The organism is Streptomyces sp. NPDC029292, assembly GCF_055569295.1.
On record NZ_JBVHXR010000009.1, the window covers coordinates 220533 to 277113 of the forward strand.

The window sequence follows — 56581 nt, forward strand, 5'->3', positions numbered from 1 at the left end:
CAGGGTCGGCACCCCCCCCCCCCCCCCCCCCCCCCCCCCCCCCCCCCTCCCCCCCCCCCCCCCCCCCCCCCCCCCCCCCCCCCCCCCTGGGCCGGACTCCCGTCACCTCACGTGTAGTAGGCCATCGCTTCCGCGACCGTCACGACGGGGATGCCCCGGTCGGCGACCGCCGCCATCAGCGTGGCGAGACCGGCCCGGCTGATCTCCGTACTGCTCGCCGGAGTTCCTTCCACGATCTTGTGGAGGCAGAGGATGAGCCAGTCGCCGTTGCTCGCACAGCGGTCGAGCCTGCCGCCCGCGCCGGTCAGGTTCGACAGCGCCGTACCGCCGATTCCCGAGCCGTCGTTGATGCCGGTCAGCGCCTTGAGGCGGTACGGCATCGCCGGGGCGAAGGACTCGATCGTCTCGGAGATGATCGATCTGGCCGTGGTGAAGTGCCGGCTCGCGATCAGGTCCACCGGAATGCCGTCCGTGGTCTTCTCGAACGCGCCGTGCGGGTAGGCGAAATGCTCGCTGCTGAAGCCGTTGGACACCAGCCACTCCCGCAGGGTGCGCAGGTCGTCGTCCACCTGCTGTGCGGTGAGCTTGCTGTAGCCCGCGGTGTGGGCGGCCGTCGCGTAGGAGTGCCCGGCCATCTCCCAGCCCGAGAAGTCCTGCAGAGAGCGCATCTCGTCGAGCGACAGGAAGGTGCCGGTCCCGATCGCGTCGGCGATGTTGTAGACGGTGCCGGGGGCTCCGTACGCGTCCATCGTGGGCCGGGCCAGGTCGTGGATCGAGGTGTGGGAGTCGTCGAAGGTGACCGAGACGGCGCCCTTGGGGAAGACGGACGCGGTGTCCGGTATCAGCTCGACGGCCTGGAGGTGGTACGTCACCGGGCCGCCCGCGTTGTCGTACAGGGCGAACGACATGTCGGTGAAGCCGGATGTCGTGGAAGGGACGCCGGAGGACGAGAACGAGCACGTTCCGGCCGCGCTGGTGACGTCGGCCCACTGGAGATGCACCGTCACCCACTCTCCCGACTGGACGTAGTTGGTCGCCGTCGTGGAGTGCGTGTGGAACTGCCAGAGGAAGTAGTTCGTGAAGGAGCCGGTGCCGACGTAGAAGGCCAGCTTCGACAGGTTGGCCGTGTTCTCGACCCGGAAGACGAGCCTGATCATCTTGCCGGTCAGGTTCATCGCGGACATGCCGGTTCTTCGGACGTACGACTGCTTGGCCGTGCCGGTGGTGGTCACCCGGACCGACTGGGTACCTCGCACGAAGACCGATGTGTCGTTCGGTTCGGCCGACGCCGTGCCGGTGCCCGCGGCGGACCAGCCGTGGGACGCCTGGAACTGTTGGGACCAGGTCGCGCGTCGATATCGGGGGCGGCGCCCCGACGGGGCGAACGACGGGGGTGTGGTGAGGCCGCCGATGCCCGCGGCCGCCGACGCGGGCCCGGTGCCCAGCAGGGCGCCGCCGGCCGTCACGATCCCTCCTGCCCCGGCCAGCCGCAGTGCGGAGCGCCGGCTCACCGGATGGGCGGGGACGCTGGGTATCGACTGCTCTGTGCTCACCGGGGCTCCTGACTGAGCTGTCAACTGGCCGGGGGGCTCGGGATCGTAGCCCCGTTCAGGATGTGGGAACAGTGTTGAAGTAGTTCAGACCGTTGCCGCTGAAGTCCTTCACCGCCGCCTGGACGTCCTTCAGGGACTGGGTGTCGTCGGCGTTGTAGTACAGCCAGTCGACCTTCATGTCCCAGGTGCGGTCGCCCTTGAACGGGAGGTCCACGAACCAGGTGTTGAAGTTCACGGACATGCCCGCGCGGGGGGAGTACTTTCCGCTGCTGCTGAAGAGCTTCCGGCCGTCGAGCCGGTACGTGACCACGTCCTTGTCCACCGTGATCACCATGGTGTGCCAGCCGTTGAGGCTCTCCTCCAGCTTGCTGGTGACGCGGTCACCCGCCTGGTAGCTGTACCAGCTGGTGGTGTCGAGCTTGGGCCCGGGCGCGCCCCAACCGCCGTTCGGCATGTACTCGTTGTCCAGCTCGCTGTACTTCGAGCCGCTGCCGCCGATCGTGTAGAAGGTCTGGTTGACGTGGTCGCCGTTCTGGCCCTTCGTCGGCTTGTCGCTGAAGTGGATCCGGGCGGCGTAGGTGCCCGAACGGAACTCGGTTCCGGCGCTTCCCACGCTGGCCTGCTTCGTACCGGCCTTGGTGCCGTCCGTGGTGGCGCGCAGCTGGAGCACCTGGCCGTCGCCCTGGGCGTCCTTCTCGAAGGGGAAGCTGACGCCGTCGGCGGACCACGTGTCGTCGATGCCGGGGCCGCCCTTGCTGGTGCGGACCAGCCATCCGTGCTTGAAGAGCGCCGGGTCCTTGGAGCCGCTGTACTGGAAGTTGTCGAAGATGACCCCGGTCGGGGTGGTGAGCGCCGGGTCGGGCGCGGCGGAGGCCGCCGCCGACTTCTTGGAGTCGCCGTTCGGCTCCTCCCCCCAGGCGAGCACGCCGCGCTTGTACGCGGTCACCTTCTTCGACTCCTTGTAGCTGGTCATGGCGCCGTCGAAGGAGCGGTCGTTCGACTGCTTCAGCTGCTTGTGGTCGACGCGGTAGAGCTGCAGCTCGATGCCCTCGCTGTTCGCACCGGGCTTCAGGGTGCCCGCGTCCGCGGTGAACCTGATCTCCAGATAGCGGTCGGCGGTGGAGGTGGACTCGTCCGGCGTGACGACGGTGCCGGCGATGTTCGAGCAGCCGACGGCGGCCTGGACGCAGTTGAAGGCGTACGACGACGCCCCGTCCGCGGTGAAGTAGTACCGGAGCGTGACATCGCTCAACGGCAGCGGCTTCTTCGACTCGTTGAAGACTTCCAGCGAGGGCTTGGCCACCGCCGCCGCGGCCGGAGTGTCGGTCCGGTACCGGACGGTGAGCTCCGGGGGATCCGGGTGCGCCGCACGCCACACGGGGTAGAGCGCCGTACCACCGGCGGCCACCGCGCCCACGAGGAGCAACAGCTTGATCTTGGGCCACACACGGCGACGTGGCTTGCGGCGGGTAGACGCCACGGAAGTTCCTCCGCAGGACAGACACTGAGACGAAAACGGGGGTTGAAACCATCAGACGAGTACTCATCTGGTCAGATCTTGTGTAGATCCTATCCAGTGGGGGTGTCGTCCACCGCAAGATGGGAACCTCCGGGGGCGGGCCGCCGTGTCCGGCACGCCCCGATTAAAGTGAACCGGTGAACGGCGACTGGCTCATACGCGGCCGCGACGGCAGGCTCAGTGCGTACTTGCTGTCGGAGGCGGCTGTCCTCTGCCGGGCGGAGCACGGCCCCGGCGGCCCCTGGGACCCTGCGCGCACCGTGGGCGGCGACCAACGCCTGCATCCCGTGCTCGCCGTGGGCCAGGGCCCCGACCGCTACGCCCATCTCGTCTCCTGGCGCCCCACCGGCAACGGCGAGTCGGGCCTCGTCCACTCCACGCACTTCCGTCCCCGGCTCGCCGCCCTCGACTGGAACCCGATCGGGCACCCCGACAAGAAGGGCGACCGGACCGGCACACCGGCCGTCGCCGTCGACGCCGAGGGGCGCGCCCACGTCTTCGTACGCAACAAGGGCGGCGGCGTGAGCATGCTCGCGCAGAAGGAGAAGGGCGGCTGGGGCCCGTGGCGCGACCTCAAGGGGCGTGACGTGCGGGCGGACTTGGCGGCCGTGACGGGGGAGTCCGGACGCGTCGAGCTGTACGCGGCCGTCCCGGGCGGCATCCTGCACTGGCGGCAGGAGGAGCCGGGCGCGCAGCCGGTCCTGCAGGAGACCCTGGAGACGCCGGTACGCCCGGACACGCTCCGGGCGCTCGCCACGTCTCCGGGGTCCACCACGCTCTTCTTCACCGACGGGACGGGGGACCTGTGCGCCTGGCGTCCGGGCACCAAGCCGGTCGCTCTGCTGGCCTCCGCCGGGCCCGGGCCCGTGTCGGCCGTCCGCTGCGAACTCGACGGCCACGACTGCACGTTGCTCGCCCAGCGCTCGGCGAGCGGTCGGGTCGCCTTCGCCGCGTATCCGACCGAGCAGGAGTCTGCGGGGGCCTGGTGGACCGAGTCCGGTCCTCAACTCTCTGCGGACACACGGGTGTCACTGGCGGAGGACGAGGTGGGGCGGGTGGTTGCGGCCAGCCTCGCGCCCGGGGGCGGGGAGCTGCTCCTGACCCGGCGGAAGGACGAGCCGGGGTTGGCGCTGGAGGCGTGGCGGGTGGTGTGAGGGGCGTTTTTTCGCCCCCGCCGCCCCAGACCCCGCTCGTCAAACGCCGGAGGGGCTGATTCTCAGCCCGTCCGGTGTTTGAGGACGAGGTCGCTCAGGCCGACAGCGGGGGTCTGGGGGCGGCAGCCCCCAGGGACGATGGGGGTCCCCCCGCTCGAGCGAAGCCGAGAGTGGGGGAGGGTAGGGGCGGAGGGGGCGAACACCGATGCCCGGCACACCAGTTGGCGTGCCGGGCACCCGGCGTACACAGCGGAGCGCTTACGCGGGGACGCTCGCGACACCCGGCTCCAGGAACCGCTTCCCGTTCACCCGCTCGGAGACACCCTCGCGGTCCAGGTACGGCGTGATGCCGCCCAGGTGGAAGGGCCAGCCGGCACCGGTGATCAGGCAGAGGTCGATGTCCTGGGCCTCGGCCACGACACCCTCGTCGAGCATGAGCCCGATCTCCTGGGCGACGGCGTCGAGGACGCGGTCACGGACCTGCTCCTCGGTGAGGACGACATCGCCCTGCTTCAGCAGTGCCGCGACCTCGGGGTCGAGCTCCGGCTTCCCGGAGTCGTACACGTAGAACCCGCGCTTGCCCGCCTTGACGACGGCGGCAAGGTTCGGGGAGACCGTGAAGCGGTCCGGGAAGGCCCGGTTGAGGGTTTCCGAGACGTGCAGACCGATCGCGGGGCCGACCAGCTCCAGGAGGACGAGAGGAGACATCGGCAGACCCAGCGGCTCCACCGCCTTCTCCGCGACCTCGACCGACGTGCCCTCGTCGATGACGTTCTGGATCTCGCCCATGAAGCGGGTGAGGATGCGGTTGACGACGAACGCCGGGGCGTCCTTCACCAGAACCGCCGTCTTCTTCAGCTTCTTGGCGACACCGAACGCCGTGGCCAGCGCGGCGTCGTCCGTCTGCTCACCGCGGACGATCTCCAGCAGCGGGAGGATCGCGACCGGGTTGAAGAAGTGGAAACCGACGACCCGCTCGGGGTTCTTCAGCTTCGACGCCATCTCGGTGACCGAGAGGGACGAGGTGTTGGTGGCGAGGATCGCGTGCGCCGGGGCGACCGCCTCGACCTCCGCGAACACCTGCTGCTTGACGCCGATCTCCTCGAAGACGGCCTCGATGATGAAGTCGGCGTCCGCAAAGCCTTCGGCCTTGTCCAGGACACCGGTCACCAGGGCCTTCAGACGGTTCGCCTTGTCCTGGTTCACCCGGCCCTTGCTCAGCAGCTTGTCGATCTCGGCGTGGACGTAGCCCACACCCTTGTCGACGCGCTCCTGGTCGATGTCGGTCAGCACGACCGGCACCTCGAGGCGGCGCAGGAAGAGCAGCGCGAGCTGCGAGGCCATCAGGCCCGCGCCCACGACGCCGACCTTGGTGACCGGACGGGCCAGGGACTTGTCCGGGGCACCCGCCGGGCGCTTGCCGCGCTTCTGGACGAGGTTGAACGCGTAGATGCCGGAGCGCAGTTCGCCACCCATGATCAGGTCGGCGAGCGCCACGTCCTCGGCGTCGTAACCCTTCTGCAGGTCACCGTCCTTGGCCGCGGCGATGATGTCCAGCGCGCGGTACGCGGCCGGAGCCGCACCGTGCACCTTGCTGTCGGCGATGAAACGGCCGCGCGCGACGGCCTGGTCCCAGGCCTCGCCGCGGTCGATCTCCGGACGCTCGACGGTGATGTCGCCCTTGAGGACGTTCGCCGTCCAGATCAGCGACTGCTCCAGGAAGTCCGCACCCTCGAAGAGGGCGTCGGCGATGCCGAGGTCGAAGACCTGCCGGCCCTTGAGCTGCTTGTTCTGGTTCAGCGAGTTCTCGATGATCACCGAGACGGCCTTCTCCGCACCGATCAGGTTCGGCAGGATCGTGCAGCCGCCCCAGCCGGGGACCAGACCGAGGAAGACCTCGGGCAGCGAGAAGGCCGGGAGCGCCTTCGACACCGTGCGGTACTTGCAGTGCAGACCGACCTCGACGCCGCCGCCCATCGCCGCACCGTTGTAGTACGCGAAGGTCGGGACGGCCAGGGCCGCGAGGCGCTTGAAGACCTCGTGGCCGCCCTTGCCGATGGCGAGCGCGTCGTCGTGCTTCTTCAGCAGCTCGACGCCCTTGAGGTCGGCGCCGACCGCGAAGATGAACGGCTTGCCGGTGACGCCGACACCGACGATCTCGCCGGCCGCGGCCTCCTTCTCGACCTGGTCGATGGCGGCGTTGAGGTTCGCCAGCGACGCCGGGCCGAAGGTGGTCGGCTTGGTGTGGTCGAAGCCGTTGTCAAGGGTGATGAGCGCAAAACGGCCAGCCCCGAACGGCAGGTCGAGGTGACGTACGTTCGCGGACGTCACGACCTCGTCGGGGAACAGCTCGGCCGCACCCTTGAGGAGTTCGGTGGTGCTCACTTGTTGCCTCCGGCGTCCTTGTGGTGCGGGTTCTCCCAGATCACCGTGGCGCCCATGCCGAAGCCGACGCACATGGTGGTGAGGCCGTAACGGACCTCCGGCTGCTCCTCGAACTGGCGGGCCAGCTGCGTCATCAGACGGACGCCGGAGGAGGCCAGCGGGTGGCCGAACGCGATGGCGCCGCCGTACTGGTTGACGCGCGCGTCGTCGTCCGCGATGCCGTAGTGGTCGAGGAAGGCCAGCACCTGGATGGCGAAGGCCTCGTTGACCTCGAACAGCCCTATGTCGCCGATGCCGAGGCCCGCCTTGGCGAGGGCCTTCTCGGTCGCCGGGATCGGACCGTAGCCCATGACCTCGGGCTCGACGCCGACGAAGGCGTACGAGACGAGCCGCATCTTGACCGGCAGGTTGTTCTCGCGGGCGAAGTCCTCGGACGCGATGATCGAGGCCGTGGCGCCGTCGTTCAGACCGGCCGCGTTACCGGCGGTGACCCGGCCGTGGACGCGGAACGGCGTCTTCAGACCGGCCAGGTTCTCCAGCGTCGTCCCCGGGCGCATCGGCTCGTCGGCGGTGACCAGGCCCCAGCCGGTCTCACCGACCTCCGCGTTGGTGTTGCGCACCGAGATCGGCACCAGGTCCTGCTGGATCTTGCCGTTGGCGTACGCCTTGGCGGCCTTCTCCTGCGAGCGCACGGCGTACTCGTCGGCGCGCTGCTTGGTGATGTGCGGGTAGCGGTCGTGCAGGTTCTCGGCGGTCATGCCCATGAAGAGGGCGGACTCGTCGACCAGCTTCTCGCTGACGAAGCGCGGGTTCGGGTCCACGCCCTCGCCCATCGGGTGGCGGCCCATGTGCTCGACACCACCGGCGATGACGGCGTCGTACGCACCGAAGGCGATGGAGCCCGCGGTGGCGGTGACGGCGGTCAGCGCGCCCGCGCACATGCGGTCGATGGAGTAGCCGGGGACCGACTGGGGGAGACCGGCGAGGATGCCGGCCGTGCGGCCCAGCGTCAGACCCTGGTCACCGATCTGCGTGGTCGCGGCGATGGCGACCTCGTCGATCTTCTTGGGGTCCAGGCCCGGGTTGCGGCGCAGCAGCTCCCGGATGGCCTTCACGACGAGATCGTCGGCGCGGGTCTCGTGGTAAATGCCCTTCGGGCCCGCCTTGCCGAACGGGGTGCGGACGCCGTCGACGAAGACGACGTCCCTGACGGTACGAGGCACGATGGCTCTCCTCCAGATGCGGGATGGCACTGCTGCGCGGCGCACACGCCTGAGCGCGCGCTCACCCCCTCATGCTACTTGCGGGTAACCATGCTGCCCAGTCCCGGAGGCGGGAGCGGTGAAGGTCACATCCGCGGAGGCGCCGTCGAGCCCCGCGGGGTGAGGACCGGAGTGGGCACGGGATGCGAGCCGGGCCCCTCGCCGGTGATCACCCCGAACAGCGTCCGTGCCGCGTCCGCGCCGAATCCGTGCACGTCATGGCTCATGGCGGACAGCGCCGGATGCGTCAGCCGGCACAGCTGGGAGTCGTCCCAGGCGAGCAGCGAGACGTCACCCGGCACGCTCAGCCCCATCTCGGAAGCGACCGAAAGACCCGCCACCGCCATGATGTCGTTGTCGTACACGATCGCGGTGGGCCGGTCCGGGGGCGCGGCGGTCAGCAGTGAGCGGGTGGCCCGCGCGCCCGCGTCGCCCGAATAGTCGGTGGCGACCTGCCGGGCCCCGTCGAGTTCCAGCATCTGGGCCGACGCGTCGAAGGCCGCCGCACGGATGGACGTGTGGCCCAGGGCCGCCGCGCCGCCGACCCGGGCGATCCGCCGGTGCCCGAGCGCCGCGAGATAGCGCACGGCCTCCGTGACGGCGGTGGCGTCATCGGTCCAGACGGAGGTGAGGCTGCCGGTCAGGGAAGGGTGTCCGACCGCGACCGCCGGCATGCCGAGGCGCTCCACCGCCGCCACCCGCGGGTCGTTCGCCCGGAAGTCGACCAGGATCGACCCGCTGATCTGCTTCCCCTTCCACCAGGCGTCCTGGAGCCCGACCTCCTCCTCCAGATTCCGGACGAGGCGCAGCAGCAGCGAGCACGACCGCTCGGTCAGGACGCTCTCCACGCCGGAGATGAACTCCATGTAGAACGGTTCGAGCCCGAGCAGCTTCGCCGGCCGGCAGATCGCGAGGCCGACCACGTCCACGCGCTGGCTCGACAGCGACCGCGCCGTGAGATTCGGCGCCCACCCCAGCTCCCGGGCCGCCTCGAAGATCCGGTCCCGGGTGGCGTCCGACAGGCCCGGCTTGTGGTTGAAGGCGAGTGACACGGCGCCCTTGGAGACCCCGGCGCGCGCGGCGACGTCCTTGATGGTCACGCGGGGTGTGGGCGCTGTCGTCATCGGTTCGGCTCCACGCAGTACAAGGCGGATCGGGCGGTGTCCGCATCGGGAGTCTCCCAGCCGCGTACGCCCAGGATGACCTGTTCGCCGGGGAGGAGGGTGACGAGGCCGGTGTCGGACGAGGCTCCGGGCGCCAGCCTGTCCGCTTGCAGAAGCAGATCCCGTACGAGGGTATGGGCCGTCACGGTCACACTGCCCGGCGCGACCACGACGTCGAACTCCGGCTGCGGGTACGGGACGTCGCGATCCGGCACGGGAAAGTGCACGGCGCGCAGCCCGTCCGCGTCCGCCACCAGGAACTCCTTGGGTCCGGCGGGCTCCAGGTCTCGTGGTACGCGCACCTCGGCGACCGTACGCCCGGCGGCCGACAGACCGAGTGTCGCCTCGCCCACCGTCACGCCCTCCACGGACATCCGCCGCAGGGTGACGGCACCCTGCCATGCCCCCGGGGACTGGTTGACGCCGACCAACACCAGCCCTTCGTCCCGGAGTTGAAGCGTCAGCAACCGGTCCGCGTACAGCCGCCGCAGCTCGTGGTAAAGCGGCTTCGCCCGCCCGTCCCCGTCGATCGCGGCCCAGGACGTCACCGGCCAGCAGTCGTTGAGCTGCCAGACGATGGTCCCGGCGCAGCGGGGCCAGTGCGAGCGCCAGTGCTCGATCCCGGCGGCGACGGCCCGTGCCTGATTGACCTGGGTGAGGTAGTGCCAGCGGTCGAAGTCCCCGTCCGGCAAAGGGAAATGCGGGGCGAGCCCGCGCTCCAGCTTGCCGTTCCCGTCGTCCGCCTTCTGGTGGTGCAGCATGCCGGGGGAGTCGGGAGCGAGCGTCTCACCGGGCAGCGCGCGCCGCAGCGTCGCGTACGCGGGCGGGGCCTGCCAGCCGAACTCGGCCACGAAACGCGGGACTTCGCGGCGGTAGTCGGCGTAGTCCGTCCGGTTCCACACCTCCCACGAGTGGTGCGTACCGTGCGCCGGGTCGTTCGGGTGACGATCCCAGGACCCGGACCAGGGGCTTCCCGCGGTGTACGGCCGCGTCGGGTCCAACTCGGCGACGACACGCGGCAACAGACCCAGGTAGTACCCCTCGCCCCACGAGTCCCCGGCGAGCCGCCGCTCCCAGCCCCAGTCCCGGAAACCCCACAGGTTCTCGTTGTTGCCGTTCCACAGCACCAGCGAGGGGTGCGGCATCAGCCGTACGACGTTCTCGCGGGCCTCGGCCTCCACCTCACCGCGCAGCGGCTGCTCCTCCGGATAGGCCGCGCACGCGAACGGAAAGTCCTGCCAGACCATCAGCCCCAGCTCGTCGCAGGCGTCGTAGAAGTCCTCGCTCTCGTAGATCCCGCCGCCCCAGACGCGTACGAGATCGACACCGGCCTCGGCCGCCTGCGTGAGCCGTCCGCGATACCGCTCGCGGGTGATCCGGGACGGAAAGACGTCGTCCGGGATCCAGTTGACGCCGCGCGCGAAGAGCCGGACCCCGTTCACGACGAAGGTGAAGCCGGTGCCGTACGCGTCGGGGCGCCGGTCCAGCTCGACGGTCCTGAAGCCGACGCGGCGGCGCCAGGTGTCGAGCGGTCCCTCCGCACCAGTGAGCGTCAACTCGACTTCGTACAGCGGCTGTTCTCCGTACCCCCGCGGCCACCACAGGTCCGGGTCGGGCACCTCCAGGCGTACGGCACCGCTCGTTCCGTCGATCGCCGCCGTGGCCTCGACCCCGCCGACCCGGGCCGTCACGGTGAGGTCCGCCTCGACCCTGGTCCGCTCCACGTCGACGTGCAGCGCGACCAGACCGGTGGACCCTTCGACCGTCACCACCGGCCGTACCCGCGCGATCCGCGCCGACGACCAGTGCTCCAGCCGAACCGGCCGCCAGATTCCGGCGGTTACCAGGGTCGGCCCCCAGTCCCAGCCGAAGGAACAGGCCATCTTCCGGATGTACTGGAAAGGCTCGGAATACGCGTTCGGCCGCTCCCCGAGACGCTCCCGTACCGCCTCGGCCTCCGTGTACGCGGAGCGGAAGCGCACCGAAAGGCGGCCTTGGAGACCGGTGACGTCGAAGCGGTGGGAGCGGTGCATGTTCCGTACCGAGCCCAGGAGTCGACCGCCGATGCGGACCTCGGCGGCGGTGTCCAGGCCGTCGAAGACGAGGTCGGTCTGCTCATGTCCGCCGGAGGCCGGGACGTCGGTCTCGTACGTCCACTCCCGCCTTCCCACCCACGCCACTCGCGTCTCGTTGCGGTCGAGGAACGGGTCCGGAATGACCCCCGCCGCCAGCAGATCCGTGTGCACACAGCCCGGCACCTCGGCGGGGACCGCGGCCCCCTCGTGCCGCAGGATCCATCCCTCGGTGAGCGGTGTGACGTCCAGCATGGATGCTCCCTAAACCGGTCGAGCACTGAAATTGCCAGTACTGGAAAACCCTTTCTCATCGTTGGCGGGATAGGGACTTTACCGGTTCAGTAAACGACTGCCAGAGTGCGGAATCAGCCAACCGACGTGAACGGAGCTGGTGCAGATGAACCGCCGCAAGTCACTCGCCGGAACACTGCTCGCCGCCGCACTGCTGGCCGCCGGCTGCACCGGGACAGGAGGCACCTCGAAGGGCGCGGACGCGAAGGCCCCCGACGACCCGAACAAGGTGTCCGGGACGATCAAGGTCCTCACCCAGCGGACCGATCTCGTGCAGGACGGCACGATGAAGAAGTACGCCGCGGAGTTCAACAAGGTCTATCCGAAGGTCAAGGTCGAGTTCGAGGCCCTCACGAACTACGAGACCGAGGTCAAGATCCGTATGAACACGGAGAACTACGGTGACGTGCTCCTGATCCCCGCGGTGATCAAGAAGAACGACTACCCGAAGTTCTTCGCCTCGCTCGGCACCCAGGCGGAGCGGAGCAAGAAGTACCGCTTCACCGACTTCACCACCGTCGGCGGCAAGGTCTACGGGCAGAGCCCGATCGGTGTGACCCCCGGCTTCGTCTACAACAAGAAGGTCTGGAAGGACGCCGGGGTCACCCAATGGCCCACCACCCCGGCCGAGTTCATCTCCGACCTGAAGGCCATCAAGACCAAGACGGACGCGACCCCGTACTACACCAACTTCGCCGCCCAGTGGCCGCTGACCTCCTGGACGTTCGTCAACGGTTCGGTGCACTGCGACACCCAGGCGACCACGAAGCTGGCCGAGGGCGATCCGTGGGCCCAGGGCGCCGAGCTGCGCGTCGGCGACAAGCTGCTGTACGACATCGTGCACGACGGGTTGATCGAGAAGGACCCGACCACCACCAACTGGGAAGCTTCCAAAGCCCGGTTGGCGAAGGGGCAGATTGCCACGGAGTGGCTCGGGACTTGGGCGATCATCCAGTTCCAGGACGGGGCCAAGCAGGCCGGGGTCAACCCCGACGACATCGGGTTCATGCCCTTCCCGGCCCAAGTGGGCGGGAAGTTCTGCGCGGTTGTCGGCCCGGACTACAACCAGGCCGTCAACGTCCACTCCAAGCACAAGGAGGCGGCCCGCGCCTGGATCGACTGGTTCACCGACAAGTCCGGCTACGCGGACGACAACCTGGCCATCTCGCCGGTCAAGGACGCGCCCCTGCCGCAGGTACTGAAGCCGTACGAGGACGCGGGCGTGCAGTTCATCGAGGTCAATGACGCGAAGGGCGCCCAGGTCAAGGAGCTCGACGACGCGTCCGAGGTCGGCATCTACAAGCCCGACTACCGCCAGGACCTCGTCGACCTCGCGCGCGGCGCCACGAAGGGCAGCCTCGACGGCTTCCTCGACGACCTCAGCAAGAAGTGGACCGAGGCGCAGAAGGCCGCGGGGTCCTGATGGCGGACACCACCGAGAAGGCGGCGCGGCCCGCGGAGGTGGCCGCGCCCGCCGCCCCCGAACCGCCGCCCGCCCCGCGCAGGGCGCGGCTGTGGCGCGGCGTCACGCCCTGGCTCTTCCTGATCGCCCCGCTCGCCCTGCTGATCACCTTCACCTACGCGCCGATCGCCAACATGGTCGCGTACAGCTTCACCGACTGGGACGGCGTGAGCCCCGGGCTGCACTACACGGGCGCCGAGAACTACGTCGAGGTCTTCACCCGGGAGGACCTCTTCCAGGTGTTCTTCGTCAGCGGCTACTACCTCGCGGCCTCCGTGGTCCAGATCGCCGCCGCGCTCTACTTCGCGACGATCCTGAGCTTCAACGTCCGCTTCCGGAACTTCTTCAAGGGCGTGCTCTTCTTCCCGTACCTGATCAACGGGGTCGCGATCGGCTTCGTCTTCCTGTACTTCTTCCAGGACGGCGGCACCCTCGACTCGGTGCTGAGCCTGTTCGGCGTGCACTCCGACCGCGCGTGGCTCGGGACACCGACATCCGCGAACGTCTCGCTCGCCGGTGTCTCCGTCTGGCGCTACATGGGCCTGAACTTCGTGCTCTTCCTGGGCGCGATCCAGTCCATTCCGGGGGAGTTGTACGAGGCCGCCGAGCTGGACGGCGCCAACCGCTGGCACCAGTTCCGGTACATCATCGCGCCGGGGATCAGGCCCGTGCTGAGCCTGAGCGTGATCCTGTCCATCTCCGGCTCGCTTTCGGTCTTCGAGATCCCGTACATCATGACCGGCGGGGCGACCGGCACCGAGACCTTCGTGATCCAGACCGTGAAGCTGGCCTTCCAGTTCAACAAGACGGGGCTCGCCTCGGCGGCGGCGGTCGTGCTGCTGATGATCATCCTGGCGGTGACCTGGGTGCAGCGGCGCCTCGTCCCCGACGACAAGGTGGACCTCGTATGACGCGCCGAGTCCTCGCCCGCACCCTCGTGTATCTGTCACTCGTCGTCGCGGCCGTCGTCGTGCTGCTGCCGCTCGGCGTCGTCTTCCTGACCTCCCTCAAGTCCTCGAAGGAGATGGCGAACGACAGCGGAGCCCTCACGCTCCCCGACGACCTGCTCAACTTCCACAACTATGTGACGGCGTTTCAGGACGGCCGGATGCTCTCGGCGTTCGGCAACACCGCCTTCATCCTGCTGTTCGCCGTCACGGGGACGGTGATCATCGGCTCGATGGCGGCGTACGCGATCGACCGGTTCACCTTCCGCTTCAAGAAGCTGGTGGTCGCGCTGTTCCTCGTCGCCGCGCTCGTGCCCGGCGTGACGACCCAGGTGGCGACCTTCCAGATCGTCAACAGCTTCGGCCTGTTCGACACCCGCTGGGCGCCGATCGCCCTCTACATGGGCACGGACATCGTGTCGATCTACATCTTCCTGCAGTTCGTACGGTCCATCCCGATCTCCCTGGACGAGTCCGCGCGCCTGGACGGCGCCAACGCCTTCACGGTCTACCGGAAGATCATCTTCCCGCTGCTCAAGCCCGCGATCGTCACGGTGGTGATCGTGAAGGGGATCACCGTCTACAACGACTTCTACATCCCGTTCCTCTATATGCCGTCGGAAGATCTTGGCGTGATCTCGACGTCGCTGTTCCGCTTCCGGGGGCCGTTCGGGGCGCACTGGGAGACGATCTCGGCAGGAGCGGTGCTCGTCATCCTGCCGACCCTGATCGTCTTCCTGTTCCTCCAGCGCTTCATCTACAACGGGTTCACGCGCGGCGCGACGAAGTAGGCGCAGGCCGCGCCCCGTCAGGGGCGCGGGGCTGTGACACCATGCGGCTCCGCCGCGTGGGCGCGAGCAACCCAGGACCGTCCGCAGCCGCCGAACGACCGAACCACTCACGGCGGCCCGGCGTTCGTCGGCCCTTGGCCTCAGCCCTTGGCGGACAGCGCGGCCACCAGCACCGGCGTCACCTGCTCGACCTGCCACGGCCGCGCCCCATAGCCGGCGAGCGCGGCGGCCACGGACTCCGTGTCCGGCGTAACCGGCGGCTCCCAGCACACGCGGCGCACGGTGTCCGGCGTGATCAGGTTCTCCTGCGGCATGTTCAGCTGCTCGGCGAGCGTCGACACCGCGGCGCGCGCGGCGGACAGCCGGGCCGCGGCCGCCGGGTCCTTGTCGGCCCAGGCGCGCGGCGGCGGGGGACCGGTCACCGGCTGGCCGGGCTGGGGCAGCTCGGAGTCCGGCAGCTCCTTCGCGCGGTCGACGGCGGACTGCCACTGCTCCAGCTGGCGCCGCCCCATGCGGTGCCCGAAGCCGTTCAGCGCGGCCAGGGCGTGCACATTGGCCGGGAGGGCCAGCGCAGCCTCGACGATCGCCGCGTCACCGAGCACCTTGCCCGGCGAGATGTCCCGGCGCTGCGCGACCCGGTCCCGGGTCTCCCACAGCTCCTTGACGACCGCCATCTGCCGCCGGCGGCGCACCTTGTGCATCCCGGACGTACGGCGCCAGGGGTCCTTGCGCGGCGGCGCGGGCTCGGCCTGCGCGATCGCGTCGAACTCCTGCCGGGCCCACTCCAGCTTGCCCTGCCGGTCCAGCTCCTTCTCCAGGGCGTCGCGCAGGTCGACGAGCAGTTCCACGTCGAGCGCGGCGTAGCGCAGCCACGGCTCGGGCAGCGGACGCGTCGACCAGTCGACGGCGGAGTGCCCCTTCTCCAGGACGAACCCGAGCACGCTCTCGACCATCGCGCCGAGGCCCACCCGCGGGAACCCGGCGAGCCGCCCGGCCAGCTCGGTGTCGAAGAGGCGGGTCGGGATCATGCCTATCTCGCGCAGACACGGCAGGTCCTGGGTGGCCGCGTGCAGCACCCACTCCACGCCGGAGATCGCCTCGCCGAAGCCCGACAGGTCGGGACAGGCGACGGGGTCGATCAGCGCGGAGCCCGCGCCCTCGCGGCGCAGCTGCACCAGGTAGGCGCGCTGGCCGTATCGGTACCCGGACGCGCGTTCGGCGTCGACGGCTACGGGGCCGGATCCGGCGGCGAAGGCGGCGATCACCTCGGCGAGCGAGGCGTCGTCGGCGATCACGGGCGGAATGCCGTCTCGGGGCTCAAGCAAAGGGATCGGCGCCGATTCGACGTCGTCCGGAGGGGCGCCTCCGGTGGTTCGCAGTGAGCTGTCTGCTGCGGTCTCTTGGGCGTCGGTCACGTGTCAAGGGTATCTGTGTATGGACAACGCCCGCCGACGGAACGTTCCGTCGACGGGCGTCTGAGGGTCGTAAACCAGTCAGGTCAGTGAAAGATCCGGCTCGGAGTGCGTGGTGACCGGGTTCCGCGTGTCTATACGTGACTCTGGTTCAGTGGATGATCCCAGTCGGTTCAGTGGATGATCCCCGTCCGCAGGGCCACCGCCACCATTCCGGCACGGTCGCCCGTGCCGAGCTTGCGGGCGATGCGGGCGAGGTGGCTCTTGACGGTCAGCGCGGACAGGCCCATCGAGACGCCGATGGCCTTGTTCGACTGACCCTCCGCGACCAGACGGAGTACCTCGACCTCTCGTCCGGACAGCTCGCGGTAGCCGCCCGGGTGGCTCGGGGCGCCCGGGGGGCGGCGGTGCATACGGGCGGCTGCCGAGCCGATGGGCGCGGCGCCGGGCCGGGTGGGGAGCCCGACGTTCGTACGGGTGCCGGTGACGACATAGCCCTTGACGCCGCCCGCGAGGGCATTGCGTACGGCGCCGATGTCGTCGGCGGCGGAGAGGGCGAGGCCGTTGGGCCAGCCCGCGGCTCGGGTCTCGGACAGCAGGGTGAGCCCGCTGCCGTCGGGCAGATGGACATCGGCGACACAGATGTCGCGCGGGTTGCCGATTCGGGGACGGGCCTCCGCGACGGACGACGCCTCGATGACGTCGCGCACTCCGAGCGCCCACAGATGGCGGGTGACGGTGGAGCGGACCCGGGGGTCGGCCACGACCACCATGGCGGTCGGCTTGTTCGGGCGGTAGGCGACCAGGCTTGCGGGCTGCTCGAGGAGAACGGACACCAGGCCTCCTGGGGTGCGGGACGGTACCGACTCTGGGGATGAAGCCGGGACGTACCGTGCTTTCAAGGTCACAGACGTCTTCGGCACCAAACCCATCGACCTTTAGAGAATGATCACGATATGGTGAGTAACAATCTGTGCAATTCGGACACGCGATCGATCATCCGAAGATCGAACCGAGTCATTCCACGTCGATACGCGGCCGAAAGTGGCCGTATCGACAAAGAACCGGTAAGAGCCCGGTAAGGAGTGAGCGGGTCGGCGTGAGGGTCCGCGGCCTCGGCGGGAATGTGGCGTCGCGGGGCCGGGGACTCGGCGGGGACTGCGGCCTCAGCGGGACTGCGGCCTCAAGGAGACTGCGGCCTCAGCGCGACTGCGGCCCCCGGCGCTGCGGAAGGCTGACCACCGACGTGTCGCCCGGGGTCACCGGCGGGAGCCCGGCGATCTGGCACAGCAGGTCGCACCACGCGGCGAGGTGCGCGGCTGTGTCCGGGACGCCGCTCAGGCCCTCCCGGGGGGTCCACGACGCCCGGATCTCGATCTGGGAGGCGGACGGGCGCTCCGCGAGGCCGCCGAAGTAGTGCGAGCTCGCGCGCGTGACGGTGCCGCTCGGTTCGCCGTACGACAGACCGCGGGCCTGGAGCGCGCCGGTCAGCCACGACCAGCAGACCTCGGGGAGCAACGGGTCGGCGGCCATCTCCGGCTCCAGCTCCGCGCGGACCAGGGTCACCAGACGGAAGGTGCCCTGCCAGGCGTCGTGGCCCGCCGGGTCGTGCAGCAGCACGAGGCGGCCGTCGGCCAGATCCTCGTCGTCGGCGACGACCGCCGCCTCCAGCGCGTACGCGTAGGGGGCCAGGCGCTGCGGCGGGCGCGTCGGGTCGATCTCGATCTCCGGCCGCAGCCGCGCGGCCTTGAGCGCGTCGACGGCGGCCCGGAAGGGCGGCGGAGCCGTCTCCGTCGCATCTTGGTCCCCCTCCTTCGCGTCGTCCATTCCGCCAGCGCCGTCCGACAGTCGTCCCTGAGCCGCAGCCATGCGGGGAAGATTAAGGGGAACGGAGCCTCCGTGCAGGGAGAGACACCCGTGCGCGGGACCACTGTCCGGATCGCGCTGCGCGAATGCGCCGGTCCGAACGCCGGAGCCCGTGACGTGTACGTCGCCGGAGCCCGTCATGTGCAGGTCGCCGGAGCCCGGGACTTCGATGTCGGTCGGCCGTGCGAGACTTTCCGTCGTGAGTGCCAACGAGCGCCCTTCCGGGCAGCAGCCGACAGCCACGTACGAGTCCGCCTTCCTCAAGGCGTGCAGGCGCGAGCCCGTGCCCCATACGCCCGTGTGGTTCATGCGGCAGGCCGGTCGCTCGCTGCCCGAGTACCTCAAGGTGCGCGAGGGCATCCCCATGCTGGAATCCTGCATGCGGCCCGAGCTGGTGGCCGAGATCACGCTCCAGCCGGTGCGCCGGCACAACGTGGACGCGGCGATCTACTACAGCGACATCGTCGTCCCGCTGAAGGCCATCGGTATCGACCTCGACATCAAGCCGGGTGTGGGCCCCGTCGTCCAGAATCCGATCCGCACCCGCGCCGACCTGGCCCAGCTGCGCGATCTGACCCCTGAGGACGTCAGCTACGTCACCGAGGCGATCGGCCTGCTCACGGCCGAACTCGGCTCCACCCCCCTCATCGGCTTCGCGGGCGCGCCTTTCACGCTCGCGAGCTACCTCGTGGAGGGCGGCCCGTCCAAGAACCACGAGCACACCAAGGCGCTCATGTACGGCGACCCGCAGCTGTGGGCCGACCTGCTCGACCGCCTCGCCGAGATCACCGCCGCCTTCCTGAAGGTGCAGATCGAGGCGGGCGCCAGCGCCGTCCAGCTCTTCGACTCCTGGGTCGGCGCCCTCACGCCCGCCGACTACCGCCGCTCGGTGATGCCCGCGTCCACGAAGGTCTTCGAGGCCGTGGCGTCGTACGGCGTCCCGCGCATCCACTTCGGCGTCGGCACCGGCGAGCTGCTCGGCCTCATGGGCGAGGCGGGCGCGGACGTCGTCGGCGTCGACTGGCGCGTCCCGCTCGACGAGGCGGCCCGCCGCGTCGGCCCCGGCAAGGCGCTCCAGGGCAACCTGGACCCGGCCGTCCTGTTCTCCACCACCGAGGCCGTGGAGACGAAGACCCGCGAGGTCCTCGACGCGGCCGCCGGTCTCGAAGGCCATGTCTTCAACTTCGGCCACGGCGTCCTGCCGACCACCGACCCGGACGCCCTGACCCGCCTCGTGGAGTACGTCCACACGCAGACCGCGCGCTGAGGCCCCGCCCGTCTCACCAGCCGTGCCGCGCCTGCCTGCCCCACAGCAGGCTGCGCGGTTCCGGCGGGGGCGGGGTGCCGGTGCGCGGCGGCCGGGCGAGCAGCATGTCCGCGAGGAAGCCGACGACGTGCGCCGCGTACGCCACCGTTCCCGCGGTCGAGACGCCGCCGCCGCCGGACGGGTACACCGCCTGCAAGGTGAACCAGGTCTTCAGCGTGCTGGACATGTGCACCGACTGCGTCGTCGATATGGGTCCTCCAATTGAGGATCGCCGGTGCTGATCACGCTCAGTAGGCCCCGGTGCCAGCCACGACGACGCGCACTGTGCGAACGAGGACCCCGAGGTCCCCGGCCGGGGACCAGTTGTCGACGTACCTGAGGTCCAGGGCGACCGTCTCGTCCCAGGAGAGGTTGGAGCGGCCGCTGACCTGCCACAGGCCGGTGAGCCCCGGCTTGACGGCCAGCCTGCGCAGCTCCACCTCGTTGTACCCGGCGACCTCGTCGGGCAGCGGCGGCCGCGGACCGACCAGGGACATGTGTCCCCGCACCACGTTGAACAGCTGGGGCAGTTCGTCCAGGGAGCAGCGGCGCAGCACCCGGCCGACGCGGGTGATCCGCGGATCGCGGCGGATCTTGAACATCCGGCCGTCCTGTTCGTTGGTCCCGGTCAGCTGGTGCCTCAGCCGCTCCGCGTCGGCGACCATGGTGCGGAACTTGGCCATGGTGAACGGTTTTCCGCCGCGGCCGATGCGCGTCTGCCGGTGCACGACGGGGCCCGGGGAATCCAGCCGTACGGCGAGGGCCACCGCCACGAACACCGGGGCGAGCAGCACGATCAGCAGCGCCGCGCCCAGCCGGTCCGTTACCGACTTGAGCAGCGTCGCAAGCCCCCGCCTCAGGGGCGGGGCCACGTTCAGCATCGTGAGCCCGGCCACGGAGTGGACGCCCACCCGGCGCCCGGCAACCTCGGTCAGGCCCGGTACGACCACGAGCGGGCGCTCCTCGCTGTGCAGGGCCCACGACAGCCGCCGCAGGCGCGTTCCGGTCATGTACGGTCCCGGCACGACGAGGACCACGTCCACGTCGAGCCGCCGGGCCGCCTCCAGTACCGGGGCGGAGTCGGCCGACGGGCGCGACGGTGCCTGCCTGCCGAGGCGGGCGGCGACCGGGGCCAGCGCATGCGGGTCCTCGTCGCCGATCGGGCACACCCCGACGACGATGAGCTCGTGGTCGGTCCACTTCGCGAGGTGGCTCACCAGACCGTCGACAGTGTTCGCCTCCCCGATCACCAGGGCCCGGCGGACGGCCCGGCCGTCGCGGCGTCGGGCGACCAGATGACGGTGGATCAGCGTGTGTACGACGGCGCTCGTCGGCGCGCAGGGCACCAGGGCGGCGAGTGCGACGAGGAACGGGGACTCCTCGCCCGTCGCCGCCCGCACCACCGCAAGCAGTCCGACCAGTACCAGCCAGTCCTGCAGCGCGGGGCCGGCGTTGTCGCACTCACCGAGACGGCGCTCGCAGTAGCGGTCCCGTGCGCCGCGCACGAGCAGCCATGCTGCGGCCGCCACCGTCGCGTAGGCCGCGGCATGCGTGCTGCCGGCCAGCGCGAAGGCCAGATACACCGGCACGGCGGCGCCGGCCGCGTCGCCGATGACGGCGGCCGGCGCGTACCAGACGGGCCTGCTGGTGCGGCGCCCGCTCGGCGGCTGCTCCCGGATGACCTGTGTCTGCGCAGGTCTTGCCACTGGTACCTGGGGCATGGTCTCCCCGGACAGCCACATTCGCCCTCCAAGCGCGTCAATAAAGGACTATTCGAGTCTGTATGGCTGTTCGCTGAACAGCGGGGCGCGACGCTGGGTCGTGGGCAACTCTCACCCGATGAGCAGAGCTTCATGCCTTGTGCATATGCAGACGCCGGGGCCGGGCGGCGAGCAGTCCCCGGGAGGGTGCTTCTGGGGGAGGGCGCTGGAGGGCGGTGCGGTCCACCGGTGACCGGCGCACAGGCGAGGGGGCGGACGAACCCCGTCTACTTGACGGGCTCCGGCTCCGGTTCGCTCTCCGTCTCCGCCTCGCCCGCCGGGTCGACCGGCGTGTTCACGGAGTCGAGGAGCGGCTGGGCGACGTCCACGACGTGGATGGACTCCTTGGCCTTGACACCCGCGGCGGAACCGCTGTCGGATGCAGCCTTCTTGCCGTTGACCGAGTCGGTCTGCACTTCTCGTCGCCGCCCATGATCGCGAACTTCACGCCTGCGATGTGCAGCAGGTCGGCGAAGGCCTTGGTGGTCTTCTTGGCGCGGGCTTCGAGGGCGCCGGCGCATCCGACCCAGTACAGGTAGTCGACTTCGCTCAGGGCCTCGATGTCCTTGCCGACGGCCGGAACCGGGTGCGTTTCTTCTTGAGTGACGGTGTTGTCGGCGTGTTCGTCGGGGCGGTCTGTTCGTTGTGGTAGCTGGTTGATCGTCCGTGGAGAGGCGGGCTGGGTGGGTTGCGACGGGTGCCTCGGCTGCTGCGAGAGCGTGAGGCGGCCTGCCGTGGGGAAGCGGGCGCGGCTCCGAGGGGAGGCCGAGCGGATCGCTGAGTTGTTGCGGGTGTGCGAGGAGGAGTTGGCTCGGCTGTCCACGGCGTGTCAGGTGGTCGGCGAACTGCCGACGGTGCACGTCCCGGCCGCTTCTGCCCGGCCCCAAGTCCCCGGCTCGCGTGTCGAGTCCGTCGGTGGGCGGGCGGCACAGGTGGAGGACGCGGCCGCGGTGTTCGCCGAACGGGTGCTTGGGGTGCTCGCCGGCTATGCGGGCCCGGTACGGTGTCGGCGGGTGGTGGAGGGGCTGGGACTGGAGATGACGGCACGCAACGTCGAGCGGTGCGCCACCACTTGAAGAAGGCTGCTGCCGCTGGGTCGTCCTGGTCGACGGCAACAACCACCAGCTGGAGTGCATCGAGCAAGCAGCGACCAAGCACGGGGTCACCGTCGACATCGTCGTGGAACGTCCATGTCATCGAATACCTCTGGAAAGCCGCCGAGGACCTGCACCCCGCCCAGCCGGGCCGCGCCGCTTTCGTCCAGCACACTGCCCGCGACCTGCTGGAAGGACACGCCCCCGCGTGTGATCGCCGACCTCAACGCCCACCTGCGCGCCCGCGCCGAGGTCGATCACCCGACCCGGGGACTGCAGCGCGCAGCCGCCTGCCTGAGCGCCAAGCAGCCCTACCTGAACTACCACTCGCCCTGGGCTGGCCGATCGCCACCGTTGTCATCAAGGGCAGCTGCCGCTACCTGGTCAAGGACCGCCTCGATGTGACCGGTGCGAGATGGAGCCTTGAAGGCGCCGAAGCCGTCCTGCTCCTGCGCGCGGTCATCGCCAACGGCGACTTCTACGCCTACTGGCGATTCCACGTCGACAGCGAGTACCAGCGCACCCACACCGCCCGCTACCAGGAGAACTTCGATCTCACCGCGTGATCGTCAAGACCACAGTCACGCAAGGAGAAACGCACCCCCCATCCCGAACGCTCCCTCATCTCCCGGAAGCTGTGGGTCTTCCTCACCTGGTGCGCCGACTCCGGTCTGCCCGAACTCGAGCGACTCGCCCGCACCATCGACACCTGGTGGCCGCAGATCGAGGCGTTCCTCCTGACCGGCATCACCAACGCCGCCGGCGAAGGACATAACCGCGTCATCAAGCTCACCAGCCGCTGTGCCTACGCGGGTTCCGCAACGCAGATAACCAACGCCTACACACGCGCTGCGTCACCACCGCCGAGGACCCGGCTGCCTCAACCCCGCTCAAGATCGATGAGCCACTTCACCTGTCGGCGGCGAAGGGGCCAGGCGTGTCGGGTTGGGGCCAGGGTCACGTTGGTGAGAGCGTCAAAACGCTATATATCAGCAAAGACTGGCATGAATATCTTTAGGTAAACGAAAGAAAGGGGGTACCCCATGCTCGAGCAGGTCCTGGGTCCGATCGGCTTCCGTGCTGCGGCGCATGGACGCTATCGGCGCATCGCAGGGATGGCATGCCGCGATGGAGATCGGGCGTTGACCGGCGGAACTTACGCGACCGCTCGGCTTGGCGAGCGAGCGATGGCGCGCGTCGTATTCCTCTGCATGGTGGCACTAGCAGTGAACGCTGTGGTCATCCAGACCGTTGTGACCAATCCCGAGTCGCCGCTGAAGAACTACGTGCGCGTCGCGGTGCTCGGTCTCGCGGTGTTCACGATGTCCCTCAACCGGACCAAGGTGCCGACGTGGATGATCAACCTGGTCCTGCTGTCGGGCGTCCTGCTGCTCCTGCGCGACAATCCAGACCAGCTGTCCTACGTCTTCGTGCTGCTGATCGTCCCGCTGCTGTGGTCGATCCCCGAGCGCCGCGCCGAGAAGATCATGATTCTCGCGTCGCTCGCGTCGCTCGGCCTGGTGTTCGCGCTGCTGTACGCGGGCATCACACACAACGAGGTCCTGGACTTCCGCAACCGTAGAACCTACGGCACCCAGGGCGTCCCGTTCTTCTTCAACCTCGTGTATGGCGCGGCGGCCCTGACCGTGCTCTACGCGTTCAAATACCGACTCCGGTTCCCGTGGCTGATCGCAGGAGCTGCGGTGGCCGGGACGACCTATCTGTTCCAGCAAACGGACGCCCGTGGTGGCTACTACTCGTTCCTGATCTTCCTCGCAGCAATGGTCGTCGTTCCAGTCATCGCCCGCTCGCCGCTCCTCCGCCTGTGCGTGGCGCTGATCCCAGCCGCCTTCATCCCTTTCGCCTTCCTCCTCGCGAGCTATGCCAGCGATCCACAGATTGATCGGCTTCTGTCCTACCGTCCCTCGAAGTTCCAGCAGTTCCTCGAGCTCGTGAGCCTTGAGGACTTCGTGTTCAGCACGACGGTGAAGGACTTCAACCGGTTTGCGTCCGAGGCCACCGCTGTCGACAACTCCTACCTGCACCTCATGTTCGGTGGCGGGCTCGTGCTCACGATCGCGTACCTCGTGCTGTTCGCTGCCGCAACATTGAACCTGTTCCGACTCGGCAGACACGCGGAGGTCGCGTTCCTCGTCGCCACGGCGGTCTACTTCAACTCTGAGAGCATCCTGCTCCGCATCGAGAACATCTTCGTGATCTACTCGTGGTACCTGGTCTTGCGTTACTCCCGTCGCAGCGCCGCAGCCGAGGACGGCACCCCGCCGCCTGAACCGCTGCCGCCCGGCTACCGCGAGATCCCCGCCGCTTTCGAGCAGGCCAAGGAAGGCCTCCGTGCCAAGGACGTCTGCCAGGCCCTAGGCACCGGGCTGGAGCTGCGGCACGTCGAGAACATCCGCGCCAAGTTGAAGCGCCTGGTGAACCGAGGCATCCTCACCGAATCCGAACCTGGGCTGTTCGCCCTGCCCCGGCCGACGTCGTCCGCACCGGGCATCGACTCAACTTGAAACCCGACGAAGCCCCGCAGAACGCCCTCTACGTACGACTGCCTCTACACCCCCGCGGATGCGCTCTTCGAGCTGACCGACGCCGTGCTGTGTGCGGACGGCCCGGCGAAGCCGCTGGTCGAGCTGACCTTAGCGGCCGAGCAAAGAAGCTCCGCGACATCCTTTCCCTGGCCCGAACGCTCCCTCATCTCCCGGAAGCTGTGGGTCTTCCTCACCTGGTGCGCCGACTCCGGTCTGCCTGAACTCGAGCGACTCGCCCGCACCATCGACACCTGGTGGCCGCAGAACGAGGCGTTCCTCCTGACCGGCATCACCACGCAACGCCGATATCCAACGCCTACGCACACGCTGCGTCACCACCCAAGGGCCCGGCTGCCTCAACCCCGATCAAGAACGATGAGCCACTTCACCTGTCTGCAGGGAAGGGGCCAGGCGTGTCGGGTTGTGGCCAGGGTCATGCTGGTGAGAGCGTCAAAACGCCACATGCTAGCAAAGATGGGCATAAATCACCTTAGATAGCCGAAAGAAACTGGGGCACTCCATGCTCGAGCAGGTCCTGGGTCCGATCTGGGCTCGACGGTACGCCGTCACGGCCACCGCCCCGCCCAGTTGGCGCAGGCCCTACAACGGGATCCTTAGCCTTGGCGACCTCGCGGTGCTCCTAGTGGTGCTGGGAATCGCCGAAACAGCACGGTTCGGCCTGGCGTCAGATGCATGCCCGGATGCTCCCTCCTCCCCGTCATCCTGGCGCACCTTCAGGTCTGTCATGGCTTCGGACGGAGCGTACTGAGTGGAACCAGTCTCCCCGATCACGGCAGCCGAACCCATGGTCAGCCAGGCAATCCGCTGTCCTCGGGCAACTCTCGTGACCGTCACCTACAACAGTTCTACGACGCTGACCGAGTTCTGGGGCTCCTTCGATCCCAGTTGGGCTGAGTGGGTAGTTGTGGATAACGGATCCTGTGACGATTCCGTTGAGGTGGCGAAACGCCTAGGCGCTCGTGTTATTCGCCTTGAAGCGAACCGCGGTTTTTCGTTCGCGAATAACTCGGTGCGATCCGAGCAGGCGGGCGATGTGATCATCTTCTGCAACCCGGATCTGCGTGTCACTTCGGCTGGCATTGAGCGTCTGTCCGAACTCGCCCGCCGACGAGCTGCACTTGTCGCGCCCCAGTTGGTCAACACTGACGGTTCGCCACAGGAGAGTGGGCGTGGCGCACCCTACCCGCATCGAAAGATCCAGCATCTGCTCGGGAGGGGGGCCCCCCACGCTTCGTACGCGCGCATTGCCGAACCCGGCGATCAGCTACAGGTGGTGTGGGCCATGGGCGCAGCAATTGCTGCTAGTCGAGAGACGCTCGACCGCATTGGATGGTGGAACGACAAGTACTTCCTCTACTACGAGGACCATGAGATCGGTCTCCGAGCACTACGCCATGGCGTTCCGACCATTATCGACGGCAGCACCCGGTGGACACATGGCTGGGCGCGAGAGACAGCCCGAGGTTTCTCTTGGCACGCGTGGAGACACGAGATTCGGTCAGGCCTGCGTTTCTACCTCACCCATCTGTATTGCATCCTGCCCCTAGGGCGCCATGGCCGTCGGATGCGTCAAGCTGATCGACTTGTGGAGCGGTCATGAGCCTCGGTGAATCGGTTCACGTGCGTTCACTCGCGCCGAGGGCCGGGCCGCGGCGCGCAACCCCGGCGGATGCCGGAGTCGCGCCAGCGCTTCTCACGGCAACGGTGCTCCTACTATTTGGCAAGCCGGCGACCTCGAAACTTATCGGCGCTCGACTCGAACTGCCAGAACTCCTGGAGACGCCGGCGCTGCTGCATCTCTGGGCGCCCACCGCAATGCTGGTCTGGTCCCTAGTTCTTCTGTCCTTTACCTGGAAGGGGCAGCTCCCGCTTAGGGAGATCGAGATCGCGCATTTCCTTGGCTATCTCGCATTGGTCGGCCTTTTCTACGTGATCGTCCAGAGAGCGGGTGAATCTCGAAGTGACTGACGGTACCAGTTCACTGCGTCCTGCCAACGCCCCGGTCACGGCCGCATTCTACCTTCCTCAGTTTCACGCGATCCCCGAAAACGACAAGTGGTGGGGCAAGGGCTTTACCGAGTGGACCAACGTGCGAAGGGCGGAGGCGGCCTTCCCAGGGCACCACCAACCTCAGGTTCCCGCCACACCCTTCGGGGAGTACCACCTCTTGGACCCTGAGGTGGTCGCCTGGCAAACATCCCTGGCGGAAGCACACGACGTAGATGCCTTCGTGTACTACCACTACTGGTTTGCCAGAAATAGGCTCCTCGAACGGCCACTGGACTTCTACCTAGCGAGTTCGGGGACTCACCAGTTTGCTTTGTGCTGGGCGAATGAGAACTGGACCCGGCGCTGGGATGGAAAGGGAAGGGAAATCCTCATTGCCCAGAAGTATGGCCCAGATACTCCGACCGCAGTGTTCGAATCGTTTATGCCATACCTGCAGGACTCTAGGTATCTCAGGGTGAATGGTGCCTGCGTCCTCTTGGTCCATCGGGCAGACCATCTGCCGGAACCCCGCAGGTTTGCTGATGAGTGGCGGCGACTCGCTGCTGGAGCGGGCCTGGGGGACCTCTGGCTCGTTGCCTCCGAGACCCACGCCCTGACGCCGGATGCGCTTGGGTTCGATGCGATTGCGGAGTTTCCGCCGGTGGGTGACAGTAACTTGGGTACAGCCCTGCGGCGCCTTCCGCGAGGGACCAGAGAGGATTTCCGGGGACGCATGTGTTCGTACGAGAGGCTCGCGGGGCGCTACATGGAGCGTCCACCTGCCTCGTTTGTGCGTCATCCTGGGGTGATCCCGCGCTGGGACAACACGCCGCGTCGTCGTGAGCGTGCGACTCTCTTCATTGGCGGGGGGCCGACGGCGTACGGGCAGTGGCTTGGCCACGCCCGTGAGCAAGAACGTACACTCCGTGGATCAGCAGGTCTGGTCTTCGTTAACGCCTGGAATGAGTGGGCGGAGGGTGCGTACTTGGAACCGGATGAGAGGTTCGGCAATGCGTACCTTCAGGCTTCCCGCTGGGGCAGTGACCTTTCGGTGGTCGAACAATTCGCTGGCGCTGATACTGGCGGCCGCGTGAACCTGCCTGGCCTGGTGCAGGGCCTCGCGATGTCAGCGCGATCGGTCGTGAGGCGAAGCCGGGGGACAGGATCGGTGATCGCGTGAATGCCACTCCCGTCAAGATCGCCGGGATCATCGTCAATTGGAACTCGTCAACAGACACGATTCGCGCACTTCGGCTATTGGCCGACACCTATCCGTACGTGCAACCCCTAGTCGTTGATAACGCGTCCGACCCTGTGGACCGCCTCACGCTCGAAGCGGCTCGGGCGGAGACGTGGATCCTGGAGCGTCGTTCCCATAATGGCGGGTATGCTGCCGGCGTGAACGCGGGTCTGCGGATTGCGGGTGAACTGGGATGTGATTGGGCGTGGCTCATCAATCCAGATTCTCTTCCCTTTCCCAGATGTCTTGAGAAGCTACTGGAATACGCTGAAGACGCGGTGGCGCTAGCTCCACGTCAGATCACATCAGGTGCTCCATTTGATCTGGGTAGCACCTACGTGTCAGCCGCGGTCACGCGACGCGGCCACGTAAGGCACATCCGTTGCGATGGTTGCACGCGGGGCGCTCATGATGTGGATGTAGTGACTGGAACGGGGCTTCTGGTGAACGTTCCAGCGGCGTTCGAGGCTGGTCTCCTTAATGAGTCGTTCTTTCACTACAAGGAAGAGTTCGAGTTTGTCGAGCGGCTGGGTTGTCTCGGCGGCGTGCGCCTAGTCTGCTCTGCTCGTTTTTGGCACGAGCGCGGTGCGTCGCTGGGGCATCAGTCGCACGATGCGGCCTATTACCGGACTCGAAATGAACTGCTCTACGTCCGAACTAGGCATCCCAAAGGATGGTGGTTCAAGTTGCGCACCTGGCGCTTCACTTGCCGAAGTTTGTATTCACACAGGGGACAGGACTCGGAGGTCAGGAGAGCCACCCTGCAAGGGATCCGGGACGGCTGGCGGGGCGCGTCGGGCAGGAGGGTCAGTCGGTGAGGATGCTGCTTGTTGGCCACTCATCAGGTCTCTTGGGCGCTGAACGTTCGCTCTTGGAGATTGCATCGTCAGCGGTGACCGACGGGCACGACGTCATTGTCTCACTGCCGGGTCCAGGACCGCTCCGGGGTCTTCTCGAGGCTGCTGGGGTACGGGTAGTGGAGGCCCCTGTTCGATCTTGGCTTGGTCCGTGGCATCGGATCCCTCCGGTCGGCCTGCTGCGGCTCTGGCAGATCCGACGGTCCGTACCTGCCTACTTGGACTTGATTCGACGGATCGCTCCCGACGTTGTCGTCTCCAATTCTGCCGTTGTGGTCGCTCCTTCGCTTGCTTCGCAGCGAGTTGGCGTTCCGCACCTCTGGGTGGTGCGAGAATCGTTGAGGGACAATCGCCAGTTGCGATCCCTTCTGCCGAAGCCGCTCATCGCCCGCCGTATCTTCGATCGGTCGGCCGTCGTGTGTACCGTTTCGTCGTATGTAGCAGAGCAGTTGAATTCACTAGCTGGGTCATCCCGACGGACTCACACGGTCAGCCCGAATCCGGCAGCAGCGGCTGCTGGCCTACTGCCAACAGTTCGTGCATACCCTGGTGGCGGTCGACTGCGTCTCTTGCTTCCAGGTTCCTTCTCGCCTGAGAAGGGGCAACACAGGGCGATTCTGGCGTGCTTCCTGGCGCGTCGAGCGGGCAAGGAGGTCAACCTGCGCATTGTGGGCCGTGGGAGGCTTCTGTATCGCTCATCCTTGCGCGTCTTGATCACAATTTTGGGCCTGCGCTCGAACGTGTCCCTCCTCCCATGGACGGATTCGTTGAGCAGCGAGATTCAGGGTGCCGACTTCGTCTTGATGACCTCTGGAAATGAAGCATTCGGCCGCTCAGTAGTCGAAAGCTTCTCGCACGGGGTTCCGGTAATCGGTTTGGCTCGCGGAGCGACGACCACATTGCTCCGGGAAGGCGGGGGGCTGCTCGTTGAGCCGGCAACTACCCAACAGTTGGCTGCGATCTTGTGTCGTGTTTCTCACATGTCCGAAGGTGAGTACCTTGACTTGCGCGAAAAGGCTGCCGCGCGAGGAGACGGTTTCAGACATGGGCCGTCGCAGTATCAGATGTTCTCATTGGCGGTCGGCTCGATTGGCGGCGGCAGTGAAGTCAGGGCTCCGGCGTAGTCGCGTGACGCCCGGTTCGTGGCGATCCGTCAGGTCGGTGGCGCACCCTGAACGTGACAGGCGCGGCTTCCAAGATCATGGAGTGCTCGACGCCCCGTGATCCGAGTGGAAGACCGTGCCTGCCGACGCATCATCGCTGATCCCGCCTGCCCTTGACCAGCTCCGCGAGCACCCCGAGGAGGTCCCGAGCCTGCCGGAGCAGCTGGCCGAGGTGCCGGACCCGCGTGATCCACGCGGGGTGCGTCACCGCCTGGCCGTCGTGCTCGCACTGACCGCGTGTGCCGTGCTGGCCGGAGCGACCTCGCTGCTGGCTGTGGCGAGTGGATCGCCGACGCCCCGGCGCACGTGCTGGAAGAGGTCGGCGCCCGTCCCGATCCGCTGCTGCCCAAGCATGCCCTGCCCACCGAGATAACGGTCCGTCGGCTGCTGGCCCGCATCGACGGCGACGCGCTGGACCGAGCAGTCGGACGCTGGCTCAGGGATCGCCGCCCGAAGACACCCGGGACCGTCGGGCTGCGCGGCTTCGCGGTGGGCGGCAAGAGCCTGCGCTTGCGACACTGGGTCGCACGCTCCTGTCCAGGCTCTGTCTGCACCCCAACTCGCCGATTCAGGCGCGGAGTTGGCCAGAGGTTTAGCACTTCCTCTCCTGCGACGCATGGGACCACGATGCGGCCCGGGACCGGCTGGCCGCCTGGGCCCTGTGGTCAACTCGCGGACGAGCAAGTGATGTTGGTCCTGGACGAGACGGGGACGCGAAGTCCTCGACCGACTGTGTCGGCGCGGCCCACCAGTACTCGAGCGCGCTGGGCGGCGTGGGCCTGTGCCAGATCACCGTCCACCTAACCTACGCCTCGGCGCGCGGACCCGCGCTGGTCGACCGGGAGGTGTATCTGCCAGCGGGCTGGGCCGAGGACGAGGAGCGCCGGCTGCTGCGGCACGTGCTGGACGAGGTGTGCTTCGCCACCAAGCCCCAGCTGGCGATCACCATGGTGCACCGCGCGCCGGGCCCTGGGCATCGCAGCGCGCTGGATCACCGACGATGACGTCTGCGGCGGTCTCGAGCAGCGCCGCGCCGCCCGCGCCCTGGGCTTCGACTACGCCGTGGCGGTCAAGACCGACCACCGCGCCACCACCGCCACCGGCCGCCATCCGGCGGCCGAGCTGGCACGGAAGTTACCCGGGCGGGCGCGGATGCGGACCGGGCACGGCCGCAAGGCAGACCATCACTGCAACTGGGCTCTGATCGACGTGCTCGCCGCCGACGCCCTCGATGGCGACGCGGCCGCCTCGGGGCACTCGGTTCTCGTCGTGCGCCGTCACCGCTACGCCCGTGAACTCGCCTTCTGCCGCTGCCAGTCGGCCACCCTCGTGGACATCATCTGCACCAGATGGAAGATCGAGGAGGACTTCCAAGCGGCGAAGGGCCACACGCAGGGCTCGACCAGGGGCAGGTGACCTGCTGGAATTCGTGGATGCGCTGGAGCCTGATCAGCCTGCTGGCCGCGGCGTCTTGGCCGTCACCCACGCGCGTACGCGCACCGCAGACTCACCACGCGCGCCGAGGCGGGGCTGAAGACCGGGACGTGGATCGCGGACTTCTACAACACGCAGCGCCGTCACGGCGCAGCTGGCGGGAAACCGCCAGTCGAGTTCGAACGGATCACCCAGGAAGCGCGAGCCCGGACCGATCAGGAAGGCGGGCCGCATAACCAACGTCTCTACGCAATCACAGAGCTTGGTCATGGTCCGCGACCGTTGGGGAGAGACCGCGAAGGATTTTGGCGCCGGGCGGGATGCTGGAGCATGGACCGAGTTGAAGTCGAGGAACTCAACGCCGACTTGGCAGAGTTCACCTCCGACGTCTTTGCCCACCTGCCCTACCGGGGGCAGCAAGCCCACGGACTGCAGTACCTACGCGGACTCATGCTCGACGGCAAGCGCAAGTCGGTGGAGCCCATGGCCGAGCGGTTAGGGGTGCCCCGACAGAATCTGGGCCACTTCGTGGCCCAGTCGCCATGGGACTGCCAAGAAGTCATGCGCTGGGTTGCGGCCCGCACCGTCCCCGTCGTCCGTCCGGCAGCATAGGTGATCGACGACCACCCCTTCGTCCGCTACGGGCACCACACCGCCGGAGCGATCGTGCAGCACTGCGGCGAACGCGGGCAGCACCTGTGCCAGGTCGCCGTCTCCGTGCACGCGACCTCACCACTCGGGCCATCACCGCTGCACTGGCGGCTGTTCCTGCCCAGGAACTGGGCAGAGGACCGGCCGCGCTGCGCCGCGGCCGACGTACCCGACGGGGTGGTGCACGACACCAAGCAGCAGCTCGCCCTCGACCAGACCGACGAACTCGCCGAGTGGGGACTTGTTCCGCCACTGGTGGTCGCCGACAGCGACTACGGCAACAACGTCGCCTTCCGCACCGGCCTCAGCGACCGCGGAATCCCCTGGCTGCTGGCCGTCACCCGGGACACGATCGTGCTGCCCGCCACCGGGACACCCGTCACCGTCTGGGCCCGCCGACGCCCCAGCATCCACGTCAACGACGTCGCCGCAGAACGCCGCTACCGTGCGCGCCGCTTCGTCTACTGCCCCAAGACCCGACACCACCCCGCCCGGTCCGGCTGGTTCCCCGCGATCCCGATCCACATCGCCGGGATCATCGAGCGGGGCCACATCGCCAACAACACCGACGACCGCCTGCTGCCCCAGCGCACCCTCCTCATCCAGTGGAAGCGCAAGCGCGGGGCGATGTCTTCCGCTCCTGGATCACCGACCTGCCCGCCGACACCCCGCTGAACGTGCTGTACCGACACGCCACCAGCCGCTGGAGCATCGAGACGGACTGCCAGGAGATGGAACAAGCACTCGGCCTCGGCGACTACGAGGGCCGCACCTACCGCGGATTCCACCACCACGTTAGCCTCGTCAGCGCCGCCCACCTGTTCTGCCTGGAGCGCCGACGCAACCCAAAAGGCGAGGCCACAACCTCAGCATCTACCGGATCCTGGCGCTCCTGCAGGCCACCTTGATCAGCGGCCTCCGCTGCTGCCCCGCCTGCCGTCGTCCGGGCTTCATCAGCACAGCTGATCGCGGACCATGACCAGGCTCTGAATCAGGGGATTGCCAAAGATGATCGCCGGTCGCTCAGCCATGTCTGTTATCTCCGCTACCCGGGGCATGGAGGATGTCTCGGAGGACACTCCAGTTGCCAATCGGTGCGAACGTCTTGTACCCGCCCGACTTGGCAAGCCGGACGACGGACGGCGCCCGCTTGAAGATCGACCTCGGGAGCGCAGCTCGCCATCTCTCGAAGCGGAGCTTCTCCTCGACATGACGGATAGAAGTGCTCGCGACCCCGTTGTCGGTTACAGACATCCGTGCAAAGAGGGACTCGTACAGGTTCACCTTTGCGACGGCGTCACTACCTGCCCCCACCAACCAGCGTGCACGTGAGATGATCCGATTCGATTCGACTCCCACCACGTTGCGATCGTGCTGCCGGTAGCATAGGAACGAGGGATCATCGATCACGTGAAGCTGGCCGCGCAGCGCCGCCCAGATGGCGAGCCAGTAGTCGTGCCACCACCCGTCAGGAACGGGAAGGGCGTCCCGGATGAGGGTCCGATCAACAGCAAACGTCATGCCCGCGAGAAAGTTGCGTCGGCAGAGCACCGAGACTGCGCGGGGCGAATTCAGGGCTTCCAGCTCCGCCTTTGACAGTCCCATCGACGAGAACGTCGAACCACCCAGCGAAGCGCCGTCAGCGTCGATCAGCGTCGCGTCGTGAGTAACTAGCGTGACACCTCGATGCTCCTGCATTGCCCGAAGAGCAGCCTCGACCCGCCCCGCCCGCCAGACATCGTCCTGGTCGGCCAGCAGGACCACCTTGCCCCTGGCTTCAGACATCGCCCGTTCGAAGTTGCGCGTCACCCCGAGTCGGGACGCACGATTCGGCAGCACGCGCACATCCGGCACGTCTCTCGCCCGGCCGAGTTCCTCGAGCGTCCGGTGCACGACGTCGAGAGTGCCGTCGGACGAACCATCGTCGGCGACGACGATCTCCCCCAGGGCTGGCGACTGCTCGACCATGCTCGTGAGCTGGGCGCGGACGAAGGACCGGCCATTGAAGGTGCACATCACAGCGGAGGTTTCCACCCCGAACTCGTCAGTCATGCCACCCGCCCCCTGAGTGCGTGGGCAATCGCAATCGCGGTGATCGCCATCAGTGCCTCGCTGCAGACGGGGCCCCAAGCCACGCCGACCGCGCCGTGGAGGTGTCCAAGGAGCACCATCGCGGGCAGACCGATCACCGTCGCCACCGAAGTCGCCGCAAGCACGATCGTGACGCCACCGAATGGGACGAGCACCATACGCAGGAGCAGGGTGGATACGTTGAGCGCGAAGAAGGCGAGTGCATACTCAACACCGGCACTCGGGGACGCCACCACGTGCCCGTCGAAGAGGATCTGGCTCATCGGGGCGCTAGCAGAGGCAAGCGCGAGGCAACCGGCGACGCCGAATGTCACATGCAAGGTGACCGTAACGGACACGCGTCCGGTCACTGTCATCCCGCGCTGCCAGCCGATCCGCTCCGCGATCACGGTTCCGGGCATCGTCGGCGTCTCCCGCAGAAGCTCGCGGATCTGCACCTCGACCGCGTCCACCACCGAGCTCTTCGGCGCCCTCTCGCACTTCGGCGGACGGTCCGTGGCCAGCGCCCGTTTCACCGTGTTCTTCGAGATCCCCAGATGCCTCGCGATCGCCCGGATCGGCATCTGCTCGGCCCCATGCAGTCTGCGGATCTCTGCCCAGTCCTCCACACAGATCACCTCCTCTTCCCTCCTGACCTTCTCAACGGAGATTCCGGCCACGTCCTCCAGGTGGTGCGGCACGAATTCCACGATGAGCGCACGTGCGTCGCTCAGGATTCGTTGCATGCCCTGGAGCGCGAAGTATTCAGAGCCTTCGATGTCCATGACGATGACGTGTAAGCACTGTGACGTCAGAGCATCGTCGAGTCGCGCAGATCGGACTTCGACTACCTACGGTTTGTCGAAGGAGTAGCGCTTCGCCATCGTTATGGGAAGGCGCTTGTTGCCAGCAGAGTTCACGGTACCTTGGAGCATCGTCAAGGAGTCGTCAACATCAGATGCGGCCCACTGCAGCGGAATGCAGTTGTCCACCCGGTTGAGCGCCACGTTCATCTCGAGCAGGCGGAACGTCTCGGGCGATTTCAACCGCCACCACCCGCGCGACTCGCTGTGAAAGGGGGATCGCCAGAGTGTCAACGTGGGCTCCCACGACGAGGATTGCTCGAGTTTGCGTCGACCAGCCTGCTGATTCGCTCGAGTCCGTCTGCGCCGTCGATCCGCAGATTTCTGCCGATCGTGAAGTCCTCGACGGCGACGAGGAAAGCTCCGTGGGCTGTATCAGCGAGGATCGCTCGAGCGTGCGGGCCCGCAACCATATTACTGAGCCTGCCTCCCGTCGACTTGAGCGACCACTTGAGGCCTTCGATCAAGATCGTCTCCTGCCCCTGCTAGCTGGATACCGAGGTGGTGCCGCGCTCCGCGGTGGCGGAGGTCTTTCAATACCTGCGGAACGAGGCGTCCGATTCGCTGGCGAGTGGTCCACGGTTCCGGATTCGCGATCAGCAGCAACTCGTTTCCAGAGACCCGTTGGCGACCGAAGTTGATGTCCAACGGCGACGCCGACACCCAGCGGGTGAGCCGTACCCTCAGTTCGTCAGCCACTCGGGAGTTCCAGGTTCCGTAGAACTTCTGCTGCGAGGCACAGATGGGGATGAGTCCGTCGGCGGCGACAGCCTCCCAGACGGCTGCAGCAACACCTGGGGTGTGGCAGGCTCGGAAGTCGTCCATGACGATGATGCCGTCGCCTGAGAGCAAGCCGCGGGTGTTCGCGATGTCGCCACGGACGACGTCGTAGAGGTGACCGCCGTCGACATGCGCAAACCTCAACGTGCCTGCCGGAATGTGGTTCGCGATGCCATGCGAGAGCTCGGCGATGATGACAGGCTCTCGACTGACCCATCTGGCGTAGTTCCTCTCGAACGCCGAGCGAGTCAGGCCCGAGTACGACGCTTCGTTCTCCACCGCATTAGCGGTGTCCGCAGCTTCCCCCTCGAAGATGTCACAGACGTACACCGTCTCACTGGCGCGCGCGTGCAGTCCCAGGGCAATGGCGCTCTTTCCGTAGAACACGCCGATCTCGAGCAGATCACCGTGGATGCCCAGGTCCGCCTGGGACCGGAGCACCTGGTCGAACAAGAGAAAGTCGATGTCCCAAAACGCCCCGACGATCGAGGATCGCCGGGTCCAGTAGTCAGCAACTACGCTGGAAACACTCACCTGAGGCATGCTCCACCCTTCTGCTCGACTTCAGCAGCTCGTCGGTCCTTCTCTGCTGAGACCACCCGCGCGACGTGGATCCCCTGGGACAGCACGATGAAACCCAGTGCACCCGCGAGGGCGACAGCCGCGCCGTTCGTGCCCGCAAGTCGCGCTCCCATCCAGATTCCCGCAACGCCTATCGCACTGCCGACGGCAGTCGACGTGAAGAGGGCGCGTGTACGGCCGCGAGCGGCCAGGACGTACCTGCCTGTCACCGTCTCGATGGACCACAGGAGGAAGAAGACTCCCAGTGCAGTTGCGGTCGTGCCACTGATCCTCAGGTCATGCCCGAACAGCAGGCCCGTGAGAGTCGGACCGGCGAATGCCAGTACCGCCAGACCTGCGATGCCCAGCATCAGGTGCAGCCTGAAGGACCACGCGACGCGCCGCACGAACTCATGCCCATCGGCCTCGGCAACCCACCCCTTGAGGGCGTTGCTGAGCGTACCGATGCCTGCCGCTGCCAGGGGGCCGGTGACGCGGTTACCCGAACTGAACAGCGCCACGGCGGAGGTGTTCGCAGCGAGTGCGACGATTACCGGGGCGCCGAGTGAGTAAGCGCCCGCCACCAGCTCCGTCGCAACGGCGGCGATGTTCCGGCGAATGCGAGCCGCGACCAGCGACAGCGAGAAGGGCTGCCTACCGCCAGCGGTCTCTGCCCACATGAATGCGATCAGGGGCGCGCACTGCACCACAGCCACGGTGATGGGGTACAGCAACACAGAACCCGAGGCCACCATCAAGGTGGCACCGAGGATGTTGCCTGTCGCCCGAGGAAGCGCGTCGTACCACGCCATGACCGCCGGCCTGCCCGCGCCAACTGAGTACCACGCGATCGAGAAGCCGGAGACACTGGTAGCCATGGCCGTGACCCAGACGAGCAACCGTTCATCCAGGCCGGGCAGGAAGAGGGCGCACCCCCAGATCGCCGTCCACACAGGAAGCGCAACTGTTACCCGTGACATCGCACACTCCGCGAGCAACGCCCGGAGCTGGACTCCGGTTGACCGCGCCGCCTCGCCGGGTCCGGTAACGCTCCAGCCCGCGCCGAGGACGAGCGCACCAATGGCCCCGATGGATTGACCGATCGCGATGCCCGCCCATTCGGCAGGAGTCGCCAATCTCGCCAGGATTGGCATTGTAAGAAGCGGGGTGAGAATCGACGCCAGGGGGAGAGCCCCGAAGGCAATCACTCTGCGCGCGAGATGTCCCGCTTCCGAGGACGGCGCCCGAGCGCCCATCCAACCGGCCGTCCGACGCGACGGACCCGCGTGGCTCATCGGCGGTACCTCTCACTCGAGCCCAGCCCAAGCTCGCCCCTGAGCCCGGCGAGCAGCCCATGGAGGACCACAGCAAGGGTGCATCGCGGCTCGCGCGCAATGCTCTCTCGCACCACCGTGAGGTGGTTGCGCCACATGTAGTAGCGGCGGAACGACGCGGGCCGAGAGAGCGTGCGCACCCCGAGGTCCAGCTTGACCGGCTGGCCGACCATGTGCGGAAGGCCGACTCCGGGGCACAGGACCACGTGGTAACCCGCCCGATCCATCCGGACCTTCTTGCCCCGAAGCGGCGTTGACGCCAGCCATGACTCGCTCGCGGGACGGTCGAAGGTCACGGGCGCGTCGTTCCACAAGCACGTGGCGTCGGCCGCCGGGAAGATGTCCAACAGCCCGCGGAAGACGTTCTCCGCGCCGCCGGTGCTGGAGATCCACTCGTGGGCGAGCAGCATCCGCGCACCGAGGGGTGCTGGCGACGCGTCGCGTGCGTCGGCGGGTTGGGTGCTCATCAGTACGCTCGCCGGGACGCGATGACGGCACGGAACGTGCGCCAGAGGATGACCAGGTCGTTCGTCAGCGACCAGTTGCCGAGGTAGTGCACGTCGAGCCGGATGGCGAGCGGGGCCGCCATCGCCTTCGACCGCCGCAGCGGCGCTTTCGCGCTCCAGGACTCGCGCACCACCCGGGTCGGGTAGCGAAGGCCCGCGTCGTCGTTCCTGAGCCACCGCCCCGCCGCATCCGGAAATGTCTCGACCATGACGTCGCGCACCTTCTCGGAGTCACCCATCGAACTGATCCAATCAAGGGCGATAACGCCGCTCATGATGGCCCGAGGGCCATCGACGGAATACGAACCGCGTCTTGGACATTAGTGGCTAGTCGGTCACTTCTGGTCATTTGGCAGGGTCCCGGAGTGTTCCCGGCTTATCCCGTTTGGCCAGAATGCGGGCGGGGAGTGTCCCAGCACCGCCCGCTACGTTGTGGCGGCGGTCCGCCCAGGCGGCCATCCCAAGGCAGGCCCATGAGGGTCAGATGACGCTGCTTATCGGGTGAATCTTCTTCGCAGCCAAGCGCAGCCAAGCGCAGCCACCGGCCGGATCGTGGACCTGTCCGACACACTTGATCTCGTCCGCCACCTGCCGTGGGTAGTGAGCATGCCTGCCGCACGCCAAGGCTCAGCCAGAGCGACGTGCCAGCCTCCCCGCTGCCACTGCCGTTGTCGTCGAGGGCAGGTGCATGGCCCCGAAGCGAGTTGGCGTAGTCAGCGGGAGGGCGAATGTGGCTGTCAGGCCAGACCGTGCCCGACGCGTCGTTGGTCGAGTCTGCGCACACACGGTGCAGCCAGGAGCAGCCTCGCACGAGGCGAAGATGCTTCGGTATACCCGCCTGGTACTCGCCGGTCGCGGTCGCCACCGATGCCAGAGGGGCAGCGCTGCCGGTGTACCTCGCCTTCAGCGGACGACGAGACACACGCCCTGCGATGCGCAGCGGTGGCGGCCGCGACCTGGCTGCTCATACGCGCCGCACGCGCGAGATACGCCCCCAGGGAATCTGGGAGAAGGCGGCACCGCCAGCCCCGCGCTGCATAACTGACTGTTGCTCGTTGGGCTGCTCGCGGATGCCATCCTCAACCACCCCCTATGAAGCAGGCGGAGCAAGTTTCGTGAAAGCACTTGTACTCGCCGGAGGTTCAGGGACCCGGTTACGACCCATCACCCACACCTCCGCCAAGCAGCTCGTCCCGGTGGCCAACAAGCCCGTGCTCTTCTACGGGCTCGAGTCGATCGCCGCAGCCGGGATCAGGGACTTGGGGATCGTCGTCGGGGACAGGGCCGATGAAATCGAGTCAGTTGTCGGGGACGGCGGCGCCTTCGGCCTCAATATCACCTACATCCGCCAGGAGGCACCCCTCAGGCTCGCCCATGCGGTTCTCGTCTCGCGGGGCTTTCTCCAGGACGAGGACTTCGTGATGTACCTCGGGGACAACTTCATCGTGGGCGGTATCACCGGCCTGGTCGACGAATGCCGGCGCGCTCGGCCAGACGCTGGGATCCTGCTCACCCGGGTCGCCGATCCGAGCTCCTTCGGTGTCGCCGAACTCGATGCGACCGGCCGAGTCTGCCGTCTCGAGGAGAAGCCGGAACAGCCGCGATCCGATCTGGCGCTGGTCGGCGGTAACGGGTCAGATCCCGCAGGACACGGATCTCGCGGGGCGGCACGAAACTCGCCCGGATCATCTGCCGCTCAGCGAGAAGAAACGCACCCACCGGAACCTCGAAGTCGACCTCCTTGGTCCACTCAAGGCGCTGCTTCTTGGCGAGGCACCAAGTGTTGCCCCTTTTCTCCAAGTTCTTGAGCATCGTGCCCGCCTCGGACGGAAACGCGGACTCGATCATCACCTGGCAGCGACGCATGTCGACGATGTGATGGACGTGCTCGATGCCGACCGGACACTGCTCCACGCACGCACGTCGGGGTCGATGACGCCGTACTCCTCGACAGTGCCGAGGAAGGGCCGCTTGGCCTCCGTGAGCGTGGCCGCCGGGACGTCCTTGAGCTGCTCCTCGGACGCCTTCTCCTCGCCCTCCATGGTCTTGCCGCCGTCAGCGAGCAGGTACGGCGCCTTGGCGTGCGCGTGGTCGCGCGGCGACATGATCAGCAGTTCACTTACGCCGCCGCACTGTAGTGGCGCAAGCGGTGATCTGCGTCGCTGTGGGGCCGCCCCTCCGGTTCAGCCGCCGGGGCCGCCCGTCTGTCAGGCCGAGACCAACACCACCCGGAACATTCTGGGCCAGAACTTCCCGGTGATCAGGAACTGATCCGTGCCAGGGACCGCTGCGATGCCGTTCAGCGTGGACCCCGGGACGAGTTCGTCGTCGTGCAGCAGGCCCGAGGCGTCGATGCTCGCCGTCACCGCTCCCGTGGCGGGATCGATGCGCACGATGCGGTTGGTGAAGAGCACGTTGGCGTACACGGCGGCGCCGACGCACTCCAACTCGTTGAGCTCCGTCACCGGTCGGCCCCCTTCGGTCACGGTGACCTCGCCCGTCTTCGCGAGCGTCCCGGGGTCACGGAACGTCAGCCGTGGCGAGCCGTCGCTGGTCACCAGCCGGTGCCGGGCCCGCTGGACGCACACGCCCCAGCCGTCGTCCGGGTACGGGACGCGACGCAGCTCCGCGAGCGTCTTGGCATCGCGCTCGATGGCGGTCCGGTTTCGCCAGGTGAGCTGCCACAGGGTTCGGCCGAGCACGGTGATGCCCTCACCGAACAAGGGCGCGGGGAGCGCCGCGCGGACCGTGGGCTGCTTCCCCGGAGGCCCTGCCCGTACCGAGGACCGGCCGGAGATGCCGGTGCCTTCGTAGAGCGTGTCGCCGGCCATCTCGAGTCCCTGGGTGAACGCCTGCGGGTCGTGCGGAAGGGTCTCGAGCACCTTGACCCGCAGGTGCTCGACCCGGTGCGCCGCGGCCTGCCGCCCATCCATGGCTCGGCCGGCCGGGTCGTCGGGGGCGCGGTCTGCCGGCGGGCGTGACGCGAGCAGCAGCGCGGACGCGAGCACGGCCCCCGCCGCGCGGCGCACACGCTCAGGCATGGCAAGAACCTCCCGGCTTCAGCGTGGCCCGAACCGGCGTCACCAGGGACTGCTGCAGCACAGTGGGGGAGCCGTCCGCGTGCGGCTCCCGCAGGTGCAGCACGAGAGTGCGGCTGGAGCCCGCGGGCAGTTCCAGGTCCAGCGTGAACACGGAGTGGCCGCGTTCGACGCCGGGCGCGAGCAGCGCGCGGCGGCCATCCAGGGTTGCGTCGGCGAGGGTGGCTCCGACCCCGGCGTAGTACGACACCTGGAGGCGGTTGTCACCGGGCCGGGTGCGGTAGGGAGGGGAGTCCGCCCTGATGGTCACGTAGTCGGGCAGGCCGGAGGTCGGCGCCCGGTTGGTCAGGGTCATGGTCACGGTGACCGCCCGGCCGCCGCCGGAGCACGCGCCCGCTTCCCAGGTCAGGCTCCGGTCGAGGTAGTAGTCCAGTTTGCTGCCGGCCGCGTTGTTCACCACGAGCCCGGCGAAGGGGCCAGGGGTGTCCGGGAGCGTGCCCGAGTAGGGGCGGGACTCCAGGAGGCGCTGCTCCGCGGTGTGGGCGCTCCAGACCTTCAGCCGTCCGTCCCGCTGGATGTCGTTCACGGCGACGAGCAGTGCGGGCAGTCGGCGCGTGTCGTCGAGCGCCCCCATCAGCCGTGCGGCGGCGGCACGGGCGGCGTCGACGAAGAACGCCTTGCGCCGGGCGACGTCGTCGTACTTCGCGTAGCTGGCCCGTTCGGTGAGGTCCACGACGTTGTCGGCGGTGAGCTCGGTGCCGTCGGCCATGCGGGCCGGGCCGGTGACCCGCAGGAGACGGCTCAGCGTGACCGGGTCGACTGCGATCGCCCCGTCCACGCGTTCGCCGGTGTGCTTGCGCCATGCCGCTGCCCAGATGCGGGCCGCGTAGGGGAAGTGCGGGCTCTTGTTGGAGTTGGGCCACACGTGGATGGGGTCGCTGCCCGCGTAGCGGGCGTTGAACTCGGCTCCGAGGTCGATGTCCGGCTTCGCCGTTTCCATCTCCGTGTTGTTGCCGAACCGCTCGAAGGACAGTCGGCCCCGGTCGGCCCGCAGCACGGCGAAGGCACCCGGAAGCCCCCCGGTGCCGCGTGCCTCGGCGAGGTTCTGGAACGCGAGGAAGTAACGCCGTTGTCCTTGCGTGCCGAGCATGGGCGGCAGGACGCGGGCCGCCAGGGAGGCGTCGGTCATGACCGGGGCGAGGCGATCGAGCTGCTGTTGCAGCGCGGCACGGGCCCGGTCGGCCGCCGGCAGCCAGGTGGACCGGGGCAGACCGTGCACGTCGGTCCGCGCCTCGGCCACGACGCCTGCGGCCCGGGCGATTTCCGGCCCGTGCCGCTGCAACGCCGCGAGGGCCTCGGACATCCCGCCGCCGCTTCCGTGCGGCGTGGACGGCGGCAGGACGCTGGTCAGCGGGGACAGCACGTCGCCGGCCAGCCGGTCCGCCGCGTAAGCGGCGCCGCGCACGGTTCTGACGGGACCCCCGAGGAAGGGCAGCTCGGCGGCGGAGTACCAGGCCGGCCCGGTGGTGAGACGATGCGCCCGAGCCGCGTGGACGGCGGCCGAGCGCACTGCCTGTTCCCGTACCTGGGCAGGCGCGGTCGCCTTTCCGGAGGCGGAGCCGGGCGCAGCCGCGGCCGTCACCGAGTGCCGCAGCGCTTCGAGGTCCTGCTGGGCCGCGAGCAGCTCCCAACGGGCGAACAGCCCGGTGACACCGATCCAGACGGCGCCGGCCAGCGGGAGCAGCGCGATGGCCGGCAGTGCTTTCCTGAGTACGCGGCGGCGGTCCGGTGCCCGTTCGCCGGAGCGGTCCGCTCCGGGCATGCGGACGGCGTCCCGGCCGGGGCCGGGACGCCGTTGTACCGCCATATCGATGTCTCGCTCCGTCATGAACTGCCCGTCATGAGTTGCGGCGACGGCGCACGGCCAGCATCGTGCCACCGCCCGCCACGAGCAGCGCCGCCGCGGTGCCGCCCATGGTCAGGGCCTTCTCACTGCCCGTCTCCGCGAGGCCTTTGCCGTCCTGGTGCTGAGTCTGGTGCTGGTAGTCCACCGGGTCACCGACTGCGCCGTGTCCGTGGGATCCGTTGTCTCCGTCGTCATGTCCGTCGTTCCCACCGGGGTGCTCGGGCTTGCTCGAGTGGGTGGGCCGATCGGTCGGGCTCTTGGTCGGTTTCGGGTGCTTTGTTGGCGTCGGTGTCGGTGTCGGAGTCGGAGTGCCACCGTCCCCGCCCTGCACGTAGATGGTGACGCCGACGCTGGGGTCGGGGTTGTCCGCGGTGAGCCGGAAGACGTGCCAGCCGGAAGGGACCGTCTCCGGGATGGTCACAGTCCCCGCCACCGATCCGTCGTCCTCGGCCTGGAAATGGTCGAGGATGATCGGCGTTGATTCCAGCAGCGCCGTGACGCCCTGCCCGGGTTCGAAGACCCCCGAGGGCGTGTCGAAGCTCAACAGTTCACCGGCCGTCACCGTGGTGGTGCTGACGTTCAGAGGTGGGGGCGACCCCGGGTATGGCTGCGCGTAGGCGGCCTGCGCCCCAACCAGGGGTGCCGCGATGAGCATGGCAGCTGATGCTGCCGATGCCAGAGCAACCCGCCATCTGGGCGACGTCGTCATCTTCTTCACTCTCCTCGACTTCGGTCCGGGCCAAGCCGCAGCGTCGACCGTGAGCAAGATCTGGATACCAACATCTAGATACATGGAATAAATGGGACATATAGGTACCGACTGGCGTGGTGCCGTCCAGAAGCCACCGGATGGTGGAGTACTTGCTTCCTAATGGCCCACGTTCAGCAGGCCGACACAGGGGTAGCTCCCCCGGTTGGTGCGCGCGAGTCCCTATCGTCGGCTGCGTACATAGGGAACAGAACATTCGATTTCGGATGGTTCCCTCGGTCCCATGAGGGGTGCAGCTTGGATCTCCACGGATTCCTGAAAGCTCTTGCCAGACGCTGGCCGACCGTCGTGGTCTGTCTGGTTCTCGCGATCGGGGCGGCGCTCGCCGCGACGGGCTTGAGCACCCCCGTCTACGAGGCGAGGACCCAGCTCTTCGTCGCCACCCTCACCGGTGAGGACACCGTCCAGCTGAACCAGGGGCAGAGCTTCTCGCAGGCGCGCGTGCAGTCGTACGCCTCGATCGTGACGACCCGTCAGGTGACCGCACCTGTGGTGAAGAAGCTGAGGCTGCGCACGACACCGGAGGAACTGGCGTCCCGGATCACCGCCGTCGCCCCGCTCAACACCGTGCTCATCGACATCACCGTCCGGGACACCGCGCCCGAGCGGGCGGCACGCATCGCCAACGCCGTGGCGGAGCGGTTCAGCGCGGTCGTCGAGCGGCTGGAGACGCCCAAGCGCACCGTCCAGCGGTCCGGAAAGAACCACGCGGACGATGCGCCCGTCTCGCCCGTCTCCCTGGGCGTCACCCAGGAGGCCGTCGCCCCCACCGGTCAGGTCTCGCCCCGCCCGCTGCTGAACCTGGCCGCGGGCGTGCTCGGCGGCCTGCTGCTCGGTGCCGGGATCGTCGCCCTGCGCGAGACGCTCGACACGACGCTCAAGACGAGCGAGGCGCTGGGCGAGTTCACCGCGCTGCCGGGCCTCGGCACCATCCCGTTCGACAAGAACGCCCCCAGGCAGCCGCTCGTCAGCGCCGACGGGCACTCCAAGCGCGCCGAGGCCTTCCGTAAGCTGCGCACCAACCTGCGGTTCTCCCAGGTCGACGACCCGCCGCGGATCATCGTGGTGACGAGCTCGGTGCCCGGCGAGGGCAAGACCAACACCGCGGTGAACCTCGCACTCTCGCTGGCCGAGGCAGGCGTCTCCACCTGCCTGGTGGACGCCGACCTGCGCCGTCCGCGCGTGGCCTCGACCTTCGGTCTCGTCCAGGACGCCGGTCTGACCACGGTGCTCATCGGACAGGCCCGCGTCGAGGACGTGATGCAGCAGGCCGGCGGCCGGCTCTCGGTGCTCGCCAGCGGCGCCGTGCCGCCGAATCCCACGGAGCTGCTCGCCTCGGCGCGCATGGAAGAGATGCTGCGCGAGCTGGCGGACACCTACGAGGTCGTGATCGTCGACACCGCGCCGCTGCTGCCGGTCGCCGACACCGTCGGACTCGCCTCGCTCGCCCAGGGCGCACTGCTCGTCGTCCGCGCCGCGAAGACCAGCCGGGAACAGGTCCGCACCGCCGCGGAATCGCTGGACCGCGTGGGCGTCCGCGTCCTCGGCACCGTCTTCAACATGGCTCCGGTCCCCAGGGGCGACCGCTACGGCGCCTACGGGTCGTACGGCGAGCTGCCCGCTCCTCGTGTGTCGGATCTCCGGAAGGAGGCCGCCACGGCCGCGGCGACGCATCTCGCGGGCGAGAAATGACCCGGGTCCTGTTCGTCTGCACGGGCAACGTGCACCGCTCGGTGCTCGCCGAGCGGCTGCTGGCCGCGCGGCTTGCGCCCGGTTCGGCCGTGCGGCCGGAGAGCGCCGGCACGGAGGCGTGGCCCCGGCCCGGCATGGAGAGCTCCACCAGGGCGGTGCTGGAGAAGCTGGGCGGTGACGGCTCCGGCTTCGCTGCCCGCCCGCTCAACGCGCAGCTCGTCGCGGGAGCGGCGCTGGTCCTCGGGCTCGCGCGCGAGCACCGGGAGGCGGCCGTGCGGCTCGCGCCGTCGGCGATGCGGCGCTGCTTCACCCTGAAGGAGTTCGTGCGTCTCGCCGTGGGGGGAGTCGACGAAGTGCGGGGCGGGAAAGCGGGCGGCGAAGGTGGGGCGACCGCGCATGGCGACGTACCGGACGGGGAACGCTCGCGGGTCGTGGACGGTTTCGACGTCGTAGTCGCGGCCGCGGCCGGCCGCCGGGGTGCCGCCGCCCCGGTCCCGCCGGCCGAGGACGACGTCGCGGACCCGTGGGGGAGGCCCCACCCTGTGCTGTTCGGGTGCGCCCGCGAGATCGACGGGGCGGTGAGCACGCTCGCCCGGCTGCTGGGCGGCGGGGCGAGCGTCTGAATCGAGGGTCCATGGAAGAGCTCGACCACAAGGAAGAGCAGGGTGTCTATGTTCCGCGCCGCGAACTCCGTGTCCTGTGGCCCTGCGGGCGTGCCTGGAGGAATGCAAAGTTCTGAATCGCAAATAGATATGCGATGGTCGAGCTTCCCGTCTCGTGTTGGTCGGGCTCGCTGCCGGCATGCCTGACGAGTTGCCGCCGGCTCGTCACGATCTATGTTCAGGGCGGCTCTGCTGGTGTTACCAGCCTGGCCGTGCCCGTCTGCCGAACAGCAGCCCGCGCGGCTCCGGCGGCGGGGGTGTCCCCGGGCGTAGCGGCCAGGCCAGCAGCATGCCCGCGAGGAAGCCGACGACGTGCGCCATGTACGCCACGGTGCCCGCGTTGGAGACGCCCTCGCCGGAGGAGTACACCGCCTGGAGCACGAACCAGAAGCCCAGCACCAGCCAGGCCGGCAGCCGTAGCGGCAGGAAGACCAGGAACGGGACGAGGACCCAGACCCTGGCCTTCGGATACAGCACCAGGTAGGCGCCGAGGACCCCGGCGATCGCCCCGGAGGCGCCGATCAGCGGGTCACTCGAATCGGAGTTCGCAAAGGCGAAACCATATGCAGCTGCGTACCCGCAGGCGACGTAGAACAGCGCGTAGCGGATGTGACCCAGGCGGTCCTCGATGTTGTTGCCGAAGATCAGCAGGAACAGCATGTTGCCCAGCAGGTGCAGCCAGCTGCCGTGCAGGAACATCGCCGTGAAGACCGACAGCGGCGGCGACTTGTCGTAGCTCGGCGGGCCCACCACACACCCGGCCCCCTGTGGTCCGACACCGATCTCGCCCGTCGGCACCAGCCGGGGCAGCTGGTGATGGATCAGCTCCTGCGGCACCGCGGCGTAATGGTCCAGGAACGCCTGCAGGTGACACAGCTGCGACAGCCCGCTGTCGCCGGCCACCGACCCGGCTATCCCGGGGGTGTAGAGGAACACGAGCACATTGGCGGCGATCAGCGCGTACGTCACATAGGGCGTGCGGCGTACGGGGTTCACATCATGGACGGGTATGACCACAAGGAATGTGTGCCCTGGATGCGCCGTACGAAATCCGCACCGCGCCGGGGGCGTGAGCCCGTGCCGGGACGCGCCTCGCACGGCTGAACGTCTCGGCTTCCCCATGCGTATGTCTCCTCAACCGCCCGCGCCGCGACGAAGACGCGACGCGAGGAAGACGTGAGGACACAGGCGATGAACGACCGAGTTACTCCTCCGATGCATGCTCTGCCCGACGGTGAGGCGGAGATCGCCCTGGTGCTGCACCTGCCCTGGGAGGACGTCGCCGCGCTCGGCCAGGAGGCGGGCCGGCTCGCGGCGCGGATGCAGCGTCCGGTGACCCTCGACGAGGCGGTCAGCCATCGGTTGCGGTCCGCCAGGCCCGCCGCCCACGCGAAGCCGGCGCAGTCGCCGCCGCCGGCGGTTGCCGCGCCGGCGTCGGTGTCGTCGTTGCCCGCGCGGCCGCCCGCCGAGCAGGCCCGTCAGGCCATAGACCGGATCAATGGGAGCGCCGGGCACGAGTCGGCGTAGGGGCGCGGTGGGGGCTGCGGTTGGTGGTTGACTGCGGGTTGTACGTGGCTGGTCGCGCAGTTCCCCGCGCCGCTTTGGAGCGCTCCTCTTACCCGGCGTTCTTGCGTACCGCCGCCACCGCCTTGCGGGCCGCGACCAGGACGGGATCCCACACGGGTGAGAACGGGGGCGCGTACCCCAGGTCCAGTGCTGTCATCTGTTCCACCGTCATGCCCGCGGTCAGCGCCACCGCCGCGATGTCGACACGCTTCGCCGCACCCTCGCGGCCGACGATCTGCACGCCGAGAAGCCGTCCGGTGCGGCGCTCGGCGAGCATCTTCACCGTCATGAGGGCGGCGCCCGGGTAGTAGCCCGCGCGGCTGGTCGACTCGATGGTGACGGTCTCGAACTGCAGGCCCGCTCGCCGCGCGTCCTTCTCGCGCAGCCCGGTGCGGGCGATCTCCAGCTCGCAGACCTTGCTCACCGCCGTGCCGACGACACCGGGGAACGTGGCGTAACCGCCGCCCACATTGCTGCCGATGACCTGCCCGTGCTTGTTGGCGTGCGTGCCCAGCGCGATGTGCCGCTCGCGCCCCGAGACCAGGTCGAGCACCTCGACGCAGTCGCCGCCCGCCCAGATGTTCTCGTGCCCGCGCACCCGCATCGCGAGGTCGGTGAGCAGCCCGTCGTGGTCGCCGAGGGGCAGTCCGGCCGCCTTCGCGAGCGCGGTCTCGGGGCGTACGCCGATGCCGAGCACGACCACGTCCGCCGGGTACTCCGCGTCCTCCGTGGCGACCGCCCGGATCCGCCCGTCGTCCCCGGTGAGCAGCTTGGTGACCTCGGCGTCATTGACCATGGTGATGCCCATGCCCTCCATGGCCTTGTGCACCAGGCGGCCCATGTCCGGGTCGAGCGTGGACATCGGCTCCTTGCCGCGGTTGACGACCGTCACCTCGTACCCGCGGTTGATGAGCGCCTCGGCCATCTCCACGCCGATGTAGCCGGCGCCGACGACCACCGCGCGGCGCCCCTCCGTCGCGGCCAGCGTGTCCAGCAGCGCCTGGCCGTCGTCCAGGGTCTGCACGCCGTGCACGCCGGGCGCGTCGGCGCCCGGCAGGTCGGGACGGATCGGGCGCGCGCCGGTCGCGATCACGAGCTTGTCGTACGGCGTCCACTCCTCGGCCCCGGTCTCGAGGTCCCGGGAGCGCACGCGGGCGCCCGCGACGTCGATCCGCGTGACCTCCGTACGCATCCGCAGGCCGATGGCGCGCGCCCGGTGCTCCTCGGGCGTCCGCGCGATCAACTGGTCCCGCTCGGGGACGTCGCCGCCCACCCAGTACGGGATGCCGCACGCCGAGTAGGAGGTGAAGTGCCCCCGCTCGAACGCCACGATCTCCAGCTCGTCCGGCCCCCGCAGCCGGCGCGCCTGTGACGCGGCGGACATGCCCGCCGCGTCACCGCCGATGACGACCAGTCGTTCCTTGGCCCCGCCACTACCGTTCGTACGGATCATGCTCATACGAACACGCTACGGGGGCCCGGCATTTCAGTCCTCCTCGCCGTCCTCGCCGCGCACGGGCGGAGCCGCAGGCAGCGAGCCCGTGGTCGGCTGAACGGCAGCCGTCGCCGGTGCCGTGCGGCGCGACAGCCGGGGCTGTACGAGACGCAGCCACAGCAGTACGAGGAGTGCCGCGCCCGCCGCGAACGGGAGGACCGCGCCGAGCGCCACGGCGATCCAGCGCAGCATCGTGACGAACGCGCTCCAGCCACCCGCGAGCGCGTCCACGAAGCCCGGGTCCTCGTCCTTCTTCTCGGCCTTCTTCACCGGGGTCTCGGACAGCGAGAGCGTGATCGTGGCCAGGCTGGTGCGGTCCTTCAGGGACGCCTGCCGGGCGAGCAGCGCCTCCAGGTCGGACTCACGGCTGCTCAACTCCCCTTCCAGGGCGACGACATCGCTGATCTTGGTCGCCTGGTCCATCAGTTCGCGGACCCGGGCCACGCTGGCGCGCTGCGTCTTGATGCGGCTCTCCACGTCCACGACCTGGTCGGTGACGTCCTGCGCCTTGGCCGTCCGCTCGATGACCTTGCCCGTGCCCTCCAGGTCGGCGAGCACCTGGTCGTACTGCTCGGTGGGCACGCGCAGCACGACCCGGGTGCGCTCGTGGCCCTTGCCGTCCCGGGTGGTGGTCTCGTTGCCCACGAAGCCGCCCGCGTTCTCGACCGTGGTGCGGGTGTCGTCCAGGGCCTTCGGGACGTCCTTGACCTGCACGGTCAGGGAGGCGGTGCGGATGATGTGGCTCGCGGTGATCTTGGGCGGGGTGGTGGCTTTGGAGCCGCTCGCCCTGCCGCTGTCGGCGGCACCCGCGGCGCCCTTCTCCGCGCCCGATGCGGCTGACTTGGCGTTGTCGCCTCCTCCGGAATCGCTGGCCGAGTCGGCGCCGCCGCAGCCCGTCAGCGCGAGGGCGGCGGCGAGGAGGATGCCCGCCAGGGCCTGGACAGGTCGTACGGAGCGTGCGGAGCTTCGTGTGCGCATATGGGCCTACCCCCGAGGGTCGTGACAACTGACGCTCCTTCGACGCCGGAGCGGGGCGGGACGTTGGCGGGATCCGGTCCCGATGCGGTCACGGTCAGGACTCGTGCCGGACACCGGACTCCCGGCGGGAGTGTCAGTGGGGTCTGAGAAGGTGGAGGCATGCGTGAAGAGGAGACTCGTACGGGTTCGGGACACGTCGTGGTCATCGGGGGCGGGATCGCGGGTCTGGCCGCCGCCCACCGATTGCTGGGCCGTGGCGCGCGCGTGACCGTCCTGGAGGCGTCGGACCGCGTCGGCGGCAAGCTGCTGCCCGGCGAGATCGCGGGCGCGCGCGTCGACCTGGGCGCCGAGTCGATGCTCGCCCGCCGCCCCGAGGCGGTCGCCCTCGCCCGCGAGGTCGGCCTCGCCGACCGCCTCCAGGCCCCCGCCACCGCGACGGCCTCCCTCTGGACCCGCGGCGCCCTGCGCCCCATGCCCAAGGGCCACGTCATGGGCGTCCCCGGCACCGCGTCCGCCCTCTCCGGTGTCCTCTCCGACGAGGGCCTGCACCGCATCGAGCGCGACGCCGACCTGCCCCGCACGGAGATCGGCGACGACGTGGCGGTGGGGGAGTACGTCGCCGCACGCCTCGGCCGCGAGGTCGTCGACCGCCTGGTCGAGCCCCTCCTCGGCGGCGTCTACGCGGGCGACGCCTACCGCATCTCCCTGCGCGCGGCCGTCCCGCAACTCTTCGAGGCCGCCCGCACCCACGCCTCCCTGACGGAGGCCGTCCGCGCGATCCAGGCCAGGGCCGCCACCGCACAGCAGACGGGCCCGGTCTTCATGGGCATCGAGGGGGGCGTGGGCCAACTGCCCCTCGCGGTGGCCGAGTCGGTGCGCGCACGGGGAGGCGAGATCGTCACCGGGGCACGGGTGACCGAGCTGCGCAGGGCCGGGGGAGAGACGGCGAGGGGATCCTCCGAGGCGCCGGGCCGCACGGGCGAGCCGAGGGCCTCCGGCCCCGGCGGCACGGAGCCGGGCCGGACCGGCACCCTCGCGACGACCGCCGCTCTCCACACGGCGGGGCAGCCGCAGACGGGTCGGCGCGACCCCGGCCCCGGCGGCGCGGGGCCGGGCGGGAGCGAGGAGGGCGGCGCCCTCGCGACGACCGCAGATCTCTCCACGACGACCGGAGGTCTCTCCGCGACGGCCGCAGGTCGCCCCGCGGCGGCGCAGCCGCACGTCGGCTGGCGTGTCGTTGCCGGCGGGCGTGTGCTGTACGCCGATGCCGTCGTCCTGGCGCTGCCCGCCCCGGCGGCGGCCGCGCTGCTGCGGGCCGAGGCGCCCGCCGCCGCGGCCGAGCTGGCCACCGTGGAGTACGCCTCCATGGCGCTGGTGACGCTCGCCTATCGGCGCGGTGAAATCGCCCTCCCCGAAGGGAGCGGTTTTCTGGTGCCGCCTGTTGACGGGCGGACCATCAAGGCGTCCACGTTCGCCTCCCAGAAGTGGGGCTGGATCGCGGACGAGAACCCCGACCTGCTCGTGCTGCGCACCTCCGTGGGGCGGTACGGCGAGACGGAGGTGCTCGGTCGGGAGGACAGCGACCTCGCGGACGTATCGCGGCACGACCTGCGGGAGGCCACCGGGCTGGACGCCGAGCCCGTGGCGACCCGCGTGACGCGGTGGAACGACGGGCTGCCGCAGTACCCCGTCGGGCACCACACGCGCGTGGCCCGCGTCCGCGAGCACGTCGGCAAGCTGCCGGGACTCGCCGTGTGCGGCGCGGCGTACGACGGCGTCGGCATCCCCGCATGCATCGCGAGCGCGTACGCCGCCGTCGACCAGCTGAGCGGCGACCGAGGCGGACTGGACGCGCTGATCGCGAACCCGGTGCAGAGTCTCCACGGCGGCGCGGGAGAATAGCCCCATGAGTGACGACGCCCCCGCCAAGATCCCGAACGCCGGCAAGAAGGCCAAGGACCTCAACGAGGTCATCCGCTACACCCTGTGGTCCGTGTTCAAGCTGCGCGACGTGCTGCCCGAGGACCGCGCCGGTTACGCCGAAGAGGTCCAGGAGCTCTTCGACCAGCTCGCCGCGAAGGATGTCACCATTCGCGGCACGTACGACCTGTCGGGGCTGCGCGCCGACGCCGACCTCATGATCTGGTGGCACGCCGAGACGGCCGACCAGCTCCAGGAGGCGTTCAACCTCTTCCGCCGCACCAAGCTGGGCCGCGCCCTGGAGCCGGTCTGGTCGAACATGGCGCTGCACCGCCCCGCCGAGTTCAACCGCTCGCACATCCCCGCGTTCCTCGCCGACGAGACGCCGCGCAACTACGTGAGCGTCTACCCGTTCGTGCGCTCCTACGACTGGTACCTGCTGCCCGACGAGGACCGCCGCCGCATGCTCGCCGACCACGGCAAGATGGCCCGCGGCTACCCGGACGTGCGCGCCAACACGGTCGCCTCGTTCTCCCTCGGCGACTACGAGTGGCTCCTGGCCTTCGAGGCCGACGAGCTGTACCGCATCGTCGACCTCATGCGTCACCTGCGCGCCTCCGAGGCCCGGATGCACGTCCGTGAAGAGGTCCCGTTCTATACGGGCCGCCGCAAGGACATCGCCGAGCTGGTCGCGGGCCTCGCCTGATCAGGGCGCCTGCCGGACGGTCTTCGAGTGCTCGGAGTGCTTCGAGGCCCTGAGGTCCTTCGAGTCCCTTGAAGCCTTCGAGTCCTTCGAGTCCTGCGAGGTCTTCGCACGATCGCCCGGCGACAGCGGCTTCGGCTCCGCGTGCGGCGCGCACGCCGCGCTCCGCACCGGGAGCCTGCCCTCCAGCAGATACGCGTCCAGGTAGCCGTTGACGCACTGGTTGGGCCCGCCCCCGATCCCGTGCGTCCCGGCGCCGTTCTCGGTCACCAGGACCGAGTCGAACAGCCGCTGTTGCAGTTCCACGGCGCCCTCGTACGGCGTCGCCGCGTCGCGCTCGGCCGCCAGGATCAGGGTCGGCGGCAGCGCCCCGGGAACCGTCCGCACGTCGAGAGGCCGCTGCCGCGGCACCGGCCAGTACGCGCACGGCAGGTTCATCCACGCGTTGTCCCAGGTCTCGAACGGCGCCGTGCGCGCGAGACGCGTGTTGTCGCGGTCCCAGGTGCGCCAGTCGGTGGGCCAGGGAGCGTCGTTGCACTCGACGGCCGTGTAGACCGCGTTGCCGTTCTCCTCCTCGACGGCCGCCTCCGGGTGCGGCTCGGCCTGCTGGATCAGCGGCTTCGGGTCGCCCTTCAGATAGGCCGAGAGCGCCTGGGCGCGCGCCGGCCAGTAGTCGTCGTAGTACCCGGCCTGCAGGATGGAGCCCTGCAGCTGTCGGGGCCCCACCTTGCCGCCCGCGGGCGAGGCGGCGAGCTGCGCCCGCACCTTCTCGTAGCTGTGCAGCACCTCTTCGGGCGTGTCACCGAGCCCGTACACCTTGTCGTGCTTGGCGATCCACGCGCGGAAGTCCGCCCAGCGGTTCTGGAACGCGGCCGACTGGTCGAGGTTGTTCTCGTACCAGATCTGGTCCGGGTCGGGGTTCACCGCCGAGTCGAAGACCATCCGGCGTACGTGGGAGGGGAAGAGGGTCGCGTAGAGGGCACCGAAGTAGGTGCCGTACGAGGCACCCATGAAGGTCAGCTTCCGCTCGCCGAGCCCGGCGCGCAGCACGTCGAGGTCACGGGCGTTGTTGAGCGAGGTGTAATGCTGGATGGCCTTGCCGGAGCGTTCGAGGCAGCCGCGCGCGTACGCCTGCGCTTCCGCGATGCGCTCCTTCTTGTACGACTCCGAGGGGTACGTCGGCGACAGCGAGGGCGCCTTCACGAAGTGCTTCGGGTCCTGGCAGGACAGCGGGGCCGAGCGGTCGACCCCGCGCGGGGCGTAGCCGACGAGGTCGTACGCCGCCGCGATGCGCTTCCACTCGGGGACGAAGCCGATGAGCGGGAAGAACATGCCGGAGCCGCCGGGGCCACCGGGGTTGTAGACGAGGGCGCCCTGGCGGGGGACCTTCCGCTTCGAGTTCCTGGCGTCCTTGCCGGTGGCCTTCACACGGCTGACGGTCAGTTTGATCTGCTTGCCGTCGGGGTGGGCGTAGTCGAGGGGCACCGTGACCGTGCCGCACTGGACGTTGCCCGGGAGCTCCTGTTCCTTGGGGCACTTCCCGAAACGGATGCCCAGGGCCGCGGCGCGCCCGGCGGCGACGGCGGTGCCGCGTGTCTGGGCGGAGTCCGCCGAGTCCGGCCAGGCCGGCTGGCCGCCCGCCGGGGCGGCGACGAGGGCGGTCAGGATCAAGGACCCTGCGGTTCCGTAGAGGACGGCAGCTCTCATCGCGAATCCCTTCAGCGCACGGCAGCGACAAAAGGGATGTTTCGTTCGGGGATTGACGAAGTAAAGCACCGGCCGCCGGTGTCGGCTCCAATGACCCCGATGCGCCCCCTGGGGCGCCCCTCAGCCCTACGCTCAGCCCCTGCGCTCGGGGTTGCGGTCGCGGTGTGTCAGGGCTGCCCGCAAGTCCGGCTCGCCGATCGCGCGGACGCCGCGTACGGCGATCGAGGTGAGGTACGTACGGTCGTCGCCCGTGCCGTCGGTGCGCCGGGTGAGGGTCCCGAGCAGCTGCTGTCCGGCCGGGGAGGCCCAGCGCGTGTAGGGGTGCACCTCGATCCGGGCGATGGCGAGGCAGCTCACCGTGAGGATGAGCGGGAGCGCGAACCAGATGGCGACCGGCACGTCGCTCCCCGTGGGCTGAGCGGGCATCAGCAGCGCGGTGGCGCCCAGTCCGAGGACGGCCACCGAGGCGGCCTGGACCTGCCGGACCGCGCCCGCGACGGTGGTGCGGGCGCCGTCGGGCACGGCGAGGCCCGCGGCGACCAGGCGGTCGGCGAGACGGCGTACCGAGTCCGCGGCGGCCGTGGTCGCCCGCACGGGCGCTATCCGCGACTGGCCCTCCGGACCGATGGCTCCTATGACAGAGCGCTCCATCTCGTCGCGCCCGCGCGGGTCCACGACGGTCGCCCAGCCGGTGTGCGCGAGCAGCAGGCGGCGCTGCCGGGCCATCGACACCAGGGTCAGATCGGCGACCCGGGCCGGTCCGCCGGACAGGAACGCCGCCTCGTACAGCGTGAGGTCGTGTCCGCGGGCCACGTTCGCGTCGACGGTCGCCGCGCGTACTGCGGCCAGGCACAACCGCGTGCAGGAGGTGCCGGTCGCGGCCCAGGCCAGGAGTAGGAGAAGGACCCAGAACATGGCAATTTTCTATGCGATGACGTCGGGCGGGCGCCATGCCTTGTTCACGATATGGACGGAGCGTTGCCGGTATGTGACGTTCCGCTTTTCGCCCGTGGGGCTAGGGAGTTGAGGAGGGGTTGGCGCGCGAGGCGGCCGGCGGGAGCGGGTAGCCCGGCGACGGCGTCACCGGGATCGGCGAGCTCGGGGAGGGAGTCGGGCCGGGCGGGGCCGGGGAGTTGGTGAGCGGCGGTGGGCTCGCGGTGGCCGCGTCCTGGGCGAGGGCGTCGAAGTCGACGTATCCGGTGGCTTCCAGGACCTTGATGTGGTCGAGCACGGTGGTGTTCGCGTCGTCGGCGAGGTCGCGGACGAGGGAGTTGCGGGTGTTGGCGCGGACCTGGGCGACGACGGAGAAGACCTTGCCGTGGGCCTTGCGCAGGATGTTCGCGAACTTCCGATCGTAGTCGACGCCGTGCGCCGCGTCGAGCGTGGCCAGCCACTGGCGCTGCTGCGGGTTGGGCTGGTTGGGCAGTTCGAGGCCCAGCCGCGCGGCGACGTTGCGGACGCGGGCGTCCAGGAAGGTGTGGCCCTCTATGAGGTGCTCGCCGGCCGTCCGTACCGCCTGGGTGGTGCCGCGCTCCTGGGCCTGCTGGCCCGCGGGCAGCTCCCACAGCCCGGCCAGCCGGACCTTGGTGATGAACTCCCGGTCCAGCGCCGACAGCGGTCCGAACTGTGTCGACACGGTCTGGGCGTTCAGGGCGTCCAGGCCGGTGCCGGAGCGGTCCGCGTACGACCAGATCGGGAAGACCAGTGCGACGAGCGTCGCCGTGAGGCCCGCGATGATGAGCCCTGTCCCACTGACCAATCCGGTGCGGTTGATGGATCGCATGGTGCCTCCTGTTGCGGCACCGCACGCTAGTGCGCTTCGGGTGCGGGTTGGCATATTACTGCGGGCGCTACGCCAACTGCCGTACGAGGAGGAAGGGTTGGAGCATGGGTGGAACGCGCCGGATGGGGTATTTCGGGTGTACGCCAGACCGCGTCAAACCCCTGCGAACCAGGCGCGCACATGATGCTCACAGGGAGCGGTGTTAAACCCGGCACACTCCGCGGCGGTGCCCTGTCGCCGCGCGCGTACTCAGCGGCGCAGCAGGACCCGGCGGGTGGCCCGGGCCAGGCGGGCCGTGGGGCGCGGC

The 56581-nt window shown here is 68.7% G+C and carries 50 protein-coding genes and 7 pseudogenes (1 of these 57 running past the window's edge); 24 read left to right on the forward strand and 33 right to left on the reverse strand.

The window, feature by feature from the left end:
• Nucleotides 1-107: 107 nt before the first annotated feature.
• Together ACZ4WS_RS21410 and ACZ4WS_RS21415 are read right to left on the reverse strand one after the other, a co-directional pair.
• Nucleotides 108-1553, reverse strand: a complete 1446-nt coding sequence (locus tag ACZ4WS_RS21410; protein ID WP_467982568.1) for a polysaccharide deacetylase family protein — start codon at nt 1551-1553, stop codon at nt 108-110.
• A 55-nt stretch (nt 1554-1608) separates the two neighbouring features.
• Complete coding sequence (locus ACZ4WS_RS21415) at nt 1609-3033, reverse strand: cellulose binding domain-containing protein (protein WP_467982570.1); 1425 nt, start codon at nt 3031-3033, stop codon at nt 1609-1611.
• Between the two features lie 176 nt (nt 3034-3209).
• Between ACZ4WS_RS21415 and ACZ4WS_RS21420 the strand changes: the two genes are divergently transcribed.
• Complete coding sequence (locus tag ACZ4WS_RS21420) at nt 3210-4226, forward strand: PLL family lectin (RefSeq protein WP_467982572.1); 1017 nt, start codon at nt 3210-3212, stop codon at nt 4224-4226.
• A 258-nt stretch (nt 4227-4484) separates the two neighbouring features.
• On the opposite strand, the gene ACZ4WS_RS21425 is transcribed toward ACZ4WS_RS21420, so the two are convergent.
• The 4 genes from ACZ4WS_RS21425 to ACZ4WS_RS21440 form a co-directional block, all read right to left on the reverse strand.
• Nucleotides 4485-6611, reverse strand: coding sequence for a 3-hydroxyacyl-CoA dehydrogenase NAD-binding domain-containing protein (locus ACZ4WS_RS21425; protein WP_467982574.1), 2127 nt, complete (start codon nt 6609-6611; stop codon nt 4485-4487).
• The gene (locus ACZ4WS_RS21430) at nt 6608-7834 is read right to left on the reverse strand and encodes a thiolase family protein (protein ID WP_467982575.1); all 1227 of its coding nucleotides are present in this window, start codon (nt 7832-7834) and stop codon (nt 6608-6610) included. The genes ACZ4WS_RS21425 and ACZ4WS_RS21430 overlap by 4 nt, the downstream gene beginning before the upstream one ends.
• Before the next feature lie 125 nt (nt 7835-7959).
• Entirely contained in the window at nt 7960-8997 is a 1038-nt protein-coding gene (locus ACZ4WS_RS21435; protein ID WP_467982577.1) for a LacI family DNA-binding transcriptional regulator, read from the reverse strand.
• Nucleotides 8994-11363: a glycoside hydrolase family 2 protein gene (locus ACZ4WS_RS21440; protein WP_467982578.1), complete on the reverse strand. Its 2370-nt coding sequence runs from the start codon at nt 11361-11363 to the stop codon at nt 8994-8996. Before ACZ4WS_RS21440 ends, ACZ4WS_RS21435 begins: the two co-directional genes overlap by 4 nt.
• Before the next feature lie 145 nt (nt 11364-11508).
• Between ACZ4WS_RS21440 and ACZ4WS_RS21445 the strand changes: the two genes are divergently transcribed.
• From ACZ4WS_RS21445 to ACZ4WS_RS21455, 3 genes are read left to right on the forward strand one after another with little or no spacing between them, the layout of a single operon-like run.
• Nucleotides 11509-12825 (forward strand): ABC transporter substrate-binding protein, encoded by a 1317-nt coding sequence (locus ACZ4WS_RS21445; RefSeq protein WP_467982580.1) that lies wholly within the window; start codon nt 11509-11511, stop codon nt 12823-12825.
• Nucleotides 12825-13775 (forward strand): carbohydrate ABC transporter permease, encoded by a 951-nt coding sequence (locus tag ACZ4WS_RS21450; RefSeq protein WP_467982582.1) that lies wholly within the window; start codon nt 12825-12827, stop codon nt 13773-13775. The genes ACZ4WS_RS21445 and ACZ4WS_RS21450 overlap by 1 nt, the downstream gene beginning before the upstream one ends.
• A complete protein-coding gene (locus tag ACZ4WS_RS21455) occupies nt 13772-14602 on the forward strand; it encodes a carbohydrate ABC transporter permease (protein ID WP_467982584.1) in 831 nt (276 codons plus the stop codon). Before ACZ4WS_RS21450 ends, ACZ4WS_RS21455 begins: the two co-directional genes overlap by 4 nt.
• A gap of 140 nt (nt 14603-14742) precedes the next feature.
• On the opposite strand, the gene ACZ4WS_RS21460 is transcribed toward ACZ4WS_RS21455, so the two are convergent.
• The 3 genes from ACZ4WS_RS21460 to ACZ4WS_RS21470 form a co-directional block, all read right to left on the reverse strand.
• The gene (locus ACZ4WS_RS21460; protein WP_467982585.1) at nt 14743-16017 is read right to left on the reverse strand and encodes a ribonuclease D; all 1275 of its coding nucleotides are present in this window, start codon (nt 16015-16017) and stop codon (nt 14743-14745) included.
• Nucleotides 16018-16187: 170 nt separating this feature from the next.
• Nucleotides 16188-16850, reverse strand: a complete 663-nt coding sequence (locus tag ACZ4WS_RS21465) for a response regulator transcription factor (protein WP_019073943.1) — start codon at nt 16848-16850, stop codon at nt 16188-16190.
• Between the two features lie 364 nt (nt 16851-17214).
• Entirely contained in the window at nt 17215-17841 is a 627-nt protein-coding gene (locus tag ACZ4WS_RS21470; protein ID WP_467982763.1) for a DUF3000 domain-containing protein, read from the reverse strand.
• Nucleotides 17842-18079: 238 nt separating this feature from the next.
• Here ACZ4WS_RS21470 and hemE point away from each other — a divergent pair, with 238 nt between their 5' ends.
• A complete protein-coding gene (hemE, locus tag ACZ4WS_RS21475; RefSeq protein ID WP_467982589.1) occupies nt 18080-19147 on the forward strand; it encodes a uroporphyrinogen decarboxylase in 1068 nt (355 codons plus the stop codon).
• A 13-nt stretch (nt 19148-19160) separates the two neighbouring features.
• Here hemE and ACZ4WS_RS21480 read toward each other — a convergent pair.
• The 4 genes and pseudogenes from ACZ4WS_RS21480 to ACZ4WS_RS21495 all read right to left on the reverse strand — a co-directional run.
• A pseudogene (locus tag ACZ4WS_RS21480) lies at nt 19161-19352 on the reverse strand (rhomboid family intramembrane serine protease); the annotation flags it as partial.
• Nucleotides 19353-19434: 82 nt separating this feature from the next.
• Nucleotides 19435-20907 (reverse strand): sugar transferase, encoded by a 1473-nt coding sequence (locus tag ACZ4WS_RS21485; protein WP_467982591.1) that lies wholly within the window; start codon nt 20905-20907, stop codon nt 19435-19437.
• Nucleotides 20908-21173: 266 nt separating this feature from the next.
• Complete coding sequence (locus ACZ4WS_RS21490) at nt 21174-21362, reverse strand: hypothetical protein (RefSeq protein WP_467982782.1); 189 nt, start codon at nt 21360-21362, stop codon at nt 21174-21176.
• Nucleotides 21329-21550 (reverse strand): annotated as a pseudogene (locus ACZ4WS_RS21495) (hypothetical protein); the annotation flags it as partial. The gene ACZ4WS_RS21490 and the pseudogene ACZ4WS_RS21495, both read right to left, overlap by 34 nt.
• Nucleotides 21551-21680: 130 nt before the next feature.
• Between ACZ4WS_RS21495 and ACZ4WS_RS21500 the strand changes: the two are divergent.
• The 12 genes from ACZ4WS_RS21500 to ACZ4WS_RS21555 all read left to right on the forward strand — a co-directional run bounded on the left by ACZ4WS_RS21500 (nt 21681) and on the right by ACZ4WS_RS21555 (nt 31272).
• Nucleotides 21681-22022, forward strand: coding sequence for a hypothetical protein (locus ACZ4WS_RS21500; RefSeq protein WP_467982784.1), 342 nt, complete (start codon nt 21681-21683; stop codon nt 22020-22022).
• 419 nt (nt 22023-22441) lie between these two features.
• Nucleotides 22442-22606 (forward strand): hypothetical protein, encoded by a 165-nt coding sequence (locus tag ACZ4WS_RS21505; protein ID WP_467982593.1) that lies wholly within the window; start codon nt 22442-22444, stop codon nt 22604-22606.
• Between the two features lie 69 nt (nt 22607-22675).
• Nucleotides 22676-23062 (forward strand): transposase, encoded by a 387-nt coding sequence (locus tag ACZ4WS_RS21510; protein WP_467982765.1) that lies wholly within the window; start codon nt 22676-22678, stop codon nt 23060-23062.
• A 21-nt stretch (nt 23063-23083) separates the two neighbouring features.
• The gene (locus tag ACZ4WS_RS21515) at nt 23084-24565 is read left to right on the forward strand and encodes a hypothetical protein (RefSeq protein WP_467982594.1); all 1482 of its coding nucleotides are present in this window, start codon (nt 23084-23086) and stop codon (nt 24563-24565) included.
• 865 nt (nt 24566-25430) lie between these two features.
• On the forward strand, nt 25431-26207 hold the full coding sequence (locus ACZ4WS_RS21520; RefSeq protein ID WP_467982595.1) for a glycosyltransferase: 777 nt from the start codon (nt 25431-25433) through the stop codon (nt 26205-26207).
• Nucleotides 26204-26575, forward strand: coding sequence for a hypothetical protein (locus tag ACZ4WS_RS21525; RefSeq protein ID WP_467982597.1), 372 nt, complete (start codon nt 26204-26206; stop codon nt 26573-26575). Before ACZ4WS_RS21520 ends, ACZ4WS_RS21525 begins: the two co-directional genes overlap by 4 nt.
• Nucleotides 26568-27776: a glycosyltransferase WbsX family protein gene (locus ACZ4WS_RS21530; protein WP_467982766.1), complete on the forward strand. Its 1209-nt coding sequence runs from the start codon at nt 26568-26570 to the stop codon at nt 27774-27776. The genes ACZ4WS_RS21525 and ACZ4WS_RS21530 overlap by 8 nt, the downstream gene beginning before the upstream one ends.
• Nucleotides 27773-28654 (forward strand): glycosyltransferase family 2 protein, encoded by an 882-nt coding sequence (locus ACZ4WS_RS21535; protein ID WP_467982599.1) that lies wholly within the window; start codon nt 27773-27775, stop codon nt 28652-28654. Before ACZ4WS_RS21530 ends, ACZ4WS_RS21535 begins: the two co-directional genes overlap by 4 nt.
• Nucleotides 28655-28656: 2 nt before the next feature.
• The gene (locus ACZ4WS_RS21540) at nt 28657-29817 is read left to right on the forward strand and encodes a glycosyltransferase family 4 protein (protein ID WP_467982767.1); all 1161 of its coding nucleotides are present in this window, start codon (nt 28657-28659) and stop codon (nt 29815-29817) included.
• 238 nt (nt 29818-30055) lie between these two features.
• Entirely contained in the window at nt 30056-30229 is a 174-nt protein-coding gene (locus tag ACZ4WS_RS21545; RefSeq protein WP_467982769.1) for a hypothetical protein, read from the forward strand.
• A gap of 271 nt (nt 30230-30500) precedes the next feature.
• Nucleotides 30501-30860 (forward strand): transposase, encoded by a 360-nt coding sequence (locus ACZ4WS_RS21550; RefSeq protein ID WP_467982771.1) that lies wholly within the window; start codon nt 30501-30503, stop codon nt 30858-30860.
• A 58-nt stretch (nt 30861-30918) separates the two neighbouring features.
• Nucleotides 30919-31272: a hypothetical protein gene (locus ACZ4WS_RS21555; RefSeq protein ID WP_467982601.1), complete on the forward strand. Its 354-nt coding sequence runs from the start codon at nt 30919-30921 to the stop codon at nt 31270-31272.
• 33 nt (nt 31273-31305) lie between these two features.
• Here ACZ4WS_RS21555 and ACZ4WS_RS21560 read toward each other — a convergent pair whose 3' ends face one another.
• Nucleotides 31306-31560, reverse strand: a complete 255-nt coding sequence (locus tag ACZ4WS_RS21560) for a hypothetical protein (RefSeq protein WP_467982603.1) — start codon at nt 31558-31560, stop codon at nt 31306-31308.
• A 60-nt stretch (nt 31561-31620) separates the two neighbouring features.
• Between ACZ4WS_RS21560 and ACZ4WS_RS21565 the strand changes: the two are divergent.
• Nucleotides 31621-32616, forward strand: a pseudogene (locus ACZ4WS_RS21565) (IS701 family transposase).
• Nucleotides 32617-32964: 348 nt separating this feature from the next.
• Here ACZ4WS_RS21565 and ACZ4WS_RS21570 read toward each other — a convergent pair.
• From ACZ4WS_RS21570 to ACZ4WS_RS21605, 8 genes and pseudogenes are all read right to left on the reverse strand, one after another.
• Nucleotides 32965-33993 carry a glycosyltransferase gene (locus ACZ4WS_RS21570; protein ID WP_467982604.1) on the reverse strand — a complete coding sequence of 343 codons (1029 nt, stop codon included), beginning with the start codon at nt 33991-33993 and terminating at the stop codon, nt 32965-32967.
• A gap of 386 nt (nt 33994-34379) precedes the next feature.
• A pseudogene (locus ACZ4WS_RS21575) lies at nt 34380-34649 on the reverse strand (helix-turn-helix domain-containing protein); the annotation flags it as partial.
• 57 nt (nt 34650-34706) lie between these two features.
• Nucleotides 34707-34847: pseudogene (locus tag ACZ4WS_RS21580) on the reverse strand (FkbM family methyltransferase); the annotation flags it as partial.
• 15 nt (nt 34848-34862) lie between these two features.
• Nucleotides 34863-35057 (reverse strand): hypothetical protein, encoded by a 195-nt coding sequence (locus ACZ4WS_RS21585; RefSeq protein ID WP_467982606.1) that lies wholly within the window; start codon nt 35055-35057, stop codon nt 34863-34865.
• Between the two features lie 231 nt (nt 35058-35288).
• Complete coding sequence (locus ACZ4WS_RS21590; RefSeq protein WP_467982607.1) at nt 35289-36188, reverse strand: class I SAM-dependent methyltransferase; 900 nt, start codon at nt 36186-36188, stop codon at nt 35289-35291.
• Nucleotides 36185-37351 (reverse strand): lipopolysaccharide biosynthesis protein, encoded by a 1167-nt coding sequence (locus tag ACZ4WS_RS21595; protein WP_467982608.1) that lies wholly within the window; start codon nt 37349-37351, stop codon nt 36185-36187. The genes ACZ4WS_RS21590 and ACZ4WS_RS21595 overlap by 4 nt, the downstream gene beginning before the upstream one ends.
• Nucleotides 37352-37506: 155 nt before the next feature.
• Nucleotides 37507-38016, reverse strand: a complete 510-nt coding sequence (locus ACZ4WS_RS21600) for a hypothetical protein (RefSeq protein ID WP_467982610.1) — start codon at nt 38014-38016, stop codon at nt 37507-37509.
• On the reverse strand, nt 38016-38294 hold the full coding sequence (locus ACZ4WS_RS21605; protein ID WP_467982611.1) for a hypothetical protein: 279 nt from the start codon (nt 38292-38294) through the stop codon (nt 38016-38018). Before ACZ4WS_RS21605 ends, ACZ4WS_RS21600 begins: the two co-directional genes overlap by 1 nt.
• Nucleotides 38295-39170: 876 nt before the next feature.
• Here ACZ4WS_RS21605 and ACZ4WS_RS21610 point away from each other — a divergent pair.
• Nucleotides 39171-39684 (forward strand): annotated as a pseudogene (locus ACZ4WS_RS21610) (sugar phosphate nucleotidyltransferase); the annotation flags it as partial.
• 87 nt (nt 39685-39771) lie between these two features.
• Here ACZ4WS_RS21610 and ACZ4WS_RS21615 read toward each other — a convergent pair.
• The 4 genes and pseudogenes from ACZ4WS_RS21615 to ACZ4WS_RS21630 form a co-directional block, all read right to left on the reverse strand.
• Nucleotides 39772-40172 (reverse strand): annotated as a pseudogene (locus tag ACZ4WS_RS21615) (Fe-S oxidoreductase); the annotation flags it as partial.
• Nucleotides 40173-40262: 90 nt separating this feature from the next.
• Entirely contained in the window at nt 40263-41096 is an 834-nt protein-coding gene (locus ACZ4WS_RS21620; protein WP_467982613.1) for a glutaminyl-peptide cyclotransferase, read from the reverse strand.
• A complete protein-coding gene (locus tag ACZ4WS_RS21625) occupies nt 41089-42981 on the reverse strand; it encodes a DUF4012 domain-containing protein (RefSeq protein WP_467982615.1) in 1893 nt (630 codons plus the stop codon). Before ACZ4WS_RS21625 ends, ACZ4WS_RS21620 begins: the two co-directional genes overlap by 8 nt.
• 10 nt (nt 42982-42991) lie before the next feature.
• Complete coding sequence (locus tag ACZ4WS_RS21630; protein ID WP_467982617.1) at nt 42992-43654, reverse strand: LPXTG cell wall anchor domain-containing protein; 663 nt, start codon at nt 43652-43654, stop codon at nt 42992-42994.
• 351 nt (nt 43655-44005) lie between these two features.
• Between ACZ4WS_RS21630 and ACZ4WS_RS21635 the strand changes: the two genes are divergently transcribed.
• Complete coding sequence (locus ACZ4WS_RS21635) at nt 44006-45460, forward strand: tyrosine-protein kinase domain-containing protein (RefSeq protein ID WP_467982618.1); 1455 nt, start codon at nt 44006-44008, stop codon at nt 45458-45460.
• Nucleotides 45457-46083: an arsenate reductase/protein-tyrosine-phosphatase family protein gene (locus ACZ4WS_RS21640; RefSeq protein ID WP_467982620.1), complete on the forward strand. Its 627-nt coding sequence runs from the start codon at nt 45457-45459 to the stop codon at nt 46081-46083. Before ACZ4WS_RS21635 ends, ACZ4WS_RS21640 begins: the two co-directional genes overlap by 4 nt.
• Before the next feature lie 237 nt (nt 46084-46320).
• Here ACZ4WS_RS21640 and ACZ4WS_RS21645 read toward each other — a convergent pair whose 3' ends face one another.
• Nucleotides 46321-47139, reverse strand: coding sequence for a rhomboid family intramembrane serine protease (locus tag ACZ4WS_RS21645; protein WP_467982621.1), 819 nt, complete (start codon nt 47137-47139; stop codon nt 46321-46323).
• A gap of 174 nt (nt 47140-47313) precedes the next feature.
• On the opposite strand from ACZ4WS_RS21645, the gene ACZ4WS_RS21650 reads away from it, so the two are divergent.
• A complete protein-coding gene (locus ACZ4WS_RS21650) occupies nt 47314-47649 on the forward strand; it encodes a hypothetical protein (RefSeq protein WP_467982622.1) in 336 nt (111 codons plus the stop codon).
• Nucleotides 47650-47737: 88 nt separating this feature from the next.
• Here the strand turns inward: ACZ4WS_RS21650 and ACZ4WS_RS21655 are convergent, their stop codons facing one another.
• Together ACZ4WS_RS21655 and ACZ4WS_RS21660 are read right to left on the reverse strand one after the other, a co-directional pair.
• Nucleotides 47738-49147, reverse strand: coding sequence for an FAD-dependent oxidoreductase (locus tag ACZ4WS_RS21655; protein ID WP_467982624.1), 1410 nt, complete (start codon nt 49145-49147; stop codon nt 47738-47740).
• Nucleotides 49148-49174: 27 nt separating this feature from the next.
• Entirely contained in the window at nt 49175-50161 is a 987-nt protein-coding gene (locus ACZ4WS_RS21660) for a DUF4349 domain-containing protein (protein ID WP_467982625.1), read from the reverse strand.
• A 159-nt stretch (nt 50162-50320) separates the two neighbouring features.
• Between ACZ4WS_RS21660 and hemG the strand changes: the two genes are divergently transcribed.
• Complete coding sequence (gene hemG / locus ACZ4WS_RS21665; protein WP_467982627.1) at nt 50321-52063, forward strand: protoporphyrinogen oxidase; 1743 nt, start codon at nt 50321-50323, stop codon at nt 52061-52063.
• Nucleotides 52064-52067: 4 nt separating this feature from the next.
• On the forward strand, nt 52068-52787 hold the full coding sequence (gene hemQ / locus ACZ4WS_RS21670) for a hydrogen peroxide-dependent heme synthase (protein ID WP_467982628.1): 720 nt from the start codon (nt 52068-52070) through the stop codon (nt 52785-52787).
• Here the strand turns inward: hemQ and ACZ4WS_RS21675 are convergent, their stop codons facing one another.
• The 4 genes from ACZ4WS_RS21675 to ACZ4WS_RS21690 form a co-directional block, all read right to left on the reverse strand.
• On the reverse strand, nt 52788-54491 hold the full coding sequence (locus ACZ4WS_RS21675; protein WP_467982630.1) for an alpha/beta hydrolase: 1704 nt from the start codon (nt 54489-54491) through the stop codon (nt 52788-52790). It abuts the gene before it with no gap.
• Between the two features lie 132 nt (nt 54492-54623).
• Nucleotides 54624-55406 (reverse strand): TIGR04222 domain-containing membrane protein, encoded by a 783-nt coding sequence (locus ACZ4WS_RS21680; protein WP_467982632.1) that lies wholly within the window; start codon nt 55404-55406, stop codon nt 54624-54626.
• A 100-nt stretch (nt 55407-55506) separates the two neighbouring features.
• Nucleotides 55507-56274, reverse strand: a complete 768-nt coding sequence (locus tag ACZ4WS_RS21685; protein ID WP_467982634.1) for a DUF4142 domain-containing protein — start codon at nt 56272-56274, stop codon at nt 55507-55509.
• Between the two features lie 249 nt (nt 56275-56523).
• A protein-coding gene (locus ACZ4WS_RS21690) for an MbnB/TglH/ChrH family RiPP precursor modification enzyme (protein ID WP_467982636.1) crosses the window boundary here: on the reverse strand, nt 56524-56581 show its final stretch. 1340 nt of this gene lie beyond the right edge of the window; the window shows 58 of its 1398 coding nt (coding positions 1341-1398); its start codon lies beyond the right edge, outside the window; it ends in the stop codon at nt 56524-56526.

What these genes read in the sequence shown, in the direction of transcription:
- ACZ4WS_RS21435 (WP_467982577.1), bottom strand. Translation starts at nt 8,997, where the DNA reads ATGACGACAGCGCCCACACCCCGCGTGACCATCAAGGACGTCGCCGCG.
- ACZ4WS_RS21440 (WP_467982578.1), bottom strand. Translation starts at nt 11,363, where the DNA reads ATGCTGGACGTCACACCGCTCACCGAGGGATGGATCCTGCGGCACGAG.
- ACZ4WS_RS21445 (WP_467982580.1), top strand. Translation starts at nt 11,509, where the DNA reads ATGAACCGCCGCAAGTCACTCGCCGGAACACTGCTCGCCGCCGCACTG.
- ACZ4WS_RS21450 (WP_467982582.1), top strand. Translation starts at nt 12,825, where the DNA reads ATGGCGGACACCACCGAGAAGGCGGCGCGGCCCGCGGAGGTGGCCGCG.
- ACZ4WS_RS21455 (WP_467982584.1), top strand. Translation starts at nt 13,772, where the DNA reads ATGACGCGCCGAGTCCTCGCCCGCACCCTCGTGTATCTGTCACTCGTC.
- ACZ4WS_RS21470 (WP_467982763.1), bottom strand. Translation starts at nt 17,841, where the DNA reads ATGGACGACGCGAAGGAGGGGGACCAAGATGCGACGGAGACGGCTCCG.
- ACZ4WS_RS21485 (WP_467982591.1), bottom strand. Translation starts at nt 20,907, where the DNA reads ATGCCCCAGGTACCAGTGGCAAGACCTGCGCAGACACAGGTCATCCGG.
- ACZ4WS_RS21515 (WP_467982594.1), top strand. Translation starts at nt 23,084, where the DNA reads ATGCTCGAGCAGGTCCTGGGTCCGATCGGCTTCCGTGCTGCGGCGCAT.
- ACZ4WS_RS21525 (WP_467982597.1), top strand. Translation starts at nt 26,204, where the DNA reads ATGAGCCTCGGTGAATCGGTTCACGTGCGTTCACTCGCGCCGAGGGCC.
- ACZ4WS_RS21540 (WP_467982767.1), top strand. Translation starts at nt 28,657, where the DNA reads ATGCTGCTTGTTGGCCACTCATCAGGTCTCTTGGGCGCTGAACGTTCG.
- ACZ4WS_RS21560 (WP_467982603.1), bottom strand. Translation starts at nt 31,560, where the DNA reads ATGACCAAGCTCTGTGATTGCGTAGAGACGTTGGTTATGCGGCCCGCC.
- ACZ4WS_RS21570 (WP_467982604.1), bottom strand. Translation starts at nt 33,993, where the DNA reads ATGACTGACGAGTTCGGGGTGGAAACCTCCGCTGTGATGTGCACCTTC.
- ACZ4WS_RS21600 (WP_467982610.1), bottom strand. Translation starts at nt 38,016, where the DNA reads ATGAGCACCCAACCCGCCGACGCACGCGACGCGTCGCCAGCACCCCTC.
- ACZ4WS_RS21605 (WP_467982611.1), bottom strand. Translation starts at nt 38,294, where the DNA reads ATGGGTGACTCCGAGAAGGTGCGCGACGTCATGGTCGAGACATTTCCG.
- ACZ4WS_RS21620 (WP_467982613.1), bottom strand. Translation starts at nt 41,096, where the DNA reads ATGCCTGAGCGTGTGCGCCGCGCGGCGGGGGCCGTGCTCGCGTCCGCG.
- ACZ4WS_RS21625 (WP_467982615.1), bottom strand. Translation starts at nt 42,981, where the DNA reads ATGACGGAGCGAGACATCGATATGGCGGTACAACGGCGTCCCGGCCCC.
- ACZ4WS_RS21630 (WP_467982617.1), bottom strand. Translation starts at nt 43,654, where the DNA reads ATGCTCATCGCGGCACCCCTGGTTGGGGCGCAGGCCGCCTACGCGCAG.
- ACZ4WS_RS21640 (WP_467982620.1), top strand. Translation starts at nt 45,457, where the DNA reads ATGACCCGGGTCCTGTTCGTCTGCACGGGCAACGTGCACCGCTCGGTG.
- ACZ4WS_RS21650 (WP_467982622.1), top strand. Translation starts at nt 47,314, where the DNA reads ATGAACGACCGAGTTACTCCTCCGATGCATGCTCTGCCCGACGGTGAG.
- ACZ4WS_RS21655 (WP_467982624.1), bottom strand. Translation starts at nt 49,147, where the DNA reads ATGAGCATGATCCGTACGAACGGTAGTGGCGGGGCCAAGGAACGACTG.
- ACZ4WS_RS21660 (WP_467982625.1), bottom strand. Translation starts at nt 50,161, where the DNA reads ATGCGCACACGAAGCTCCGCACGCTCCGTACGACCTGTCCAGGCCCTG.
- hemG (WP_467982627.1), top strand. Translation starts at nt 50,321, where the DNA reads ATGCGTGAAGAGGAGACTCGTACGGGTTCGGGACACGTCGTGGTCATC.
- hemQ (WP_467982628.1), top strand. Translation starts at nt 52,068, where the DNA reads ATGAGTGACGACGCCCCCGCCAAGATCCCGAACGCCGGCAAGAAGGCC.
- ACZ4WS_RS21675 (WP_467982630.1), bottom strand. Translation starts at nt 54,491, where the DNA reads ATGAGAGCTGCCGTCCTCTACGGAACCGCAGGGTCCTTGATCCTGACC.
- ACZ4WS_RS21680 (WP_467982632.1), bottom strand. Translation starts at nt 55,406, where the DNA reads ATGTTCTGGGTCCTTCTCCTACTCCTGGCCTGGGCCGCGACCGGCACC.
- ACZ4WS_RS21685 (WP_467982634.1), bottom strand. Translation starts at nt 56,274, where the DNA reads ATGCGATCCATCAACCGCACCGGATTGGTCAGTGGGACAGGGCTCATC.